At 42.2% G+C, this 51649-nt stretch carries 31 protein-coding genes and 2 pseudogenes; 23 read left to right on the top strand and 10 right to left on the bottom strand.

Annotation, left to right across the window (positions count from 1 at the left end; genetic code table 11):
• Positions 1–138 precede the first annotated feature (138 nt).
• From ACFO6W_RS01425 to ACFO6W_RS01435, 3 genes are all read left to right on the top strand, one after another.
• A complete protein-coding gene (locus ACFO6W_RS01425) occupies positions 139–1356 on the top strand; it encodes a C45 family peptidase (protein ID WP_379993522.1) in 1218 nt (405 codons plus the stop codon).
• A 42-nt stretch (positions 1357–1398) separates the two neighbouring features.
• A complete protein-coding gene (gene lpdA, locus ACFO6W_RS01430; RefSeq protein WP_379993523.1) occupies positions 1399–2751 on the top strand; it encodes a dihydrolipoyl dehydrogenase in 1353 nt (450 codons plus the stop codon).
• 195 nt (positions 2752–2946) lie between these two features.
• The gene (locus tag ACFO6W_RS01435) at positions 2947–3483 is read left to right on the top strand and encodes a DUF4251 domain-containing protein (protein ID WP_379993524.1); all 537 of its coding nucleotides are present in this window, start codon (positions 2947–2949) and stop codon (positions 3481–3483) included.
• Between the two features lie 376 nt (positions 3484–3859).
• Here ACFO6W_RS01435 and ACFO6W_RS01440 read toward each other — a convergent pair whose 3' ends face one another.
• The 5 genes from ACFO6W_RS01440 to ACFO6W_RS01460 form a co-directional block, all read right to left on the bottom strand.
• Complete coding sequence (locus ACFO6W_RS01440) at positions 3860–5161, bottom strand: NAD(P)/FAD-dependent oxidoreductase (RefSeq protein ID WP_379993525.1); 1302 nt, start codon at positions 5159–5161, stop codon at positions 3860–3862.
• Positions 5162–5267: 106 nt separating this feature from the next.
• Complete coding sequence (locus ACFO6W_RS01445) at positions 5268–5948, bottom strand: DedA family protein (protein ID WP_379993526.1); 681 nt, start codon at positions 5946–5948, stop codon at positions 5268–5270.
• 150 nt (positions 5949–6098) lie between these two features.
• Positions 6099–6641: a DJ-1 family glyoxalase III gene (locus ACFO6W_RS01450; RefSeq protein WP_379993527.1), complete on the bottom strand. Its 543-nt coding sequence runs from the start codon at positions 6639–6641 to the stop codon at positions 6099–6101.
• Between the two features lie 6 nt (positions 6642–6647).
• Positions 6648–7511 (bottom strand): cell envelope integrity protein TolA, encoded by an 864-nt coding sequence (gene tolA / locus ACFO6W_RS01455; protein WP_379993528.1) that lies wholly within the window; start codon positions 7509–7511, stop codon positions 6648–6650.
• A gap of 3 nt (positions 7512–7514) precedes the next feature.
• Positions 7515–8249, bottom strand: coding sequence for a pyridoxine 5'-phosphate synthase (locus ACFO6W_RS01460; protein WP_379993529.1), 735 nt, complete (start codon positions 8247–8249; stop codon positions 7515–7517).
• A gap of 285 nt (positions 8250–8534) precedes the next feature.
• On the opposite strand from ACFO6W_RS01460, the gene ACFO6W_RS01465 reads away from it, so the two are divergent.
• From ACFO6W_RS01465 to ACFO6W_RS01525, 13 genes and pseudogenes are all read left to right on the top strand, one after another.
• On the top strand, positions 8535–9404 hold the full coding sequence (locus ACFO6W_RS01465) for an NAD kinase (protein WP_379993530.1): 870 nt from the start codon (positions 8535–8537) through the stop codon (positions 9402–9404).
• A 332-nt stretch (positions 9405–9736) separates the two neighbouring features.
• On the top strand, positions 9737–10582 hold the full coding sequence (locus ACFO6W_RS01470) for a hypothetical protein (RefSeq protein WP_379993531.1): 846 nt from the start codon (positions 9737–9739) through the stop codon (positions 10580–10582).
• 387 nt (positions 10583–10969) lie between these two features.
• On the top strand, positions 10970–14236 hold the full coding sequence (locus ACFO6W_RS01475) for a SusC/RagA family TonB-linked outer membrane protein (RefSeq protein ID WP_379993532.1): 3267 nt from the start codon (positions 10970–10972) through the stop codon (positions 14234–14236).
• A 13-nt stretch (positions 14237–14249) separates the two neighbouring features.
• Positions 14250–16145: a SusD/RagB family nutrient-binding outer membrane lipoprotein gene (locus tag ACFO6W_RS01480; RefSeq protein WP_379993533.1), complete on the top strand. Its 1896-nt coding sequence runs from the start codon at positions 14250–14252 to the stop codon at positions 16143–16145.
• Between the two features lie 145 nt (positions 16146–16290).
• Entirely contained in the window at positions 16291–17457 is a 1167-nt protein-coding gene (locus tag ACFO6W_RS01485; protein WP_379993534.1) for an exo-beta-N-acetylmuramidase NamZ family protein, read from the top strand.
• 44 nt (positions 17458–17501) lie between these two features.
• Entirely contained in the window at positions 17502–18965 is a 1464-nt protein-coding gene (locus tag ACFO6W_RS01490; RefSeq protein WP_379993535.1) for a sodium:solute symporter, read from the top strand.
• A gap of 33 nt (positions 18966–18998) precedes the next feature.
• Positions 18999–19862 (top strand): ATPase, encoded by an 864-nt coding sequence (locus ACFO6W_RS01495; protein WP_379993536.1) that lies wholly within the window; start codon positions 18999–19001, stop codon positions 19860–19862.
• A gap of 20 nt (positions 19863–19882) precedes the next feature.
• Entirely contained in the window at positions 19883–20704 is an 822-nt protein-coding gene (murQ, locus tag ACFO6W_RS01500; RefSeq protein ID WP_379993537.1) for an N-acetylmuramic acid 6-phosphate etherase, read from the top strand.
• Positions 20705–20779: 75 nt separating this feature from the next.
• Positions 20780–21967: pseudogene (locus ACFO6W_RS01505) on the top strand (serine hydrolase domain-containing protein); the annotation flags it as partial.
• 21 nt (positions 21968–21988) lie between these two features.
• Positions 21989–24994 (top strand): golvesin C-terminal-like domain-containing protein, encoded by a 3006-nt coding sequence (locus ACFO6W_RS01510; RefSeq protein WP_379993538.1) that lies wholly within the window; start codon positions 21989–21991, stop codon positions 24992–24994.
• 239 nt (positions 24995–25233) lie between these two features.
• Positions 25234–26439: a C40 family peptidase gene (locus ACFO6W_RS01515; protein ID WP_379993539.1), complete on the top strand. Its 1206-nt coding sequence runs from the start codon at positions 25234–25236 to the stop codon at positions 26437–26439.
• A 128-nt stretch (positions 26440–26567) separates the two neighbouring features.
• A complete protein-coding gene (locus ACFO6W_RS01520; protein ID WP_379993540.1) occupies positions 26568–27713 on the top strand; it encodes a dipeptide epimerase in 1146 nt (381 codons plus the stop codon).
• Between the two features lie 353 nt (positions 27714–28066).
• Complete coding sequence (locus ACFO6W_RS01525; RefSeq protein ID WP_379993541.1) at positions 28067–29509, top strand: transglutaminase-like domain-containing protein; 1443 nt, start codon at positions 28067–28069, stop codon at positions 29507–29509.
• A gap of 125 nt (positions 29510–29634) precedes the next feature.
• Here the strand turns inward: ACFO6W_RS01525 and ACFO6W_RS01530 are convergent, their stop codons facing one another.
• The 5 genes from ACFO6W_RS01530 to ACFO6W_RS01550 form a co-directional block, all read right to left on the bottom strand.
• Entirely contained in the window at positions 29635–31122 is a 1488-nt protein-coding gene (locus ACFO6W_RS01530; RefSeq protein WP_379993542.1) for a UxaA family hydrolase, read from the bottom strand.
• A gap of 80 nt (positions 31123–31202) precedes the next feature.
• Entirely contained in the window at positions 31203–31622 is a 420-nt protein-coding gene (locus tag ACFO6W_RS01535) for an HIT family protein (RefSeq protein ID WP_379993543.1), read from the bottom strand.
• A gap of 15 nt (positions 31623–31637) precedes the next feature.
• Positions 31638–33086 (bottom strand): tagaturonate reductase, encoded by a 1449-nt coding sequence (locus ACFO6W_RS01540; RefSeq protein ID WP_379993544.1) that lies wholly within the window; start codon positions 33084–33086, stop codon positions 31638–31640.
• A gap of 27 nt (positions 33087–33113) precedes the next feature.
• A complete protein-coding gene (locus ACFO6W_RS01545; protein WP_379993545.1) occupies positions 33114–34337 on the bottom strand; it encodes a DUF4861 family protein in 1224 nt (407 codons plus the stop codon).
• 143 nt (positions 34338–34480) lie between these two features.
• Positions 34481–38902, bottom strand: a complete 4422-nt coding sequence (locus tag ACFO6W_RS01550; RefSeq protein ID WP_379993546.1) for a hybrid sensor histidine kinase/response regulator transcription factor — start codon at positions 38900–38902, stop codon at positions 34481–34483.
• Between the two features lie 320 nt (positions 38903–39222).
• Between ACFO6W_RS01550 and ACFO6W_RS01555 the strand changes: the two are divergent.
• The 7 genes and pseudogenes from ACFO6W_RS01555 (at position 39223) to ACFO6W_RS01585 (ending at position 51409) form a co-directional block, all read left to right on the top strand.
• Positions 39223–42463 (top strand): annotated as a pseudogene (locus ACFO6W_RS01555) (SusC/RagA family TonB-linked outer membrane protein).
• Positions 42464–42485: 22 nt separating this feature from the next.
• On the top strand, positions 42486–44414 hold the full coding sequence (locus ACFO6W_RS01560) for a RagB/SusD family nutrient uptake outer membrane protein (protein WP_379993547.1): 1929 nt from the start codon (positions 42486–42488) through the stop codon (positions 44412–44414).
• A gap of 28 nt (positions 44415–44442) precedes the next feature.
• Positions 44443–46053 (top strand): DUF5123 domain-containing protein, encoded by a 1611-nt coding sequence (locus ACFO6W_RS01565; protein ID WP_379993548.1) that lies wholly within the window; start codon positions 44443–44445, stop codon positions 46051–46053.
• A gap of 64 nt (positions 46054–46117) precedes the next feature.
• The gene (locus tag ACFO6W_RS01570; RefSeq protein ID WP_379993549.1) at positions 46118–47755 is read left to right on the top strand and encodes a glycoside hydrolase family 28 protein; all 1638 of its coding nucleotides are present in this window, start codon (positions 46118–46120) and stop codon (positions 47753–47755) included.
• An 18-nt stretch (positions 47756–47773) separates the two neighbouring features.
• Complete coding sequence (locus ACFO6W_RS01575) at positions 47774–48940, top strand: glycoside hydrolase family 88/105 protein (RefSeq protein ID WP_379993550.1); 1167 nt, start codon at positions 47774–47776, stop codon at positions 48938–48940.
• Positions 48941–49037: 97 nt separating this feature from the next.
• Positions 49038–50423 carry a pectate lyase family protein gene (locus tag ACFO6W_RS01580; RefSeq protein ID WP_379993551.1) on the top strand — a complete coding sequence of 462 codons (1386 nt, stop codon included), beginning with the start codon at positions 49038–49040 and terminating at the stop codon, positions 50421–50423.
• Between the two features lie 26 nt (positions 50424–50449).
• On the top strand, positions 50450–51409 hold the full coding sequence (locus tag ACFO6W_RS01585) for a pectinesterase family protein (protein ID WP_379993552.1): 960 nt from the start codon (positions 50450–50452) through the stop codon (positions 51407–51409).
• Positions 51410–51649 lie beyond the last annotated feature (240 nt).

Here is a 51649-nt window from a genome sequence, read left to right on the forward strand (position 1 = left end):
AAGTTTTACATCTTACGAGTTATTGACTGATGACTGTTTACTGTTAACTGATATATCTGTTACCTTTGTTACTTTTTTACAATATATAATTAATAAGCGTAAAATAAAGTCTATCTTTAAAGGATAAAATTTGAAACTATGAAGCGGACACTATGTATATTTTTCTTATTCATCATCATATCTTTTCCTGCACTGGCCTGTACCACTGCCATTATTTCGGGTAAATACATCGCCGATGGCCGTCCGTTGCTCTACAAGCACAGGGATACAAGCAGCCTGCAAAACAAACTGATGTACTTTACCGATGGCAAGTACAGTTATGCAGGCATTGTAAACAGTTCGGATAAGGCAGGCAAAGAAGTATGGGGAGGCTATAACTCCACCGGATTCGCCATAATGAATTCGGCTTCTTACAACCTCAACCCCGATGAAGCCGGTAAAGACGAGCTCGAAGGCGTGGTTATGAAACTGGCATTGCAACGCTGTGCCACTCTGGCCGACTTTGAACGCCTGTTGGACTCATTGCCCAAGCCGATGTATGTGAGTGCCAACTTCGGAGTGATAGATGCGCAGGGTGGCGCAGCCTATTACGAAACAGGAGATTATACATACAAAAAGTTCGACGCCAACGATACCAATACCGCCCCTCTGGGGTATATTGTCCGCACAAACTACTCTTTTTCCGGCGATAGGGAACGCGATAAGGGCATAAGCCGCTATCAGGCTGCCGAACCTCTGTTCTATCAGGCATCGTTATCAAATTCTTTCTCATACAGATTTTTATTGCAAGATGTATCCCGCCATCTTACACACGGATTGACAGGAGTAAATCTATATGACCTGATACCGGAGAATACCAACAAACGGATGTTCGTACCCTTCAGGGATTTTATCCCCCGCTATAGCACATCATCCGCTATGGTTGTACAGGGTGTAAAGGAAAACGAATCGCCCGCCCTTACCACAATGTGGACAATACTGGGTTCACCGCTTACAACCGTTGCAATACCGGTATGGCTGAGCAAAGAGAATATCTGCCCTTCCATACTTCTGGCCGATGAAACAGGCAATGCAAAACTTTGCGACTGGTCGCTCCAGCTGAAAAAACAGCTTTTCCCCATTACGCGCGGAGAGGGTACAGATTATATAAATCTTACAGCACTAATTTCCGCAGATGGAAATGGTATTATGCAAAAGGTTCAATCTTATGAAAACAGGATACTGAATGATGCCGATATATTACTCAGCAAATGGAGGACCAATGGATATGATTTAAAAAATCTGAAAGATTTCTGCCATCAGACAGATGTAGGTGTTGCAGACCTGTACTTTACAACATTCGCTATCCCTAAATAAAAGAAACATAATAAAAATAAACCTTTAACTTCCTATATTACTATGCTGTACGACATTGCCATTATCGGTGGAGGCCCTGCCGGATATACCGCCGCAGAAAGAGCTGCCGCAAACGGATTAAAAACTATTTTATTTGAAAAAAATGCATTAGGCGGTGTTTGCCTGAACGAAGGATGTATCCCTACCAAGACACTGCTGTATTCTGCCAAGACATTAGACAATATAAAACATTCGGCAAAGTATGGAGTATCAGTCGAAGGGCAGCCGGGTTTTGATTTAAGTAAAATAATCGCCCGCAAACAAAAGACCGTTCGTAAACTGGTAGCCGGCATCAAACAGAAAATGGCCGCTCACGAAGTGGAAATTATCGGTGCGGAGGTACATCTTATCGGAGAAGATAACAGCCGGAACATACTAGTAGGCAATGATGACGAAACATATACAGCAAAATATGTACTGCTCTGCACAGGCTCCGAAACAATAGTGCCGCCCATTAAGGGACTAGACTCAAGTGGCTACTGGACATCGAAAGAAGCGCTGGACAACAAGGAAGTACCCAAATCGCTGGCAATCATAGGCGGAGGAGTTATCGGTGTGGAATTTGCCTCATTCTTTAACAGCCTCGGTGTAAAAGTCAGCGTCATAGAAATGCTGCCCGAAATACTCGGCGCTATGGATAAGGAACTGTCCGCCATGCTCCGTACCGAGTACGCAAAAAAAGGTATTGATTTTTACCTCGGTACAAAAGTAGTGGAAATAAAAGACGGGGAGGTAATTATTGAAAAAGACGGGGAGCAATCATCTGTCGAAGCAACCCAAATACTGCTAAGCACAGGCAGGCGACCGGTTACAGCAAACCTGAATCCGGAAAAACTGAATATTGAAATGCACCGCAACGGAATAAAAGTCGACGAATTTATGAGGACATCGCATCCCCGCATATATGCCTGCGGAGATATTACAGGCCATTCACTGCTTGCCCATACCGCTGTGCGTGAAGGGGAGGTGGCCGTAAACCATATTTTCGGTAAAGCGGACAGGATGAGTTACAAAGCGATCCCGGGAGTAGTATATACCAATCCCGAAATAGCGGGAGCAGGACAAACCGAAGAAGAACTTATTGCAAAAGGCATAAAGCATACCGTACTGAAACTACCGATGGCATACTCAGGACGGTTTGTGGCAGAGAACGAGTTGGTTAATGGAATGTGCAAATTAATAACCGGTGAAGACGAAAAGATCATAGGCTGCCATATGCTGGGCAATCCGGCTTCGGAGCTGATTGTTATCGCAGGCATAGCCATAGAGAAAGACTTTACTGTGGAAGAGTTCCGTAAGATTGTATTTCCTCATCCTACCGTGGGAGAGATCATTCACGAAACCTTATTTATATAAAATTGAGGATTAATCTTTTACCTGTATTAACAAAACCCTGCTGAATAGTTAAACCATTCGTTAACAGGTTTTGTTATATTTTAAGTAACTGTTTAAATTTATTGGTATCCTATTATGAATAATATTGCCGCGCCTTCGTTTCCGCGACCGTTAATTCAAAAAGTTACCAGGTATATCTTAAAAAAAGGAAAGATTATGAAAGCAATTGTATTTCTATTATCATCAATCCTGTTAATCTTTGCAGGATGCAAAACTCAGCAGGACCCGCTCAAAGCTGCGGCCGAAGAAGCGGAACAGAGAATGTGGTTTGAAAAGGCAGTCCAGGCGCTCAACGACAGGGAATTCGTATTGGAAGCCGACCGTATCGATTTTAAATACGGACGTTTTGTTTATGTAAGCGCCAACACAAATTTCATCTCCATGCATCAGGATAAGGCGACTATTCAGATGGCTTTCAATTCGCCCTATGCAGGCCCTAACGGGATCGGTGGTATCACTGTAGACGGAAAAGTGTCGAACGTAAAAATGCAATCGGATAAGAAAGGCAACATTACCTTTAGCATGACCGTGCAGGGAACGGCAGTTTCAGCCAATGTCACGTTACGGCTGACCAACGGTTCCAATCAATGTAATGCAACCATAAATCCGAACTTTAACAGCAACAGAATAGAATTCAGCGGAAATCTATATCAGGAAGCTGATTCGAATGTATATAAGGCTATGTCTTTATAGAGAGATACACAAGATACAGATAAGGTTGCTAACAGTTAAAGGCTGTTAGCCGGAGTTCTTTGAAAGAATGAAATGGCCCCCTAAATTGGCTCCGCCGAACGTTGTTTCCCCTCGGGGGACTTACAATGTGGGTAAAAAGTAATAAGTAAAAAAGTGTTACCTTTTAACAGTTACAGGTTACTTCGCCCTAGGGCAGTTACGAGTTACGAGTAGACAAGATACGAGATACAAAATACAAGTTGTTCACTGTTTACTGTTCACTGTTTACTGTTCACTGTTTACTGTTTACTGTTCACTGTTTACTGATATATCTGTTACCTTTGTTACTTTTTGATAAATGAGAGCTTTATGGATATGAATTGTAACTTCATTAGAGTTACAATTCATCTTTATACATCTTATTAAACTTTGGTTTAATAAACAAACGTAACGATACGTCGTAGTTCAAATAACTCCATACCCAGTCTATGAACACGGAAACTTTATTCCTCATACCTACAATCGACAGTATATGTACCCATAGCCAGAGCCACCAGGCAAACCAGCCTCCAAAACGGAATTTACCCAGATCGGCAACGGCTGCATTACGCCCGATGGTAGCTAATGACCCTTTGTCCGTATAGGTGAATTTTTCCCAACTATCGCTATTGGCCGCAGTATTGAGGTTTTTTGCCAGGCGTTTTGCCATTTGCAGCGCCACCTGCGCCACTTGCGGATGGCCTTTGGGGCTCTTGTCGGATATAAGGATGGCAGTGTCCCCTATGGCGAATATATCGTCATAGCCTTGTACCTGATTGTATTCATTGACAGACAGCCGCCCCCTGTTGTACGCAGTATCTGCGAGTCCTTTCAGGCTGTTCGGCTTTACCCCTGCAACCCAGAATACATTCCGCGTGCGGATGTTAGTCCCGTCGCTAAGTTCTACAAACGGCTTATTGTAAGATTTTACGGATATATCCTGATGGATGATTACACCGCGGCTTCTCAGGGTTTCGGCAGCTTTCTCCGATGCCTGCTCCGACATGGCGAAGAGTAACCGGGGTGAGGCGTCTACGAGATGGATATCCATCTTGGTGAAATCTATTTCAGGATAATCTTTAGGGAGGAAAGATTTCTTCATATCGGCCAGGGCCCCTGCCAGTTCAACACCTGTAGCCCCTCCGCCAACGATGGTAAATGATAGTATTTCTCTAAGTTCGTCATCATCATCCGTACTAAGGGCTTCTTCGAAACTAAGTAATATCCTGTTTCTGAGAAGTAAAGATTCTGACACTGATTTCAGGGCAAAGGTACTGTCTTTCAGACTGTCATTACCAAAATAATTAGTGTCGCATCCTGTTGATATGGCCAGATAGTCATATGAAATATTGCCTATATTTGTGTGTATCACCTTATTCCCGGGGTCAACATTCTGCGCCTCACACATACGGAAATGGAAATTCTTATTCTTTTGGAAATTCTTACGGTGGGGATAGGAAATAGAGCTGGGCTCCAGTCCTCCGGTGGCTACCTGATAAAACAGCGGTTGAAACTGATAGTAATTATTCTTATCTATCAATACTACCTGATATAGGTTCTTGTCCATCTTCTTGGCTAACTCCAGACCGGCGAATCCACCGCCGATGATGACCAGCCTCTTTTTTGTTCCCGCGTCGGGTATGTTTGCTATATTGTTCATAACAATAGTAGTTTATGGTTTTTATTAAATGAAAAACCACTATCACGATAGGAGCAGTTAAGCTCCTGTCAGTGTCAGTGGTAATAGTTTAAGATGTAATATCTTTTTATCCTTTGGCTTTTGTCGCCTTTCTCGCTTCCAATTTAGCCTTTATGACCTCGTATATTGCCGGCAGAATGGATACTATCACAATAAGGATAACTACTTTATCCAGATTCTTCTCAACCCACTCCAGTCGTCCGATGAGGGCTCCCAGGGTACAGAAAATAACCACCCAGGCTATACCTCCTATAACATTAAAAGAGAAGAAATGTTTATAACTCATTCTGCCCATACCCGCAACAAAAGGGGCAAATGTACGTACTATCGGTACGAAACGGGCTAGTATAATGGTTTTACCGCCATGTTTTTCATAAAACTTATTCGTCTTTTCCAGATACTCCTGTTTGAACACTTTGGAATTAGGGTTGCTGAATAGTTTTTGCCCGAAAAAACGGCCGATCGTATAATTGACTGCATCCCCTATAATTGCAGCAACTATAAGTATGGCAACTAAAAAATAAATATGAAGAGGATTATCAGGGCGTACAGCTATGGCTCCGGCCAGGAACAGCAGGGAGTCGCCCGGAAGAAAAGGTGTGACAACCAAGCCGGTCTCGCAGAAAATAATAAGGAATAATATGGCGTATACCCATACTCCATAGTCGGTTACCAGCATATCAAGCGTGCCGCCGGTGTCCCGCAGCAGGTTGAGGAAGAAGTTCCATACTTCATGTAAAAATTCCATTTTCTAAGTTTGAGTTATATTTAAAATATTTAATGCAACATTGTTTTATTATTACTGACGATTGCTGTTACAGATACAAAAGCCATAGTATAAATAGGTCCGCGACCTTAATAACAGAAATGATGAGACAAATCCCATCATTTCGTGTTTTTATTTTACTAATAGTCCGGCAGCTACGGCATCACGCTTTTCCTTTCCGGCCAGTTGTTCTACCAGATTCAGGGCAAAGTCGATTGTAAGTCCGGGGCCACGGCCTGTTGTGATGTTTCCGTCTACTACAACAGATTTATCTGTTTGCAGGGTAGCGCCTTTCAGGTATTGTTCGAAGCCGGGATAACAGGTCGCTTTTTTGCCATCCAGTAATCCCAAGCCGCCTAATACCATCGGCGAAGCACATATCGCTGCTACCTTTTCGCCTTTATTGGCAAAAGCGAGCAACTCTTTTTTCATATCCTCATGTTCATTAAATCGGGTTGTCCCGCCCGGTAATATCAGCAGTTCCGCTTCGGAGAAATTTACCTGGTCAAGCATCAAGTCGGCCGTAACCATTACCTGATGACTGCTCGCCACTTGCCTGCTATCTGTCAGGGATACTGATTTAACATTCAACTCAGCCCGGCGCAGAATATCGATTGTAGCAATCGCTTCAATGTCTTCAAATCCGGTTGTGAGAAATATAAATATAGTCTTCATACCAATTTAATTTAGATTAAACTTATATGTGATCGTTCCTTTTTGATTGGTAACAGAAGATACCGCGTTGAACTTCGTTCTTTTTGCCGCCCTTAATGCTTCGTTGCGCAGATTGGTATTCGGGGTATTGGTTCCTTTCCCTATCATAGCTTCTACGACATCGCCTTTGGCATTCACGAGTATGTCGACAACTACTGTACCATAATCATCCACAGAGTAATTCGGTTTAACAAGTCCTCCACTGCCAAGACTGCGCCCTCCGAGATCGAAAGAGCCCCAGCCCCCTACACCGGATGTCTTGCCGTAGCTCGCATTTCCTGTAGGTACACCCTGTGTTCCCTCTCCGGTGCCTTCTCCACGGCTGCCACTGCCTGTTCCATTACCAAATAATCCTGCCATTTGGTTGTTTATCTGGCCTTTTTTAGCCGCTTCTTGTTGAGCGATACGTTCGGCTTCGGCTTTCTTATGTTGTTCGGCAGCCTCCTGTTGTTTTTTCTCTTCGGCTTTCCGTTTGGCTTCTTTTATAGCTACCGTTTCTTCAAAGTCCTGGGTGACGGCTGTTTTTTGCGTATTGGTTACAGTCGGTTTTGCTTTGACTGTGGTATTCTCTACCATCGGGATGGGATCTTCCACTACATTCGGAGAGGTTGCTTCTGCTGCACCCTGATTTCCATTTCCCCTGCCAAAGGGTTCGTCATCACCGCCCGCATCGGCTACGTTGCCAAACATAACAGGCACTCCACCCAGCTCGTCGGAATGGCGTATGACCGGCGATGGTTTCAAATAGTAAAACAACAGGAACAGGATAATCAGCAGATGAAAACCCGCAGTTCCTATTATACTTATCATTTTATCTTTTTGTGCCTCCATATCTTAATCTAATAATTCGGGAGTTTCTCTTAAACAGTTTTTATAAGCCTTTATAGTCTTCTCCAAGCCCATATACAGTGCATCGCTAATCAGCGCATGACCGATAGAAACTTCGTCGAGCCAGGGAATATTCTTATATAAGAAATGTAGGTTTTCGAGGCTCAGGTCATGCCCGGCATTTACTCCAAGACCTAATTTCTTTGCATGCTTAGCAGCTTCCAGGAAAGATGCGACAGCAGCTTCTTTATTTTTTGCATAGTCATTGGCATACGGCTCGGTATATAGTTCAATCCGGTCGGTTCCGGTTTTAGCGGCGAACTCTATAATCTTCAGGTCGGTTCCGGTAAAGATGGAAGTACGTACACCGACTGCTTTGAATTCGTCAACCAGATCGGACAACAGTTGCTGGTTTTCGACAGTGTCCCAACCCGCATTAGATGTTATGGCATCGGGTTTGTCGGGAACAAGGGTTACTTGTGTGGGCCTGATCGTCGTAATCAGGTCTACAAACTTCTGGGAAGGATAGCCTTCGATGTTAAATTCTGTCCTTACTTTGGCTTTCAGGTCATACACATCCTTAAAGCGGATATGCCTTTCGTCAGGACGAGGATGAACTGTGATTCCTTGTGCGCCAAATTTTTCACAATCAAGAGCTACCTTCAGTACATCGGGGATATTCCCGCCACGCGCATTACGTAAAGTCGCTATTTTATTTATATTTACACTAAGTTTGGTCATAAAAAACAATTAAGGTCACAGACCTATTTATTATTTGGTAAGTAAAAAAACAATAGTAAGTTATGATTTTATATTATATCATTAAATACTCTCTTTTACCTAAAAAACGAACCCTCAAACATCAAATACTAAATCTATCATTATTAAGTTAAAACTTTTTAGCAACTTTGCAAAATGATACGTCATGCAAATGTAATACGAATTGGTGAAATAGTGTGTATCAGTTCCAATTTATTAACAGCTTGACTGTTTATTTGTTTGGTATACATCCAAAATTATAAGATAATGAAGATCGCGATATTCGGGAGTAAACATCAAAAGAAAGAGCAGGTAGAAAAATTGTTCAAAATCCTGCTGGACAATAACACTGAAATATACCTTCAGCAGAAATTCTATAATTATCTTAAAGATGTACTCTTTTTAGAATATGATATTGCCGGTATAATTATGAACGATGAATTCAATGTCGACCTGGTTGTCAGCATCGGCGGTGACGGAACATTTCTCCGCACGGCATCTATCATCGGCAAGAAGAATATACCCATATTGGGTATTAATGCCGGGCGCCTAGGATTCCTTGCAGATGTAGGTGACAAAGACCTCGAGGATACATTTGCCGATATCTTCTCCGGTAATTACCGTATCGAGCATCGCAGCCAGTTGCAATTATCTACCGAGCACAAGGATTATCTTGGCTTCAATTACGCATTGAATGAAATCGCGATATTGAAACAGGATACAGCATCCATGATTACTGTACACGCCCATATCAACGATGAATACCTCACATCGTACGAAGCGGACGGATTGATTATCGCAACGCCGACCGGCTCTACAGCCTATTCGTTGAGTGTGGGTGGCCCGGTAATGACTCCGACTGCAGCAAATATTGTTATAGCTGCCGTTGCTCCCCACAGCCTTAGCAACAGGCCACTGGTAGTGACAGACGATTGTGTGCTTACGCTGGAGGTTGAAAGCCGTAATCAGAATTTCCTTATCTCACTGGACGGGCGTTCCAACATATTTACTACGGGAACCAAACTGATAATAAAGAAAGCCGATTTTACACTGAGAGTTATAAAGCGCAAAGAGAATACTTTTTATAATACATTGCGTAACAAGTTGATGTGGGGTGTTGACCCGCGCCAAAGCTAAGGGTATATAAGCGATAGTATATAAAACGGTAAAAAAGGCTACAGTAAACCGATGTGCCAATTTACCAATATACAAATGTGCCTATCAGCAATCGCCGAAGCGAGGGCGAAACAATGACGTAAAGCAACTATACTGCAAACAGAGAACAGGCAACCTGCACCTTATATACCGTCTACCCGCAACTGCTCTAAAGGAGCCAATTGCCAGCCAGAATTTATATAATATCACATCTATCCGATTTCTGCATATAATTTCTATATTTGCATACATGAAGATTTTTGCATTGATTTATAATATTGGTTTTTATTTTTAATATATACACTTACATAACAATGATACTTTTGGCTGAAAGCGGATCTACTAAAACCGAATGGTGTTTAGTCAATGGAACCTCTGTTTCCGAACATTCCTTTACCGATGGAATAAACCCTTATTTCGAATCGAGAAAAGAAATCAGCCACACTATCAGGCTACAGCTACCCGAAATATTTTTCAAGACAAAGATCCGGGCTATATATTTCTATGGCGCCGGATGCTCTTCCCCTGAGAAAAAAAACGTAGTAAAAGCATCCCTCGAAGCCCAATTCCGCACCCCCGCTTTTGTAGAGAGCGACCTGTTGGGTACCGCCAGGTCTCTGTTTAACGACCAATCAGGAATAGCCTGTATTCTGGGTACGGGTTCCAACTCCTGCTTTTATGACGGAGAAGATATTATAAAGAATGTCCGGCCCCTCGGCTTCATTTTAGGTGACGAAGGCAGTGGTGCTTATCTGGGAAAAGCATTCCTGTCAGATTGCCTGAAAGGACTAGCTCCGGACGAGTTAGTCATTCCTTTCTACAAGAAATATGGCATCAATCCGGAACAAATACTGGATTATATATATAGCAAACCTTTCCCGAACAGGCTTTTAGCGGTACTCTCCTTTTATCTTTCCGAAAACCTCGGCCATCCTTATGTCTACGATTTAGTATATAGCAGCTTCAAGGCTTTTTTCGTAAGAAATGTGTTACAATACGACTGTCAAAACTTTCCTGTGCGCTTCTGCGGATCAGTAGCTAAAAAATATTCAAGCATGCTGAAACAGGTTTCAACAGACCTGGGGATAGCTATAGACAGTATTATCGAAAATCCCGTTGACGGACTGATCAGATATCATCGGAGCAGTCTTAAGTTATGAATTTTTGTTTATAACAATTAATAAAAGTTAATTTAAGGGATCTTTTTCCATTATACCCTAATTTATTTAAATATATTAATTTATATTTGTTAGTGTATTATCGTTTATCAGTTATTAGAATAAAAAACAAAGAAAGCATCAGTTCCGAATTACTTCATTGATAAAACTATAGATCATTGATGTAAAATCTTCTCTGTCTCAAAATGTGAATTTATACTAATTTTAGTATCTAAACATTAATTACATTATTGGCAAATATACCGTTTCGACGTATAACATTGGCATTACGAACCTTATTTTATTGGCAATTGTGCTATAAAAACACTATTTATTTCTATTAAGTAAGTAAGAACTTTCAATTATTATTTAAATTAAACCTATGCTACTATGATCGCATCAAAACAAGCCAGGAAAAGTTTTATAAAGAAACTCTTGTGTGTGTTCTTTTCCGTATTAGTACTATCTAATACAGGGAGCATAAATGTGCAGGCAAATACGGGAAAATCAGGGAATCCCGCCGATTTGCAACAAACGGTAAAAACTATAACAGGTACTGTTATAGACAGAAACGGAGAACCTCTGGTAGGTGTGAGTGTTACAATACAAGGCACAGTTACTGGTACAATGACCGACATATCAGGCAAATATGCAATAACGGTACGGGATAATAATCAGGTGCTGAATTTTTCATATATAGGATTCAAATCTATCTCAGTAGAGGCTAAAAACAATGTAATCAATATCACTATGGAAGAAGATGCCCAGATGATGGATGAAGTTGTAGTAACCGCAATGGGTATAAAAAAGGAAAAAAAAGCATTGGGTTATTCTGTTCAGGATCTCAATAGCAAAGAGTTAATGAAAAACAAGACTGCGAACCCGATCAACTCTCTGGCGGGTAAAATCGCAGGTGTAAATGTCACTCAGGCTAGTGGTGGAGCCGGAGCCGGAGCCAACATCATCCTTCGCGGCGGAACCTCCCTGGAACGGGACAACCAGCCGCTATTTGTCGTAGATGGTATTATTTATGACAATTCTACCAGTATAAATGGTAACAGCGCCTTTGACGGAGCACAATCCACCAACTCAACTTATAGTAACCGTGTAATGGACATCAATCCGGAAGATATAGAAAATATATCCGTTCTGAAAGGCCCTGCGGCGGCAGCGCTATACGGATCGCGCGCGGCAGCCGGGGTGGTACTGATAACAACAAAAAAAGGATCTGAAGGTTCGGTATCCGTCAGTTTAAACTCCAGATTTCAAACGAATTGGGCTAACCGGTTACCCGAACAACAAAGTCTATATAAAAGGGGTTCTTACCAGCAAGACGGCTCACTGATGGAAGGAGATGCCACCACCACAATGAGTTCGTGGGGAGCCAAATTCGGAGCAAATGAAACTATATATAACAACATTGAGGATTTTTTCCAGCCGGCAAATACATGGGATAATTCCGTAAGCATATCGGGAGGCTCCAAAACAGGAAGTTTTTATTTCTCTGCTTCCAATTTTGATCAAACGGGTATTATCCCGAACTCTTCTTACGATAAAAGTACGTTCCGTTTCAACGGCGAACAGAAATACGGAATATTAAAAGTCGGCGCAAACGTAGCATTTTCAATTGCAGACCAACTCAGTTCACTGACATCGGGAGGACTATATGGTTCAAACGGCGAAGGTGCCGTACAGGCCGCTTACATCTGGCCGCGCAATCTGGATATGAACTATTGGTTGAATGAAGACGGGACAAAACACCGTTTGTTTGACTGGGATTTGGTGCAAAACGACTATGACAACCCTTATTGGATCTTAAACAAAATGCCAAGAAAAGATAAGACAAAACGTTTTACGGGTAGTGTCAACGTCGGCCTGGATATTACCGACTGGTGGAGTGTCAACGCCACGCTGGGTATAGACCGCTATACCACCAATGCGTCGCGTTTTTCTGCACCTGGTTCCGGAATCTCTCTCATCTATCAAAAAGGCTTATTGTCCGAAAACGACAGGACGTATGAGTACTCAACTACCAATGTTATGACGAATTTCCATAAACAATTCAGCGATTTCGACCTGAATTTGTTATTGGGGACAACAAGCGAAGCCACATCAGTAATTTATAACGGCAGAAAAGCATGGAATTTCATTATTCCCGAATTCTATGTCGTAACAAATGTGGCAAATACTGACCTTGCCATCGCGCAGTCGAAAAGCAAAAAAAGATTAGTAGGAGCCTACGGCGAATTCAGAGCTTCCTACAAAAATTTTGCATACCTCACTTTTACCGGACGTAACGACTGGACATCCACACTCCCTATTAATTCCCGTTCTTATTTTTATCCATCGGTATCGGGTAGTATCCTCTTCACCGAGCTTCTGCCCAAAAGCGATATATTGTCGTTTGGAAAAGTACGCGCGTCCTGGGCAAGAGTAGGTAAGGATGCTGACCCCTATGTAACCAATACCTATGTTAACGCTCCCGAATTTACTAATTATAACAATGGGGACGGTTTGGGTATTCGTGACGAATGGACACAAGGCAATCCGTTTTTGATTCCCGAAATCACCGAATCGCAGGAATACGGGTTCGACCTCAAATTATTCAACAACAGGCTGGGAATAGAATACACCTACTACCAGAATAAAAGTAAAAACCAATTGATGCAACCACGCGCCAGCCAGACAACCGGTTATATACTTAAGACCACAAACGCCGGAGTTATTAACAATAAAGGTATGGAGTTGGCGATAAATGTAGTACCCGTAAAAACCAAAAACTTCACATGGGACCTCACCATCAACGCTTCGGGCAATAGGGGTACAGTAGACGAGCTACTACCCGGAATGGAAATATTGTATGTCACCGACGCGCAAGTAGGCAATGCCAAAGCGGCCTCCTTCAACAAAGGAAACTTTATGGGAATCTCCGGTTCGGAATGGCTGAGAAGCCCGGAAGGTTATCTGGTTTTAAACCCTGAATCGGGTATGCCTACTTCCGATGGTTTGGCAACTCATGAAATTGGAAACAGGGAACCTAAAGTATTTGGAGGCATCAACAATAGCCTTCAATATAAGAACTGGAATCTTTCCTTCCTTCTGGACTACAGAATAGGTGGAGATGTTTATAACGGTACTAACCATTACATGACAAACAACGGAACAAGTGCACTTTCTGCGAACCGTGACAAACTATCCATCACCGGCGTGGTGCAAACCGGTGAAGACATTGGCCCGAACGGAGAAAAAATACCCGTTTACTCGGAACCAAAAACATTCGAATATGAAGCGGGGAAAATGTATAAAGTAGGAAATCTGGATCTGAGCGGCGAATATATTATCAATAATTATTATTGGCAAAACGCTTATAACCTTGAGTCAGCCAATTATATGACAAATGTAAATTGGCTGAGACTTCGGAATGTCTCCCTGTCATACACATTTTCGCAAAGCACATTGAAAAAGTTGAAAGGAATAAAAGGATTGACAGTAACTGCATCGGGAACCAATCTTTTGCTGTGGACCAATTACAAAGGCATGGACCCTGAAACATCGGCAGCAGGTTCCGGTGCCGTAGGATCCAGTTCCGTGGGTATTGACTATTGCGGTATCCCTGCGTTGGCAGGTTTTTCATTCGGACTCAATATAACATTTTAAAATCAACATGAAAATGAAAAAAATAGTTTACATAATAATAGGATTCTTGCTGTTGTTAAACTTTTCAGCATGTCAGGATTGGTTAGACGTGAACGAAAATCCCAGCAAGGCCAACAATACTGTGCCTACACCCGACCTCCGGTTGAGGTCTATCCAAATGCAATTTATCGACGCATACGAATCTTCGGGTACGCGGGCTTCATGGATCACTCAAAATATTACCAAAGTACCAGCTAATAACAATAACGATAAGATACAAAGGTGGGACTGCCCTCTTGCCTCCACTACGTGGCCCTATCAGGCTTGGTTTGTATATTGTGCATCCAATCTGCAACCTTTGATCGACAAGGCTACGGCCGAAGAAGCATGGCAGTATGTGGGCGCAGCTCAGCTAATTCACGCCTGGGGTTTTATGCTGATGCTGGACATGTATGGGGAAATGCCTTACACGGAAGCCTTGGGAACAAGCATTACACCTAAATATGACGACGGGAAAACCATTTACTACGGCTGTATGGACATGCTTGAAAAAGCGATCGAGAATCTTTCGAGAAGCCAACCGGCGACAGCAACTCCATTATCAAACGGAGATATATGGAACGGTGGCGATCAACAAAAGTGGATTAAACTGGCATACGGTCTGAAAGCGCGCTGGCTCAACAATCTGAGTAAAAAATCATTTTATAACCCCGATGCTGTATTGGAAGCGTTGTCAAAAGCACCTCAGTCGGTAGCAGACAACACTGTAATGCGCTTTATAAACACCGCGTCCACGGACAAAGCCGGCACCGTAGCGGCATTACAGCATACAAATGTTGGTGCTACAGCTTCCCGCATGTCGAAATGGTATACCGACCTGCTGACAAACACATATACCGGAGGTTCCGGCGTAAAGGACCCGCGTGCCACACGGATTATTCCAAGTGCGGAGTTCTATAACCCGGCCACAGGGTTAAAAGAATGGAGATTGTCGAAAGGAGTTGACCTCATTTATTCGGACATCCGGACAAAAAGCGGTCCCGTAGCATTCGAAATCACAGCGACAAAACCTGATCCCACAACTACACATCCATCAGGTTTTGTGAGAGCCACCGCGGCGCAAAAAAGCGATCCGGCATTTACCAACAGGTGGTTTACAACAAACACTACAGCGGCAAGACAAGGCGACTCCGTATATATTTCCGTCTATTCCGATCGTCTGGATTGGATAATCGGCAAGGGAGACGAAACAAACGACCGCTATCTTGCCTATCGTTACAATGGCGTCACTGAAGCCAATCCTAACTACAACAACAGCATAATCAATGTTACTTCCACAGGAAGTTTCTATATCCGTGCCGACGCTCCCGCCCACCTGGTATGTTACCACGAAATGTGTTTTATCAAAGCGGAGGCCATGTTTCGGAAAGGAGATAAAGGGGGTGCTTTGACCGCCTACAAAGCCGGCATCCGTGCACACATGGAAGCTATGAATGAGAAATTAAAGGATTATCCGCAGGTATTGGGGAAAGAGGTTATAACAGAAACGGAAATATCGGCATTCTTGTCGAGTGCCGCCGTCGCTCAAAGCGCGGGAGAATTGACTATGGCCAAAATTATGCAGCAAAAACAGATCTCCATGTCTTTTACCGTACAAAACTGGACAGATATGAGAAGGTTCAATTACTCGGCTCCCGACTCACAATTCGGCGTTGTATATCCTGATTTTGGTAGGCCTTACGAATTTGACGCGGCAGCTCAGGAATGTTATCCGTCCACCGATCCGAACAATCTCCGTTACTGGCCACGCAGATTTCAGCAATGTACGCATGAGATTACTTATAATATAGAAAATTTACTGGCTTCGAATCCCGAAGCACAAAAACGGACGATATTATCATACCCCGTTTGGTGGGATACTGTTGAATAATTTTGTTTAGCTAGCAATATAATCCCGTTACTAAAAGTAGTAACACCCCTTCGAAACAAGGGGCGATCAACCTGTGTTTGTCCCTTGTTTTTTCCCAGTAATTCATGATTTTTAATTACAAATAAAAAATATTGAACAAAAAAAAATGAAAGTATTTAAACTGCTAATTTTATTGATACTTGTATCGCTTTCCTGTTTCACCCAAAACAATAGGGTGATAGTAGGCGCTGAATCTACAAATGAATTTTTCCCTATACTGAAGAACAAGCGCGTAGCAATAATGTCCAATCATACGGGCATGGTCGGAAAAGAACATTTAGTAGATATATTGGTAAAAAACAAGATCAATATGGTATGTATACTGTCTCCCGAACATGGATTCAGGGGAAATGCCGATGCCGGGGAACATGTATCCAGTTCTGTCGACGAAAAGACCGGAATACCGATACGTTCATTGTATGACGGGAAGGATCAAAAGCCCAGTTCGGATACGATGGATTCATTTGACGTTCTTATTATCGACATCCAGGATGTCGGCCTGAGATTTTATACGTACTACATCACCATGGCCCGGTTAATGGATGCATGCGCCGAATACAACAAGAAAATGATCGTACTGGATCGTCCGAACCCGAACGGTCATTACATAGATGGCCCTATCCTGGATATGAAACACAAATCGGGAGTAGGTTGGCTGCCGATACCTGTCGTACATGGCATGACATTAGGCGAACTGGCTCTGATGATAAACGGGGAAAAATGGTTACCTCAATCCCGTGTCTGCGATGTGACTGTTATTAAATGCAAAAACTATACGCATCAGACATTATACCAGCTGCCGGTCCCGCCATCACCTAACTTACCGAATATGAAGTCGATATATCTTTACCCCTCGACATGCCTGTTCGAAGCCACACCTGTGAGCCTGGGCAGAGGTACGGAATTTCCATTTCAGGTATACGGGCATCCGAATATGAAAGGGTATTCATTTTCGTTCACTCCGCAAAGCATTCCTGGTGCGAAAAATCCTCCGCAGCTCAACCGTGAATGTTTCGGTGTAGACCTCAGGAATATCCCAGATGAAGAAATATTTAAGAAAGGTTTTGACCTGTCATACATCATAGATGCTTATAAAAACTTAAATTTGGACGATCATTTCTTCCGCCCGTTTTTCGAAAAGCTCGTAGGAGTATCTTACATACGGAAAATGATAATGGAAGGGCGGTCGGCTGATGAAATAAAAGAAATGTGGAAAGACGATGTTGAAAAATTCAGGGAACAACGCAAGCCATACCTTTTGTATGCCGAATAGACCTGTAACTTATAACTTATAATTCATAACCCATAACTAAGAACATGAATCCAATATTAATACTTATTACCATCATCTCCTATTTTGCCGTCTTGTTTGGCATATCTTATATAACGAGCCGCAAAGCCGATAATGAAAGTTTCTTTGTAGGCAACCGGAAATCATCGTGGTACATCGTTGCCTTCGCTATGATAGGATCGGCAATATCCGGCGTTACGTTTGTATCCGTACCCGGTATGGTAGCTGTAAGTAATTTTGCCTATTTACAAATGGTAGTAGGTTTTGCTGTCGGACAATTCATTATCGCCTTCCTCCTGATTCCCTTATTTTATAAGATGAACCTGACTTCCATTTATGAGTACCTTGAAAACCGGTTTGGGATAGCATCCTACAAAACAGGCGCATGGTTCTTCTTTATTTCCAAAATGCTAGGGGCGGCAGTACGCTTATTCTTAGTGTGTGCGGTACTCCAATTCCTTGTATTCGAGCCATTCGGTTTACCTTTTATTCTCAATGTAGCGGTATCTATTGCTCTGGTTTGGCTATATACCTACAAAGGTGGCGTAAAAACACTTATCTGGACCGATTCGCTCAAAACCTTATGCCTCATCGTATCGGTGGTTATGTGTATCTATTATATCGCTTCCGATATGGATTTCAGCTTTGGTGGCATGCTATCGTCCATCAATGACAATAAATATTCGCAAATATTCTTCTTTGACGATATTAATGACAAAAGATATTTCTTCAAACAGTTTCTCGCGGGAGTGTTTACGGTGATTGCAATGACCGGACTAGATCAAGACTTTATGCAAAAAAACCTGAGTTGCAAAAATCCGAAAGACTCCCAAAAGAATCTTATCGTAAGTGGTGTGCTTCAGATTGTTATTATTTTATTATTTTTAATGCTTGGAGTACTTTTGTATATGTTTGCAGCAAGCAACAGTATAACTATTCCGGAAAAGAGCGATGAATTATTCCCTATGCTGGCCACAGGCGGATATTTTCCTGTTGTAGTAGGAATATTATTTATCATCGGACTCATTTCGGCGGCTTACGCAGCTGCGGGCTCGGCATTGACATCGCTGACCACATCCTTCACTGTCGACATATTGGGCAGCACTAAAAAAGGGTCGGATAGCACAACAGCCAACAAAAGAAAAAAAGTACACATAGCGATGGCCATTGTTATGGGAGTGGTTATTATTGTTATTAATTTATTGAATAATACGTCGGTAATAAATGCAGTCTATGTTTTGGCAAGTTATACTTATGGGCCGATATTGGGGATGTTTGCTTTTGGTATATTTACCAAACTAACAGTAAAAGATAAATACATACCACTTGTAGCAGTCCTCTCCCCGCTACTTTGTCTTGTAATAGACCTGAATTCTGAAAAATGGCTCAACGGATATTCGTTCAGCTATGAATTACTGATAATGAATGCGGCTTTCACATTCGTCGGCCTGTTATTATTGACAAAGAAAACAAAAACTGAAAAAGAATAAGTACAATTTGGATAACGTAAAGAATAATAAGATATGATTTTATTAGCAGATGGCGGTTCTACCAAGGTTGACTGGTGTTTAATAAATAAAGGTCAACTGATAAAACAGATTTTCACAAAAGGAGCAAATCCATTCTTCTGCACACGCGAAGAAATCAGTGAAGAATTGAGAATCTCTCTTACTCCCTATATATCAGGTCATAAGATAGAAGCCATATACTTTTACGGCGCAGGGTGCGCATTTCCGGAAAAGAATGAAATAGTAAGATCTGCTATCGCCGATAATTTCAAAGTTGACAAGATAGAAGTCGGAAGTGACTTACTCGCTGCTGCCAGAGGGCTATGCGGACACAGTGCAGGTATAGCCTGTATTATCGGGACAGGATCAAACTCTTGTTTCTATGATGGTGAAAAGATCACGTCGAATGTTTCCCCCTTAGGTTATATTCTGGGAGATGAAGGGAGCGGCGCTGCCTTAGGCCGCCTGTTTGTAGGCGCATGCCTCAAAAATCAGTTGACACCGGGTATAAAAGAAATTTTTCTCGGCCGGTACAATCTTACCCCGGGTATTATTCTCGAAAATGTATATCGCCAGCCTACCCCGAACAGGTTTCTGGCAAGCCTGTCTCCGTTCATACTCGAAAACATCAATGACAGCACGGTATATGATCTGATATATAATGCGTTTAAAGATTTCTACATCAAAAATGTAATGCAGTATGAATATGAAGACTATGATGTGCATTTTACCGGATCTGTTGCTTTTCATTATCAGCAAATACTGAGAAAAGCAGGGGATGATTTAGGCCTGAGAATCGGTAAAATCACGCAGTCCCCGATGGAAGGCCTCATCACATATTATAGTAGCCAGCAAGTCGTAGGCACATTTAATTCTTAATTCTTAATTCTTAATTAAAAATGTCCTTTATAAAAATAACAGAACAACCATCATTATATGACAATCTGGAAAACAAATCTGTCCATGAACTTCTGACAGATATTAACAAAGAAGACCAGAAAGTTGCTTTAGCAGTAGAAAAAGCCATCCCTCAGATAGAAAAACTCGTATCGCAGATCATACCTCGTATGCAACAGGGCGGCCGTATTTTTTATATGGGAGCTGGCACCAGCGGAAGACTGGGTGTATTGGATGCATCCGAGATACCGCCTACATTCGGGATGCCGAACACACTTGTGATAGGCCTTATAGCTGGCGGGGATACAGCTTTACGGAATCCGGTAGAAAAAGCGGAAGATAATCCGGAGACCGGATGGCGCGACTTACAGGCATATAACATCAACGAAAAGGACACGGTAATAGGTATTGCGGCATCGGGAACAACTCCTTATGTTATCGGCGCCTTACGCGAAGCACGGAAACACGGAATCCTTACAGGCTCTATTTCCAGTAACCCCGGCTCTCCCCTGTCACAGGAAGCTGATGTACCTATAGAAATGATTGTAGGCCCCGAATTTGTAACCGGTAGTTCCCGTATGAAATCGGGTACAGGCCAGAAAATGATATTGAATATGATTACTACCTCTACCATGATTAAACTGGGACGGGTAAAAGGAAACCGCATGGTAAACATGCAACTATCCAACGACAAGCTTGTAGACAGAGGCACCCGCATGATTATAGACGAATTGGGACTGGACTACGGGCAGGCGCAACGGCTCCTGCTATTGCATGGGTCGGTAAAAAAGGCAGTAGATGCTTACAGAGCCGATCATCAATGATTGACTTTCAGGTGTCAGTATTATAGAGTATTTCGCAGCAAAAAACTTATAACTCATAATTAAAACCAGTCTGACATGATTAAAAGAACAATAATTTTCCCGATATTATTAATCCTGGTATGCAGCACGCTTTACGCACAGTCGCTGCCCCTGGTCAACCCCCAAAAAGCAGGCTTGGATAAGTCCAGGCTGATATATGCAGACAATGCCATTAACCAGTCTGTTCAGGATGGAGACATCCCCGGAGCAGTACTGGCTGTGGTAAGGCATAAGAAACTGGCTTACCTGAAAGCTTATGGTAATAAACAAGTATATCCCGGAACAGTAGCGATGACCACAAATACGGTATTCGACCTCGCATCGTTAAGCAAACCCGTATCCACGGCAATATCTACAATGATATTACTGGAACGTGGACAATTGAGGTTAAGGGACCAGGTGGCTACGTATATACCGGGATTCCAGCCGTGGACAGATACTATAACAGGAAGAAAAAGAAATATAAGAATTGTCGATTTGCTGACCCATACATCAGGACTTCCACCCTATGCTCCCGTAGAAGAATTAAAGAAACAATATACAGTCCCGAATCCGGACGGGCTGATTACATACATATCGAATGTGAAACGCAACAATGAACCGACCAAAGTATTCGATTACAGTTGCCTCAACTTTATAACCCTCCAGCGCATCATCGAGAATATATCGGGTATGAGCCTGCAAAACTTCGCCAGGCAAAATATATTCAACCCACTGGGAATGAAGCATACCGATTACAATCCTACGGGTGAAACGCTCGATTTGACGGCTCCGACCCAAAGACAGGCCGACGGCTCCGTATTAAAAGGAAAAGTACATGACCCGCTGGCCAATATAATGAATGGCGGGGTTTCCGGGAATGCAGGCGTATTCTCCAACGCGGAAGATATTGCCATACTTGCCGCAATGCTGCTGAATGAGGGGGAGATCAACGGTGTACGCATACTGAGCCCGTTGACAGTCCGGGCGATGCGCTCCGTCCCGAAAGGGTTTGAAGAATTCGGACGCTCACTGGGATGGGATGTATATTCCGGCTATGCCAGCGATGGGGATTTATTCGATACGTCGGCATTCGGGCATACAGGCTATACGGGTACATCAATTACCATAGATCCCGGCTCAGGCACCGCAGTCATACTACTAACCAACAGGGTACATCCCGATGATAAAGGAGCAGTATCACGCCTACGCGAGGTAGTGGCGAATGTTGTAGCTGCATCTATAGTAAAGATCAAATGATGGATTATGAAAAATTGTAAGATAACCTATGTATTTATGTTATTCCTCTTCGTTGCCTTCCTTACAAATAACGAAATAAAGGCGCAGGAAATAACAAAAGATGTGACTGATAAGATCGGTGAATATCTCACCAAGACCATTAATCAGCAAACACGCATACGCCCTGTAACAATTGACTCTGTTGATATACAGAAAAAAAAGGTCCGGCTGTTCGCCAATGTCAATTTGTCTTTCGGAGGCTTTGACAGGCAACTGGTAGACGACATATATGCGGGAGTGAAGGAATATCTGCCGGATAATATGAAAAATTATCAGGTCGAACTTTTTTCCGACAAGTACAAAATAGAAGACTATATTCCGCTAATCAGGAAAGAAAAATTTACCAGCAAAGTTGATAAGCCGTTAATAACGCGCCTGTCTCATCCTGTAAAGAGCAGCAAAGGCCTTCAGAACCGCCATATCGCCATGTGGCAAAGTCACGGCTGGTACTACGAGCAAAAGCTGTCCCGCTGGGAATGGCAGCGTGCCCGCGTCTTCCAGACAGTAGAAGATTTATACACGCAAAGCTATGTTTTGCCATACCTTGTCCCTATGCTCGAGAACGCAGGAGCAAATGTTTTCCTGCCGCGCGAACGGGATACACAAAAGCATGAAATAATTGTAGATAACGATAAGTTCCTCAATAATTCTGCTTATAGAGAAACAATAGGAAAAGAAGCTTGGATAAAGGGGGACAGCACCGGATTCGCCCAGCTGAAAGAAACCTATCTGGACTTGGAAAATCCATTCCGGGACGGTACATACCGGCAGGTGAAAACCATAAGTAAAGGAGATGAAAGCGTTTGCGAATGGTTGCCCGATATTCCGGAAAAAGGAAAATACGGAGTGTATATATCTTATGCCAGCCTGAAAAACAGCAGTGAAGACGCCCGTTATACCGTGTATCACACCGGAGGTAAAACGGAGTTCAGCATCAATCAGACCATGGGGGGCGGCACATGGATATTCCTTGGATTCTTCTCCTTTGACAAAGGTAAAAATGAGAATTGTAAGATCACCTTATCCAACAAAAGCGCGAAAAGCGGGCGGATAATTACTGCCGATGCTGTAAAGATAGGGGGAGGTATGGGAAATATCGCACGTACCACCGATCCCGGAAATTTAAAGCAACCCGATGATACAATTGTATCTAAATTTCCGCCAATAAAGTACGAACTGGAAACGAGCAACCATCCCCGCTATACAGAAGGAGCGCGTTACTGGCTGCAATGGGCAGGTGTTCCCGACAGTGTGTACAGATGGACAAAAGGAAAAAGCGACTATACGGACGATTATCAGAGCCGTGGGTTATGGGTAAATTATATGGCGGGAGGATCTCCTGTTATCCCGAAGGGGAAAGGATTGAATATTCCTCTGGATATGGCAATGGCTTTCCATACTGATGCGGGCACAACCTACAATGATTCTATCATAGGCACGCTGACCATCTGCATGACGCATATAAACGATGAGATATTCGCGAACGGTACTCCGCGTATTACTTCCCGCGACCTTACATCCCTCATCATGGACGAAATAGTGAAAGACATACGCACCGGATATGAGCCGGACTGGACACGCCGCCATATATGGAACCGCAATTACAGCGAAGCCCGCATGCCGGAGGTGCCGACTATGTTGCTGGAGTTGCTCTCCCATCAGAATTTTGCCGATATGCGCTACGGACTCGACCCGGCTTTCCAATTTACGGCAAGCAGGGCTATTTATAAGGGAATACTTAAATTTATTGCTTATCAGTACAACTTCGATTATGTAGTGACGCCGTTGCCGATAAAATCGTTCAGCACCGGATTTACAGGAGATACTCAGGTGAAACTGCAATGGTTACCGGTAAACGACCCGTCGGAACCGACCGCAATACCAAACAGTTATATCGTTTATACCCGTACGGATAGCAACGATTTCGATAATGGTATATTGGTAAAGGATAACCAGACTACTATCGATATAGAGAAGGATAGGATATACAGTTTCAAGGTAACGGCGGTAAACGAAGGCGGTGAAAGTTTTCCTTCCGAAATATTATCCGTTTGCAGAAAATCGAATGAGAAAGGAACTGTCTTTGTTGTCAACGGGTTTCAACGGGTATCTGCTCCCGACAGCTTTGCCAGCAGTGACAGCATTGCCGGATTTTTAAGCTATAAAGACCACGGAGTGCCCGATAAGAGCCAGTATAACCTTATAGGCAGCCAGTATGAATTTCGCCGCAAGATTCCATGGATGGACGATGACGCAGCCGGATTCGGAGCAAGTAATTCCAATTATGAAACGACTGTAATCGCAGGTAACACGTTCGATTATCCGTTCGTGCACGGTATATCCATCGTAAATGCAGGCTACTCTTTCGCATCCGCTAATACGGAAGCCGTAATGAACGGTCTGGCTGATATGAACAATTATAAACTGACAGACCTTATATTAGGGAAACAGAAACAAGCGAAAATCGGGCGTGGCGCATTTCCTCCACGGTTTAAAACCTTCCCTGACGGATTACAGTCGAGAATAACAGATTATTGCAACCGGGGAGGAAACATATTTATCAGCGGCGCCTATGTGGGTACAGACCTCTGGGACAACGAATTTGTAAATGAAGAAGACAAGGTATTCGTGCAAAAGGTATTAAAGTATAAATGGCGGACAGGGCAGGCAGCGGTAACAGGAAAAGTCAAAAGCGTGGCTTCACCTTTCACACAGCTCACAGGAACTTACAGTTTCTACAATCAACTGAATTCGGATTGTTACGCAGTAGAATCGCCTGACGCCATAGAGCCTGCGGATGCAAACAGTTTCACCGTATTCAGGTATAGCGAAAATAATCTGAGTGCGGGAATAGCTTCTGATGATAATTATAAGACCTGCGTTTTGGGTTTTCCTTTCGAAACGATCAGGGAAACACCTTTGCGTGACCAACTGATGAAAAACATTCTGGATTTTATGTTTAATAGAAAATGATTAAGTAATGAATAATATTTATTGTCGCATTTGTTTTATAGGAGGGTGTTTCAAAAGTAAAACTACACGATCAAAGTGTCACTCTCTTTGTCATCCTGAGAGAAACGAAGGATCTCGACTCTGAGAAACGAGATGTTTCACTCCGTTCAACATGACAAAGAGAAAGTGAAAAATACTTTTGAGACAGCCTCCCACAGCCAAAATATATCAATAAACGCTTTTATTTAATAATAACTAATATGAGAATCAACAATATAACAAAACTGGTTGCAGCAGCTTTAATTCTCTTATCTGCCTGTCAGAATAAAGAAGAAAACGCACCTTATCCCGAACTTGATGCTCTCGTAGACAGTGTCAGAATGAAGCATGTACCGGACAGGCGGGACAATGTATATGACATCAAAGTGGTGGAGAATGAAGGCAAGCCTGTCATAAAAGGGGTGACTTCTCTGGAAGAGGCCAAAGCCGATTTACTGAAACAGATCCGGAAAAGTAATCCGGCGGCAATAGACAGCATCAGTGTATTACCTGATGAAACGGTCGGAGAAAAAACATATGGAGTGATTAACGTTTCAGTAGCAGATGTACGCATGGGTGCAAGTTATGCCGCTGAAATGGGAACCCAGCTATTACTGGGAGCGCCTGTACAGGTTTTGCAACACGACGACTGGTGGAGGATAAAGAGCGCGGAAGGCTATGTGGCATGGACGACCGGCAGCTCATTTGTAAGAATGACAAAAGATGATTTCAATAAATGGATAACTGCAAAGAAAATCATTTTCACAGATGATTACGGCTTCGGATATGAAAACCCTGATGAAAAGAAGCAAAGGGTATCCGATCTTGCATTCGGCAATATGCTGAAACTGGAAGCCGACAACGGACGTTTCTATAAGGTATCTTATCCTGACGGCCGCATCGCTTATATATTGAAAAGCCAGAGCAAACCCTATGAAGAATGGCTGGCATCAGTCAGACTGACAGAAAAGAGCATTCTGGAAAAGGCTCTGTCTCTCAAAGGTATCCCGTACACGTGGGGCGGTACATCCGTCAAAGGCATGGATTGCAGCGGATTTACCAAAACAGTGATGCTGATGCATGGAATTATTCTTATGCGGGATGCTTCCCAGCAGGTAAAGACCGGCATTCCTGTGGATATAAGCAATGGTTACGAAAACCTGCGTCCGGGTGACCTGATGTTCTTCGGAAAAAAAGCGCAGGACGGAAAAAAAGAACGGATACGCCATGTTGCCTTTTACAAAGGTGATAAAGAGTTCATCCACGCTTCGGGATATATAAGGATAAACAGTCTGGATTCGACCAAAGCAAATTATGACGAACTAAATACCCGCGAGTTTGTACGGGCGTCGCGAGTTATCGGTGCTGTGGATACTAAAGGAATCTGGAGTATAAATAATAGTCCGTTATATAAGGAGCAGAGATAATTAGCGAATTAGCATATTTGAAAATCAGCAAATGGAGCGCAAACGACAATATCATTTGCTAATATGCTAATATCCGAACCTGCTAATTATTTTTCATTTTTCGTTTTTCACTTTTAATTTAATAATATATGGCACAATCAAGACGTGATTTTCTGAGAAAGACAGCATTGGCCTCTCTTGGTGCCGGTCTGGCTGCCGGCTCCCCATTGAGCATATTCGCACAGAAAGGTAAAGACAAGGTTACAGGCAGCAAAGGAAAAATGAAATTCAGCTTCAGACCTTTCGACCTGCAATTGAGACATGTATTCACTATCGCTAATTTTTCACGTACAACAACCCCTGTTGTATTGACGGAGATCGAATATGACGGTATTACCGGATACGGGGAGGCCTCTCTCCCGCCCTATCTGGGAGAAACGCAGGCATCTGTTATGGACTTCCTAAAAAAAATAGACCTGAGCCAGTTTTCCAGTCCGTTCGAGCTCGATGATATACTCACCTATGTAGATAAAATAGCGGAAAACAACACGGCTGCAAAAGCATCTGTGGATATAGCCCTGCATGATCTTGTGGGTAAGATCATGGGACAACCGTGGTATAAAATATGGGGGCTGGATAAGTCGAAAGCACCGTCCACGACTTTCACTATCGGAATAGACACCGCCGATGTGGTGAAAGAGAAGACCAGGGAAGCCGCGCCGCTTTACAATATTCTGAAAGTAAAGCTGGGACGCGACAATGACAAGGAGATGATAGAAGCTATCCGTACAGTGACCGACAAGCCTATTGCCATAGACGCCAATCAGGGCTGGAAAGACAAACATCATGCACTGGATATGATATACTGGCTGAAAGAAAAAGGGATAGTAATGATAGAACAGCCGATGCCGAAATACAACCTCGACGATTCGGCCTGGATAACAGAAAGGAGTCCCCTACCCGTTTTTGCGGATGAATCTTTCCAACGGTTGAATGATGTATTGCGGCTCAAAGGCGCTTTTACGGGTGTAAATATCAAACTGATGAAATGTACGGGAATGCGGGAAGCATGGAAGATACTGACGGTAGCCCGCGCAGCCAATATGCAGGTAATGATAGGTTGTATGACGGAAACTTCCTGTGCTATTTCGGCAGCGTCCCAATTATCCCCTGCTGTGGATTGGGCAGACCTGGATGGAAACCTGTTGATAAGTAACGATATTTATAAAGGGACGACTGTTGTTGACGGGAAATTGATATTGAATGATTTGCCGGGAATAGGGATAGAGAAGTAGTATCGAACAGGAGCCAGTCATAAAAATCTCTCGCAAAGACGCAAAGGAAGTATTTATCATTTAAGAAAAAATTTATCTATATACTAGAATTGAATAGCCTGAACAATTGCATTTTAGACATAAAAAGTAACATCTGAATAAAATTGAAAAATGTGTTACTTTTGTTACTTTTTTATTTAAACACAAAGTAAAAAAGTAACAATGAAAAACAATACAAAAGTGTCAAGTTTGTCAAGTTTTGTGAGTGTACCGGTAAACACTGCTAACTGATGACTGTTAACTGTTCACTATAAAAGCTGTTACTTCTGTTACTTTTTAACTATAAATAGTTAACGAAACAAAAAAAAAGATCTATGAAACACTTATATCTTATAATAATCACACTGGCAATATGGGGATGCAACACCCAACAACCCAAGCCTGTGAGTCTGGAGCAGATAGATACGGAAGAAAAGGCCGGAAATTTTACGAAAGCTTCTTACCTGATCGACCTTTATATTGCTGAGAATAGACCTTCTGCCGATACAATCTATGACCTCAACTGGAGAAAGGATAAGATGCATCGCATAGCTCTGGACTTCAACAAGGACAAAGAACCGGTAATGGAATACATCAAAAAATACTATCCTGATGTAAGTGATGATATGTTAGCCAAATGGGAAGCAGATAAATCTCTGGAATATATGGTTATAGACGGTCAGAAGAGATACTTTAGCCGTGGAGCCAGCAACCTGTTCCGGCTGGATAAAGATGCTATCGCAAAGAAAAAGGAAATAGATAAACCGGGGACAGACGCAAAGGAAGAAACTCTGAAAGTACATCTGCCGGAAATAGTATCTGTATTGGGAAAAACAGGAAAAACCCAAATGCCTCCCGTTGCAATGAGAGTAAAATATGAAGTGACGCTGAAACCGAATGCAGTACCCGAAGGTGAAGTTGTAAGATGCTGGCTTCCGTACCCGAGAGAGGATGAGCGCAGACAATCGGAAATAAAATTGTTGTCGGTAAATGACGATAATTATATTATATCCCCGTCTGAATATGCACACCGCACATTATACATGGAGAAAGTTGCGAAGAAAGACGAGCCTCTGAAGTTTGAGATGGAATTCTCTTATAAATCGGCGGCAGAATGGTTCAATCTTGAGGGCAAAGAGATCAAGCCATATAATACAAATAGCGACCTGTACAAGACATATACTTCCGAACGGGCTCCCCATATCGTTTTCAGCGATTCTATCAAAGCCATATCGGAACGTATCATCGGCATCGAAACAGATCCTTATCAGAAGATGAAAAAGATATTCACATGGGTAGATGAAAATTTCCCTTGGGCAGGCGCACGGGAATACTCGACAATAGACAATATCCCGGCCTATGTACTGGCAAACAATCATGGCGACTGCGGACAGGTAACATTGTTGTTCATAACGCTGGCACGCTATAATGGCATTCCTGCACGCTGGCAAAGCGGATTTATGATGCATCCGGACGGACTGAACCTGCACGACTGGAGCGAATTCTATATAGAAGGTACCGGCTGGATACCGATGGACCAGTCATTCGGTATCAACAGGTTTACAGATGATGAAAAAGTCAGGTACATATATTCTAACGGGATGGACGCGTACCGCTGGATAGTCAATAACGATTATTCCCGGCCTCTGTTCCCCGAAAAGATTTACCCTCGAAGCGAAACGGTGGATTTTCAGCGCGGAGAGTTGGAATGGAAGGGTGGAAACTTATACTTTGATAAATGGAACTGGGACTTTGATGTCACATATACTAATAACTAACCGGAAGGTTATTCACTGAAACTAACATTTTTTAGGGTTCTCACAGAAAAGGCTTTAGCCATATACCCGTACAGGTCAGACTAAAGCCTTTCTATCTAGTCGTTCTTTGACATATTATTTAATTTTCACAGCGTCACTCCCGACTTAAAGATGGCTATTTCCTTAAAGCCGGTCTCTTCATGTTTCAGATGCCTGCCATCACAAACTTCGACCGTAAAGTTGATAAAATCATTCAGAACGGTTTCCATACTCCTGCCTTCGAGCAAAGCTCCGGCATTGAAGTCTATCCAGTTCTGCTTGAAATTATATAGCTTACTATTGGTAGATATTTTCATTGTGGGAACAAAAGCGCCGAACGGTGTTCCACGGCCTGTTGTAAACAGTACGATCTGACAACCGGACATAGCCAGCGCCGATGCGGCAACAAGGTCGTTACCCGGTGCATTAAGCAGGTTAAGGCCATGTTTTACTACCGGCTGGCCATAATCCAGCACATCCACGACTTCCGAATTGCCACCTTTTTGGGTACAACCAAGTGATTTATCTTCAAGGGTAGTGATGCCCCCGGCTTTATTACCCGGTGACGGATTTTCATATATCGGCTGGTCGAACTTGCGGAAATAATGCTTAAAGTTATTGATTAACAACACCGTATCGTTAAATACCTTTTCAGTTTCAGCTCTGTTCATCAGGATAGTTTCGGCCCCGAACATTTCGGGAACTTCGGTAAGGATGCTTGTTCCTCCCTGTGCTATCAGCCAGTCGGAGAACTGCCCTACCAACGGATTAGCTGTAATGCCGGAAAAGCCGTCGCTACCGCCGCACTTCAATCCTACTTTCAGTTTCGACAATGGAAGCGGTTCGCGTTTATCGTTACGCATACTTTCCACCAGTTCCTTCATCAGCTGAAAGCCTGTTTCTATTTCGTCCTGTACCTCCTGTGCAATAAGGAATTTAACCCGCTTATCGTCCCATTCGCCCATTACTTTTTTGAAGTCTTTCTGCTGATTGTTTTCACAACCGAGGCTCATGACCAATACGCCGCCTGCATTAGGATGTTTGGCCAGTGCCGCCAATGCTTTCTGTGTGTTGACATGATCATCGCCAAGCTGGGAACAGCCGTAATTATGGGTATAGACACGTATATCGTCTATATGGGAAACATCCAGTTCGTTTTTTATACGGTTGATGATAGCCTGCGCCTGTCCGTTGACACAACCTACGGTAGGAACTATCCACAGTTCGTTGCGGATACCCATTTCGCCATTGTAGCGCAGATAACCGTTTATTGTAAGGCCGCTCTTCTTTATATCCAGCTTCGGATGGACCGGAACATAGGTATACTGAAGGTCGTCATGCAAATTGGTCTTCACATTCTGGGTATGTACATGTTCACCGATATGGATACCAGTTGTAGCATGCCCTATCGGGTAACCGTATTTGATAACGTCTTCGTTTTCCTTTATTTCGTCTATTGCGAATTTATGGCCTGTAGGGACAGCATTCTTGATGGTGACTTTTTTGCCGTCTATATCCAGAATATCACCTTCATTCAGGTCTTCTATAGCCACGCAGACATTATCCGTAGGGGCTATTTTAAGATATTTATTCATTTCTGTTTTCTCCTTCTTTTTCTATTGATAGTCGATACTTTTTCAGTAGACTTTGACTTTGCCGAATATAGTTTGCCGCATTACACCAATCTGCTCCTGACAGATGCCCGCATGTCCATATATTCCTCATCCGATAAATAAACCTTTTGGGGATTCATCGTAAAAGTAGAACCAAAATCCGGGCCATCCGTATATTTAGGCACCAGGTGTATATGCAGGTGCGGCAATTTGTCAGAGTAAGCGCCGTAATTGATTTTAACAGGGGTAAATATATCTTTCAATGCCTTTGCAACCTTATTTACATCCTGCATATATGACAAAAGGGCATCGTTATCCAATTCATAAAGTTCCTTTGCGTGATCTTTATAAGCGACGATACAACGGCCTCTATATGTTTGCTCCCTGAAAAGATACACGGTGGAGACATTCAGCTTACAAATCTCGATCATCAGATCGTGTTGTATCTGATTCTTATTACAGTATAAACAATCGTTATTCATAATCATTCAATTACATTAGTCGTTTTGCATTAGAGACTGTAATGCAGCCAACATGCCTTTATTCAAGATCAGCTCCACATCTTTAGATACTTCATCTATAAATTGAGGCACTACCGAGAAGTTTTCCTTCCACATTTCCTTATTGTCCACAATGGCTGTTACCCATCCTTTGATATTACCCTTATCAAAAGTCTTCTGTATAAATTCGATAAACTCAGGGGTATCATTCGGCGTAAAGTTCTTTGCATCTGATTGGCCGGTATAAAGCACCAGCAGGGCAGCAAAAGAGAATGTAGTCAGTTTTGCATTCTTATTCAGCTTCTTACAACAGTCATATACAGTAGGATAATCCCGCGTCTCCCATTTGGAGATGGAGTTTAAAGAGATATCTTTCAGATAGTGTTTCAGATACGGGTTGTAGAAGCGTTCCAGGATTTTGGCGGCAAAGGCTTTCAGTTCCTCCGGATCTTCATCGATACATGGCAATACCTCTTCGGCCACCATCTTATTGATATATTTCTCTACTTCGGGAGTATTGAAAGCATCCATCACCGTTTCGCAACCGAGCTGGAGAGCCACAGGCACCATAGCTGTATGGGAGCCGTTAAGGATACGTACTTTCTTGGCGCGGAAAGCTTTGATATCATCCATGAAAAGAACATTCAGTCCGGCTTTGTCTAACGGGAATTTCTCTTTAATAATGCTGTCGCCGCCGATGGCCCATACATGAAAATATTCACCTTTCACGACAAGGTTATCATCGAAGCCTATCTCAGCCTTGATTTCATTGATATTCTCACGAGGAAAACCCGGTACAATGCGGTCTACCAATGTATCATAAAAATGGCATGCGGTATTTACCCAATCTATGAATCCGGCTTCCAGATTATTGAACCTGGCGTGTTTAAGTACATATTCGCGAAGTGTGGAGCCGTTGTCTTCGATCAGTTCGCAGCAGATAATAAGAAGGCCTTTATCTTTGGCGCCATTGAATTTTTTATATCGTTTATGCAATAAGGCAGTCATTTTAGCAGGGAACGATTTCGGAGGCTCTGCCGTAAGGTCGTCACCTTCTTCGTAACGGATACCGGCTTCGGTAGTGTTGGAGATAATCATTTCAAGTCCCTCGCTCAAAAATAGCTTTTCGTATTCAGCATACTGGCTGTAAGGATTCATAATATCCATAATGCTTTTTACCAAAGCAACTTCTTTTACAGGCTTCTTGTCTTTAATACCTTCGAGGTAAACATGGTACATACTGTCCTGATCTTTGAACATCTTTACCATATTTTCACCACCGCCTATCGGCTGTACGGCGATGATGCCATGATTCATTACACCTGCGTTGTTTGCCTTGTCGATCATCCAGTCTACAAAGGCCCGAAGGAAGTTCCCTTCGCCGAACTGAAGGATTTTTACCGGTAAGTCTTTTTTTTCTACTGTTGTTTTATTAAGTGACTTCATGATATAAGTTGTTATTATAGTTGATTCTTAATTCTTAATAGCATATGTTATCGGATTATTTAAGCGGTTCAGGACTTCATCTATACATTTCATAAAATCGTCTTTGGTGACAACCGGCTCTTTGTCCAGTTCCCATGTAGGCATAAAATAATATTCCACATAGCCGTTCTCGGGTTCAAGTACCAACACATGGTTCAGTTCATCGCCTGTTATCTCTTTAATTTGCCGTGTGTGCGCAAACACAACAAGACCCTGCATATCGTTATTCAGGCTTTGCTTACCAAAAGTAGCTATGTAAGACCATTCACTGTCCTTACTATTGCTAAGGATCAGCTCTGCGTCTTTTATTTTGATAATTCCCGTTGCAATATTAACCTTTTTGTCCACAAGCAACTCCATGCGTGAAGCCCGGCTACCTGCATCGATGGATATGAGAGAAGTAAGGTCACATTTTTCGCCGTTGGCATCCCATCCGTAATAAATTGTTTTCACCTGCGACCGTATTTTACCGTCGGCAGGAATAAGGCAGGTCATACTGTCTTTCTTTTCTACACGGACAGCTTTTTGTCCGTCCCATACAGCGATAGTTCCAATTCCCAGAGCAGTTCCCACTTTCATATTATCCATTCCCCAGTCCGCCATATTGTGATAGTTATCGAAACCATCGACCCCTACAGCAGGAAGGACAATATCTGAGGTCTTTTTACCGAATACGTCAATCGCATTACGGTTATCCAGATAGAAGCGAAAAGCGGCTTTATCGCTCTCCCAACCCGGGCCCTCGTATTTGATATAATAGGAATGATCCCTGAATGTTCCGGGCAGACTTATATAATTAGGCTTCACCCACGAGTAACCACCTACATATTTATGTCCTTCGAAGTGCCCGCCTATTTTGTGCGATAATTCCGCATAACTGCGTTTAGGATAAGCATCGGCCGCACCCGGCCGTACCGAGATAACAATTTCACTATTAGCATTGATTTTATTTACAGGCAGTATTGCCAGTTGCCGCCCTTTTGCATCAGTAATTATTTCAATGGGAACCTCTGTATTATTTACGGTCGCCATATAATTTCCTAAAGAGAGATCCAGTTCATGTACCGGGATCTCCAAAGTATAATCAACAACCGCCTGTCCCGAATTATTCTTCACGGAAATGCTTTGCGCCGACAAGAAAACGTTTATCTGTAAGAATAGAAACAGAGAAATAAAAAATAACTTTTTATACATAATAGAATAATTGTTCATTGGTCTTTTTTTTAAGGTTAGGAATTTTTATAAACTGTGTAAAAGTAAACATTATTCTGCTCCTATAGCAAATATAGGAGTAACGAATCAGATACAAAGGGGTATTTTTGACTTAATTAGTTTCACCCCGTATATTTACATTACTATGAACGATTTTTCAGGTTCTTATACTCGCTGGGAGTCATTCCATAAACATTTTTGAAACACTGCGTAAAGTATTTGGTATCTGATATACCTATCATAAATGAAACCTCTTTTATCGTATATTGCTGCGTCCCTATCAGCTTAGCCGCATGTTTTATTTTTATATCACGGATGAACCCGATAGGTGAAAGCCCTGTAAGGCTTTTCAATTTCTTGAAAAATACGGTCCGGCTCATGGCAATGGCATTTGCAAGGTCATCTACCACAAAATCACTATTATCAATATTCTCTTCTACCACCTCTTTTATTTTCCTGATGAATAATTCATCCTGAGCTGTGATTTTATGTTCGGGTTCTTCCTTTTTCTCAGGTACGGTGACATTCAAGGGCCTGCCCGCAGAATAAACGTCGTAAAGCCGCTTACGCTGACGAATGATATTTTCAATCCTTGCCCTCAGATATTTAACACTGAACGGCTTGGTTATATAATCATCAGCGCCGTAATCGAGACTATCCAGTTTACTTTCCATATCGGTCTTTGCTGTAAGCAGGATAACAGGGATATGGCTGATTTCGACAGTAGAGCGTATTTTTTGTAATAGTTCTGTCCCATCCATTTCCGGCATCATAATATCGCTCACTATAAAATCGGGAACATTTTCCATGGCCTTATCATATCCTTCTTTTCCGTCCGAAGCATCCAAAACATTATAATAAGGCTCTAATATAGTAACAATAAAGCGCCTCAAATCGGAATCATCTTCCACTACCAGTATAGTCTCTTTCGGGCTATCCGGTTCCCGGTCCTGATCCTGATTCCCGGACTCATTCCCGCCCATCTTCTCTTCCGCAACGATATTTGTATCCGTTTTATCCGCATCGGAATCTTTAGATGCGAATGAGAATATAACATTTGTATCGTCTTTCAGGTGTTCGATCCCCATCGGGAACAGTACGGTAAAGGATGAACCCTCATTTTCTTCACTATCAACGATGATCTTTGCATGATGTTTGTCCGCTACTTCTTTGACTATAGACAGACCAATGCCTGTACTCGGCTTATTCTTATCCTTATTAAACGAGGCAAAGCGGGTAAACAACTTATTCAATACATCTTTTGTCATGCCTTTTCCTTCATCTTTTACCTGAATAGCAATAGTATTATCTTTCTTATTGCTAATAACATTTACCTCTATTGTTTTATCGTCGGACGTGTATTTAAATGCATTGGAAAGCAGATTGAATATCAGTTTTTCCACATTATCCCGGTCTATCCAGATTTTATCGTCACCGGCCCGGTTATTAAACTCAAGCTTTATGTTCTGGTACTCAGCCGCCTTTGAGAAATTGTTACAAATGTCGGATACATAATCGCCAAACTGTGTTTCCTGAATATTCAGCTTCATTTTTTGTATTTTCCTGAAATCCAATATCTGATTCACCATACGCAACATCCGGTTAGAATTTTTCAATACCAGTTGCAACTGGGATTTTATATCTCCCGGCGTTTTTTCATTTTCTATAATATTTTCCACAGGTGATACGATCATAGTCAACGGGGTTCGTATCTCATGTGAAATATCGGTAAAGAAACGGGTTTTCATTTCGGTTTCTTCGTGCTCCAGCTTCACTTTATCCCGCAAACGGTAGAATATGAACAGGGTGCGTAATATGGCATACAATATAGCTGTAATAAGAACTACATATAGTAAATAAGCCCAACCTGTCTGCCAGAAAGAAGGGGTTATTTCTATATTTAATATATGTTCGTTATCCATCCAAATGCCGTCGCTATTTGTGGATTTTACCCGGAAAGTATAGCTGCCGGGCGACAGGTTTGTATAATTAGCTATCCGTTGTTTGGAAGTAATAATCCAGTCCTGATCGAAGCCTTCCAGCTTGTATGCATAATTTATCCTTCTGGGATCTATATAATCGAGAGCGACAAATTCTATACTGATAAAGTTTTGCTTATGGTTCAGCTTTATATGATCCAGATCGTCTATATTCGCTTTCAAAGGAGAATCCTCCCCGATAGTAACATCTTTATTTGCAATCTGGAATTTTGTTAATGCAACATATGGTGTAAATGTACTTTTATTAATATTCTCCGGATCGACGGACAATACGCCTTTCGAATAACCTACATATACGATTCCCGACCGGGCTGTACACCTGGCCCCTTCCGAAAAATTCTGCCCTTCTATCTGCCTGTTTATCTCACTATAGGTTTCGAATGATTTCTTTTCCGGATCGAACTTGGTGAGATTACCTTCCGATGTCACCCAGAGATTCCCTTTCTTATCTTCTGTAAGAGTCAGTACGACATCCGAGGGCAACCCATCCTTGATAGTATATGACAGAAACTTAAGAGGAAAACCATTTCCATCTACAGCTTTGATCTCATTAACCCCGCCACCGAAAGTCGCGATATAAGTTTCCCCTTTCCGGGTTGTATAAATATCGTAGACATCGTTCTCACTAAGGCTCTCGTTATCTCCAGGCACGCGCGTATAAGACTTGTAGTCAATATCGCTTACCGAACTGAATCCAGAAGAAAACATGATAAGCCCCAAGGTCGTGCCTATGCAAATATTCCCGTACTTATCACTATTCATGGCTCTAATCTGCGACCCATACTGGAACGGATAATTTTTCAGTTCATTCCTATGACTTAAGAACCGGCCATTACTTTCATCCAGCAGATTGAGCCCTCCGCCATATGTGCCTACCCATATCCTCTTTTTATTGTCCTGGAATATGGCATATACACTATTGTTACTCAAACTGTATATATCGTTTTCGGAATACTTGTATTGTACTATTTTATATATACCGTTTACTAAAGTAAGCTTATACACACCTTCTCCTTTTGTTCCTATCCAGATATTCTTATCTGTATCTTCCATCATGCAATATGTGACTCCTTCAAGGGGCCGGCCATACTCTATTCTTCCGTTGCTGCATATATACCCCAACTGTGCCAGTGACGGATCATAGACAAATATCTTACCTCCTTTTGTCGATACCCACAGCTTCCGGTCAGTATCTTCAAAAATACTGCGGATATCATTATTTATCGTAGAATGAATATTCGGGTCGACTACAATTGTCTTAAATACTCCATCGTTAAATATCACTTTATCCAACCCATGAGAACGTGTACTGAGCCATAGATTTCCCTGCTTATCCGAGAATGCTGTATGCATCATATTCGAAAACTTCCACGATGGAGAGTACGGCTCGTTAAAGAATGGGATCAGACTATCATTTTGAGGGTCATACCAGGAAAAGCCCCCACCCCGGGGATGCACCCATAAACGGTTTTCCTTATCTTCGAAAATGAAGAAATTAGCCGGGAAGACATTCGAAACCACGCTCTCTATTTTCATCCGGAAGTGTTGCATAACCCCTGTGCCGGGATTGAATTTGGAAACTCCGGCCTGATCCGATTCAAACCATATGTTCTTCGATTTATCAATATAGCAGGATACAATATAATTAGTGGGTATGCCTGTTAAATCCGACATATCATATTTCCTCAGATCCTTAGATGTACGGTCATAAACAAAGAAGCCATCGCTCCTCGTTGTCATTAATATCCGGCTACCATCAATAGGTTGAATATGACTGATATATGAATCCGTACCGGTCTGTAATAAATCCGACTGGCCATTACCTTTATTATAAATCCATATTTTACCTCTATCTGATCCGAACCAGAGTCTGTCACCCGATTCCATCACAGAATAAAAATTCTGTGCAGGCTTGGATTCTATATATGTCTTATCCGAAAAGAAACTGGTTATTTTACCATCTTCAGACAGGAGATAAAGGCCATTATCTGTAAGTATCCAGCTATTCAGGTCTGTATCTTCATATACCTCATATATTCCGTTACTATTCAGTTTTCCATTCTCCTTATTCAGAGTTTCTATGGCAAATGTTGAGTCGGTAACACATACACAGCCCATATTATCTGACAACAGCCAGACTTTACCCGACCGCATTGTTTTTATCTTGGTAGCAATGAAAGTGAGATTTTCATACCCTTTTAGCGACCTTATACCCATGAATGTCTCGGTATGGGGGTCAAACCGGTGCGGCTCCCGGTCGTAAGGCAGCGTCCAGATATACCCGTATTTGTCTTCGTATATATTATCTATACGGTTACTGCGCATATGATATTTGTCCCCCTGCTGGATTCTGTATGTATAAAAATTATATCCATCGAAACGGCAAAGCCCGTTCCATGTAGAAAACCACATAAAGCCCTTCTTATCTTGCAGGATACTCATTATGGTATGCTGTGGTAATCCGTCTTCCGGCCCGTAATGTTCGAAAAAACATTTTTGTTGAGCATAAGAAGATAAAGCAACATACAGAACGAATAAAAAACAATAGAAACGATTCAAATTCATGGTACCAACAGGTTTTGTACAAATATAAGCAGTTTTAAATAAAATGCTGTAAGATACGGGGGCAAGTCAATTCACCCCCCTTAAAAAAATATTTTACCACCCCTCCGCTCCGGAAATGATATATACATTGCATTCGAAATCTAATAACATCTTTTAAATAAAACCCAAAGTATTTTTTAATGACTAAAAAACATCCAAACTATCTATTACCGTAAAGAAAAATATAACTGAATTTAATAAGAAAAATCTGGACTGACAAAACGACCTCATCCTTTCGGATACAATTTTTAAAGAAATACAAATCATAAATCTAAACAACCATGCAAAAGACAATCAAAAGAATTTTGTCTCTTATCTGTATCTCAATGTTTCTGTTATGCGGACAAACCGTATATGCCCAGCAACGTGAGATAAAAGGGACAGTAACCGATACTCAGGGTGATCCTCTGGTTGGTGTTACAGTTTCAATCAAAGGTACGACCAAAGGTACAATGACCGATATCGATGGTAAGTACACACTTTCTGTCAGCAATGCTGACAAAACCCTTTTGGCTTCATATATCGGTATGAAACCGAATGAAAAACCAATTACAGGAAATATAATCGACTTTGTAATGGAAGACCTTAGTTCCGAACTGGATGAGGTGGTAGTAATCGGATATGGAACAGTTGCAAAAAAAGACCTGACAGGTTCCGTAGCTTCCATTGGGTCCAAAGATATCGGCTCTATTCCTGTATCCAGTGCTGTTGAAGCTATGACCGGCAGACTGGCGGGAGTAAATATCACTACCACTGAAGGCTCTCCCGACGCAGATATAAAAATCCGGGTGCGGGGTGGAGGCTCACTTTCTCAGGACAATTCTCCACTATATATTGTTGACGGATTCCAGGTTTCAAGCATCAGCGATATTGCACCCACTGAAATACAGAGCATCGATGTATTGAAAGATGCCTCTTCTACAGCCATATACGGTGCACGCGGCGCAAATGGTGTAATCATCATTACAACTAAAAGTGGCCAAGAAGGAAAAACCAGAGTCGACTTCGGAGCATATTTCGGTATAAGAAAAGTCGCTAAAATGACTAAAGTGATGAGTCCGTATGACTTTGCTTACTACCAGCACGAATTAGGCAATACCGACTATGGAAATTTTCAGGATCTGGAAATCTGTAGAAGGAAACGATTTTCAGGATGAAATTTTCGGACGCACCGGCAACCAGACACAATATAATGTAAATGTAAGCGGTGGTACCAAAGATATAAAGTACAGCGTAAGTTATGCCCATAACGAAGAAAAAAGCATCATGTTGGGCTCCGGCTTCAAGAAGGATAATATTAATGCAAAAATCAATACTAACCTGAACCAATGGTTGAGCCTGGACTTCAATGGACGCTTGAGTTATACATCTGTAGATGGCCTGAGTGGAGGTGCTGATACGAACGAATCGAATGCAGCTAATTCTATCGTTGCCAATTCGGCCCGTTTCCGTCCTGTTAATCCAATATCCAGTAATACGGACGATGAAGAAAACAATACCTCATCCCAGAAAAATCCATTGGAACGTTCACTGGCTACATACAAAAGACGTAGCACATTCAACCAGAATTACAATGCGGGATTGAACTGGAAGCCTACAAAGGAACTTACTTTCCGTTCCGAATTTGGTTATGGCTGGAAATATGATGATACAGACCAAATCTGGTCTGCCGATGCTGTTCAAAACTCAAAACTGAAATATGACGGGCAACCTCAGGCTATATTGTTAAGAACTACAACCAAGAACTGGCGGAATGCAAATACAGTGACTTACGATAATAAGAAAATGTTTGACGGACGCGACCACCTGAATATATTATTAGGGCATGAAGTCTCCAGCAGCCAGGCAAAATCAGTTGAAAACACATCTGTGGAATTCCCTACTTCTATGACTATTGCCGAAGTGAAGGCTAACATGTCGGCGGGATCTCCTCTACCTACAATCACGACAATAGGAGCAAAAGAGAATATGTTATCTTTCTTTGGCCGGGTAAATTATACAATGCTGGGTAAATATTTATTCACCGCGACAATGCGGGCCGATGGCTCCAGTAAGTTTGCCCAAGGTAACCAATGGGGTGTTTTCCCTTCTGCAGCACTGGCTTGGCGGATGTCTGACGAAGAATTCATGAGTAGTACCAATAGTTGGTTATCGAATATGAAGTTCCGTCTGAGTTTTGGTACTGCAGGTAATAACCGTATTAAGTCAGGTTTGACAAGTACCACTTATTCTATGGCCAGCAATACATCAAAAGCCCCTTTCTTTAATGACAACCGCACCAGTATGCTGGAGGCAGGCAAAACTCTATACAATCCGGACCTGAAATGGGAAACAACTGTTACCCGTAACTTCGGTATAGATTATGGCTTCCTGAACAATCGTATTTCCGGTACTTTAGACTTATACTGGAATACAACCAGGGATTTGCTGATGCAAACGGTAATCCCGTCAAATACCGGCAACGACAATCAATTCCAGAATTTTGGACAGACATCGAACAAGGGCATCGAACTAGCAATGAATGCCGTACTGGTAGATCAAAAAAATTTCAATCTGAACTTTAACTTCAACATATCTTACAACAGGAGTAAAATTGACAAGCTACCTATAGAAAGTTCGTGGCAAAGCAGTAGCTGGGCAGGCAGCACTCTTTACAAATACGAAGATTTCCGTGTGGAAGAGGGTGGACGCCTCGGTGAAATCTGGGGTTATAAGACCAATGGATACTTTACGGCATACGACCCGAATACTAATCCCAACGGCGAATTGGTATTGAATGGTACAAACTGGGTATTGAGAGATGGTATTGTTGACAACAGTAAAACCTTTACCGGAGGTAACTACTATCCAGGTGCATTAAAAGTCGAATGTGACGAAAACGGAGAACCTCTCAAACAGAGATTGGGTAACACCATAGCTCCTGTTACAGGTGGTTTTGGGTTCAACGGTAATATAGGCAATTTCGATTTCAACGTATTCTGTAACTATTCCATTGGAAACAAAATCATAAATGGGAACAAACTGGCATTGGCTTTCAACACAGGATCTGCGAAAGGTTATAACCTCAATAACGATTTTGCGATAAGCAACCGTTATACATGGATTGACCCCGTAACAGGGATGAATCTTGGTAAAATAAGCAATTCTACGATATCTTATTATGGAAGTGCCGATGCTGTGGCTGCACGCCTGAATGAAATAAATGCAGGAGCCAGTATATACAACCCGGCTGCTGTTACCAATATGCAATTGATAGATTATGCCGTAGAAAATGCCTCGTTCCTGCGTATAAACAATGTGACTATAGGCTATAACTTTCCTAAGACATGGGTAAAAAAAGCCTTTATACAAGATGTAAGAATCTATCTAACAGGCTACAATCTGCTGTGTATCACAGATTATTCAGGATCTGACCCTGAAGTGGACACCAGTAGCAAGAAAAACCCTATGACCCCGGGTGTTGACTATGCCTCATATCCGAAAAGCCGTTCTTTTGTAGCCGGTATAAATGTATCATTCTAATTTCTAAAGAAGAAAAACGATTATGAAAAATATAATTAAAACAATAGCATTGTCTGCCGGTATACTGGGCTTATCTGCCTGCTCCGATTTTTTAGACCAGAGTTCACCGTCAGAACTAACAAAAGACCTTGTTTTTGAATCGACATATTACACCGGGTTAACAATAAATAAACTCTATGGAGAGATGACCCTGGACCAAACTTACTCACAATATATCCCTATCGTATGGGGAACAAATACCGATTGTGAACTGATAGACGGATTGGGCGGGGATGCCACCAATACTGCCAACGAACGTGGTAATATGAATTATAATGCCAGCCCGGGTTGGGGGAATATTGCCAAATTATGGGACGCGATGTATGGTATGATCGAAAATGCCAACCTTACTGTTGAAGGCATCAATAGCAGCACCCTGGCCCAATCGGGAGGCAGTGATGGCACCACAATGCTTCGTTTCAAAGGTGAAGCATTAACCATTCGTGCTATGCTGTATTTTGACCTGATTCGCTTCTTTGGGGACGTACCGTTGAAACTTGAATCTTCAAAACCCGATTTAAGCAATGCCTATCTCGAAAAAACAGACCGGGATGAGATCATGGACCGGTTGATTACCGACCTGGAGGAAGCCATCGGGCTTCTCCCCTGGGCCGGAGAGGTTTCTTCTTACACTACCGAACGTGTAACCAAAGGCTATGCACATACACTATTAGCTAATATCGCCCTGACACGTGGCGGATGGGCTATCCGTGAGAAATCGAAAAGTGGTTATATCACCGCCACTGAAAATAGCGATGGAACCTACCCCACTCAGCGTTGCGACGATGCTACCCGTAAATCCATGTATGAGTTGGCTTTGACTCATTTATCTGCTGTTATTACCAATAATACCCATAAATTGAACCCTTCGGTCGAAGACCAATGGTACTTACTCAACCAGAGCCGACTGGACCAGACTTATCGTGAGAATATATTCGAAATCCCAATGGGATTAGGAGTAAGCAGTGAACTTGGCTATACGATAGGGGTGCGTATCAATGGAGCCAGTGCTCAATACGGAGAAAAAGGCAACTCATCCGGAAAACAAAAAGTTACCGCTCCTTTCTTCTGGTCATTCGACAAAAACGACCTGCGCCGTGATATTACATGTGCCCATGTACAATTGAAAGAAACCAACGGAGTATTGGAAGAATCCACGATAGGCAATGCGCCGTTTGGCATTTACGTCGGGAAGTGGGATATCCGCAAAATGAGCGAAAAATGGCGTAATGTGGCAATCGCTACGGGCAATGCAAAATGGATGAGTGGTATCAATGTAGTAAGGATGCGCTATCCGCAAGTATTGCTGATGTATGCGGAAGTAATGAACGAGCTGGCCGGCCCCGATGGAGGTTATACTAATTCGGCCGGGCTGACAGCCCGTCAGGCATTAGGCGAAGTACATTCCCGAGCGTTCAATGATACACATAAAAGTGTCGCGGAAGAATATGTTGCAAACATTCCTGCTGACAAAGATTCTTTCTTCAATGCAATAGTTGATGAAAATGCCTGGGAGCTGGCTGGTGAAGGTTTCCGTAAATTTGATCTGATCCGCTGGAATCTGTTAAGCAAAAAGATTAACGAATTCAAGGCTAACTATGAAGAACAACTGGCCAACAAATATCCTGAAAAAATCTATTTCAATTACACTGATGCATCAAAAACAGTCATCGACATGTCCAGTGTAACATGGTATGAAACACCGGCCAACACAGGTAACTATGATGCCAATGCATCATTCTTCGGGGCTGAAAGGACTGCTGCTACCCAGACGCAGTTAAAAACCAATCTGCCGTCCATTTCATCCGGATTGAATTCAACGGTAAGGAACCGTTACTTACTGCCGTTGGCTTCGACAACGATTTCGGCATCTAACGGAAAATTGCAAAATTCATATGGATACAGCAATTAATAGTGTACAAAAAAATAAAATGAGCAAGATGAAAAAAATAAAATATATAATCGGTCGGGGAGCATTCACGCTTCTGACCATATTTGCCACTGTGTCTTGTACAGATGGAAATGACTGGGATGTAGACAACTCATACGATCGTTTGTTCAGCGTCACTTCTTCATCACTGAGCATTTCTCCCGAAGCTACAACAGCAGAATTCAAGTGGACGAAAACTCCGGGCACCGAATATTATATAATAGAAGTCAGCAAGGATACTTTATATAACGAGGTACCCATGAATAACACTAATAGCATTATTTTCGGTGAAAATAAAACTATCACTCAATCTCCTTATGTATTGACAGACCTGGATAGTGACAGTAAGTACTTTATCCGTATTAAAGCCATGTCTTCGGTAAAAACCGGATCAAAATGGACTTATCCTGAGAAATTTTCGTTCAAGACTAAATCTGAACAGATAATGAACTCTGTATCAAACAGCGATAAGACATCGAGCAGTATAAGGCTATCATGGACTGCCGGAGCAACCGTTACTAAAATAGAATTGTCGAAAAACAACCTGGTAGTTCAGGAAAAAACTTTAACTGCTGATGAAATCGCCGCCGGAGAAACTACTTTGACCGGTCTTGAACCGAATACTTCTTATCAGGCCAATCTGTATAATAACATTATCAGAAGAGGTTATGCCCTCTTTACTACTTTCCCGGAAGCGCCTGGTGCCGACATTATACTATATCTGGCCGCTGATGACATCATAGACCAGACATATCTGGATGGTCTGGCAACACAGTACCCGGGTAAATCGATAACTCTGGCACTAGCTGCAGACGCAACCTATACCGTAGCTGAAAAAATAACGATACCGGATGGAATGTCAATCAACTTCTTCGGTATTCCGGGGAGTAATAAAACTGCACTAAGAATTCAGGGAACTGTAGATTATGCCGGAAGTCATGATTTCATCACATTCCAGAATTTAAATCTTGATTGCCTGAATAAAGGCTATATAATGAATCAGAGTAGCGCCGGACAGGTAAATAAGATTGAGTTTGATGACTGTCTTATTCAGAATATAGCGACAAGTTTTTTCCGGATGCAAAGTACACCGATAAAAGTTGTCAACTCACTGGTTCTTAACAATTGTATCTTCCGTAATATAGGTAGCGGTTACTTCTTTATTCATATCGATGCTAATTCGGGAAGTGGCGTATTAAAGAATCTGACTATAAGCAATTCTACTTTCGATAAAGTATGTGCATCAGGTAAAGGATTTATTTACAGTAATAAGACCAATATGGAGAGTCTGACTATAAGCAACTGTACCTTGTATAAAGTAGCGGGAGCCAGCCAGCGCTTTATTGATTTCAACACTGGTTATGGAGCTACGACCTTCACTATCAGCAATACTATATTAGGTATGACTGGTGATGCCACAGCCCTGGGTATCCGTTCCGTACCTGTTCCATCTATAAACTCTACATATGCTACAAGTAATTGGGCTCAAACTAGTGACGCCGTTACTTACTCTACATATAGCGGTACTGCAGCCGACTTATTTACAGATCCTGAGAATGGCGATTTCTCAATTAAAGACGGCTCGTTCAACAATAATATCGGAGATCCCAGATGGCGTTAATAAATAATTAATATACAACATGGAGGAGGATGTAATATCCTCCTCTATCTAAAAAAGTAATGATATGAATTTTTTGACAAAAATGTCTTTTGTCCTTCTATGCATTTTGCTTTCTGTAAGTACGGTAAAGGCTGAAAACAGATATAACTATCTCTATAAAGACCTGCCATTCAAAATGCCAGTCATTCAACATCCGGTATTCCCAGACTATAAGGTATCGATTACCGACTTTGGCGGAGTCGCTGATGGAATAACCCTGAATACCGGAGCTTTTGCAAAAGCAATAGATGCACTGTCAAAGAAAGGAGGCGGTACTCTTTTCGTCCCTTCCGGAGTATGGTATACAGGGCCTATCGTATTCAAATCGAATATAAACCTGCACTTAGATAAAGGAGCGCTTATATTGTTTTCCGCCGATTTCAATCTGTATCCGCTTGTCAACACAGTTTTCGAAGGGCTGGATACGCGCCGCTGCCAATCTCCTATATCAGGGCGTAACCTTGAAAATATAGCCATAACAGGAGAAGGTTCCATCAACGGATCGGGCGAAGCCTGGCGTCCACTGAAGAGAAGTAAGGTGACGGAAATCCATTGGAAAAAGGTAATCGCCTCCGGAGGTGTGGTGAAAGATGATAACTACTGGTTTCCATCAAAAGGTTCTTTGAAAGGGCTTGAGATAAGTGATATGAATGTCCCCCGCCAGGACCTGACCGAAGCGGAATGGATGGAAATAAAAGACTTTCTCCGACCGGTAATGGTGAGCTTCATCGAATGTAAAAATGTATTACTGGAAGGCGTTCTGTTCGAAAACTCACCAAGCTGGAATATACATCCTCTGATGTGCGAGAACGTTATTTTAGACAATGTGATGGTACGCAATCCTGGATATGCCCAGAATGGGGACGGTCTGGATCTGGAATCATGTAAGAATTCGATCATAGTAAATAGTATCTTCGATGTTGGTGACGATGCTATCTGTATCAAATCGGGGAAAGATGAAGACGGTCGCCGACGTAACCGACCGACCGAAAATGTATTGATAGATAATTGCAAAGTTTTCCAGGGGCACGGAGGTTTTGTTGTCGGCAGTGAGATGTCGGGTAGTGTCAGGAATATATCGGTGTCCAACTGCCAGTTCCTCGGTACGGACGTAGGCCTGAGATTTAAAAGCTGCCGTGGCCGTGGCGGTGTGGTGGAAAATATTTATATTAGAGACATAAATATGTTTGATATTGCAACCGAATCGTTCCTCTTCGATCTTTATTATGGCGGTAAATCGGCAGTAGAATCGCTTGAAGACGGCGATACCATACCTGTAGCATCTACCGTTCCGGCTGTGGACGAAACGACTCCCGCGTTCAAAAATATTTATGTAAAGAATCTTGTGTCGCGAAATGCACGCCGGGCTATGTTTTTTAATGGCCTGCCGGAAATGAAGATTGAAAATATAAATGTGGAAGATGTCATTATCACGGCAAACATCGGAGCTGAACTTGTGGAATCGAAAGATATTCATTTCAAAAATGTAAAAATCGTGCCGGCACAGGGGGCGGCTCTTATTCTCCGGAATGTAGAGAATGTAACCGTTTCGGATTTTAAATTCCCTGTATCTCTAAAAGAGGTGGTAAATATGAGTGGCAATAATAAAGATATACATTTGCCAAAAACGATAGATAAGACTCTTATCAAAGAAACAAAATAAAAGAAAGGTGAAACAGGCATGAATATTAAACTACTTATTTGCTTATTGTCTATAGCTTCCATCATATCAATGGAAGCCCAGACAAAATATTATGTCCGCCTGACCGATTCGGAAATAAAGCGAAACCCCGAATCGTGGATGCTCGATTTTTCCAAAGCTCCCAAATGGAACTATTGCCACGGACTTGAGTTGCAAGCCATATTCCAGACATGGCAAAAGACGTTCGACCAAACATATTACGACTATGTATATAGTTTTGCCGACCTCATGGTTGAGCCTGACGGGCAGATCAAGACCTATAAACCCCTGGAATACAATATAGACCGGGTAAATTCAGGTAAGTTCCTCTTCCCGGTGTATGCGCTTACCAAACAGGAACGCTTCAGAAAAGCACTCGATCTGATGCGCGACCAGATGCGGACACATCCGCGTACTGCTGACGGTAGTTTCTGGCATAAGAAGATATATCCGCATCAGGTATGGCTCGACGGATTATATATGGCGGGGCCATTTCTGGCAGAATATGCCAAAACTTTCAATGAACTGGAATTATTCGACGACGTTGTTGTTCAAATATTGGATGTACATAAATACATGTATGACGCTAAAACAGGCCTTTACTATCATGGCTGGGACGAAAGCCGGCAGCAACGGTGGGCAGATAAGGTAACAGGACTATCTCCTAATTTCTGGTCGAGAAGCATTGGCTGGTATATGATGGCAATGGTAGATGTACTCGATTATCTCCCCGAAAACCATGAAAAGCGGGGCGATGTGATCAAATTGCTGCAAGACTTGTCGTCCGCTATTGAAAAATACAGGGATGAAAAAACCGGGATGTGGTACCAGGTAACCGATCAGATGGGGCGTAAAGGTAATTATATAGAATCCAGCGCATCGGCTATGTTCATCTATACATGGGTGAAAGGCGCTCAGAAAGGATATCTCGATAAAAGTTATCTCGAAAAAGGAGAAATAGCCTATGACCAGTTTGTAAAAAGATTTATAAAAGACAACGGAGACGGTACCCTTTCACTCACAGATGGTTGTAGCGTTGCCGGACTGGGCGGCGAAAATAACTATCGAGACGGAAGCTATGAATACTATATAAACGAACCTGTAAGGGACAATGACCCTAAAGCTGTAGGACCATTCATTATGCTTAGTGTATTACTGGATAAATAATTTTAATTTCAAGATTTCAGGTTTCAAGATTAAATATAGGAGTAAGAAACAATCTTGGAACCTGAAATCTTGAAATCTTGAAATCTTGAAATTAAATATGAAAAAACTTATACTACTTCTCTTCTTTTCGCTTTGTCTGGCCTTTGCTTATAGCCAAACTCCCGCATTCCCCGGTGCAGAAGGCGGCGGAATGTACACCTCCGGAGGCAGGGGAGGCAAAGTATATTACGTTAACTCCCTCGAAGATACAATAACGGGTAATAAGAAAACTCAGGAAGGTACGCTTCGCTGGTGCCTGAAAAGACCGGGGGCAAAAACAATCCTTTTTAAAGTTGCCGGTATTATCCGCTTAAAATCGAAACTGCAAATATCCGACAGTATCACTATTGCGGGACAGAGTGCACCCGGTGATGGTATCTGTATCTCGGATTACCCGGTAAGGGTAGAAGGCAATAATGTCATAATACGTTATATGCGTTTCCGGCTCGGAGACTTACAAAAAGTACAGGATGATGCGTTATATGGTTTCCGCAACAAGGATATTATCATAGATCACTGTTCTATGAGCTGGAGTACGGATGAATGTTCCTCGTTTTATGACAACGAGAATTTCACCATGCAATGGTGTATCATCTCCGAAAGTTTACGGGGGTCGGTTCATCAGAAAGGGAGTCACGGCTATGGAGCAATATGGGGTGGAAAAAAGGCATCGTATCATCACAATCTGCTGGCACATCACGACAGCCGCAATCCGCGTATGTGCGGAAGCCGTTACAGTAACCAGCCTGAGCTGGAACTGGTAGATTTCAGGAACAATGTAATATATAACTGGGGAAGTAACAGCGGATATGCAGGGGAAGGCGGCAGGTATAATTTTGTCAACAACTACTACAAACCTTCTCCCACTTCCTCAAACCCCGACAGGATATTTTCACCGAATGCCGATGACGGAACAAACAAACAGGTCAAAGGGATATGGGGTAAATTCTTCTTGGATGGAAATTATTTCCCTGAAAATGAAAAAGTAAACAAAAACAACCTGATAGGTTTACAACCTAATCCATCATCTAAGGATATTAAGGATATCGTAGTGGACAGGCCTTTCGATGTACCTTATACAACAACAGATAATGCAAAGGATGCTTATAAAAAAGTATTGGCAAATGCCGGAGCCAGTCACATACGGGATAAAACAGATACAAGAGTAGTGAACGAGACTGCCAGAGGATTAACTCCTGTCAGAGCCTCGGGTAGACTTGGAACCAAACCGGGCCTGATTGATTCACAAAATGATGTGGGCGGATGGGAAACATATATCTATGACCCTGCAACCGTGCCCGTCGATTCAAATATAGATGGCATTCCGGACGGATGGCTGGAAAAACATTATCCGGGCAAATTGGCAAATGATACAGACGAAGAAGGCTATACCTATCTGGAAGTTTACCTGAATAGCCTTTTAAAAGTGAAAAGTGTAAAATAATTGTCACCTTGTAACTATTATACCCCATGAAAAAACTCATTTTAGCTTGCTTGTTATTATTTTCCACCTGCTTTTATGCTCAGGAGAAAACCGGAATAACAGTCGACCGCAACGGAACCGGTGATTTCAGGAACATACAGGAAGCGATTAATTCTGTCCGCACAGCCGATCCCAGAGGAATAATAACTATATTCATCAAGAACGGAGTTTATAAAGAGAAGTTAATCATTCCTCCGCATATCACTAATATACATTTAATCGGAGAAGACAGGGAAAAAACTGTTATCAACCATGACGATCATGCGAATATAAACAAGATGGGTACTTTCAAAACATATACTTTCCTCCTGAGTGGAAATGATATTACACTGGAAAATCTCACAATAGAAAACTCTGCGGCAGAACTCGGGCAGGCCGTTGCCCTGCATATCGAAGGTGACCGTGTCATACTCCGCAATTGCCGCCTGCTCGGTCATCAGGATACGCTCTACGCGGGTAGAGACGGAGCAAGGCAATATTTCGAGAATTGCTACATCGAAGGTACTACCGATTTTATTTTCGGCCCGTCTACTGCCTGGTTCGAAAAGTGTACTATTCATTGCAAAAGGAACTCATATATTACAGCAGCCAATACACCCGAAAATATAAAATACGGATATATATTCAACAATTGTACAATCACAATGGCCAACGGCATCAACTCTGTCTATCTTGGCCGTCCATGGAGGGCTTATTCCATGACTTTGTTTATGAACTGTACCCTCCCAAAAGGAATAAATACGACCGGATGGGACAATTGGCGCAATGCTGACAATGAAAAGACAGCCCGTTATATGGAATATAACAACAAAGGTGAAGGAGCAAATACATCAGGCCGTGTAAAATGGGCTAAAATATTATCTTCCGGCGAAGCAAAAGAATACACTATTGAGAATGTACTGAGTGGCTGCGACAACTGGAATCCATTAACCAAAACGTATCAGTAGTTAAAGGACAGGTGTTACTTTATTCATATAACTTTATCTGTATATAAGGATAACAAGCGTGTTATATTACAAAAGGTGACAGAATGAAAAACTTTGAAAAGGTTGTTACTTTTGTTACCTTTTAACAGTTACAAGTTACGAGTAAACAAGATACGAGATACAAGTTGTTAACTGTAAAGGTTGTTACCTTTGTTACCTTTAAAAGTTATCACCAAAATTCGCCAAGAAAACAAACGAAAA

Origin of the sequence: Dysgonomonas termitidis (assembly GCF_042654545.1) — a bacterium.
In the GTDB taxonomy this organism is placed as follows: domain Bacteria; phylum Bacteroidota; class Bacteroidia; order Bacteroidales; family Dysgonomonadaceae; genus Dysgonomonas; species Dysgonomonas termitidis.

Excerpts from the sequence above, each read along its gene's own strand:
- ACFO6W_RS01540 (WP_379993544.1), bottom strand. The coding sequence starts at position 33,086 with ATGAAGTCACTTAATAAAACAACAGTAGAAAAAAAAGACTTACCGGTA.
- ACFO6W_RS01440 (WP_379993525.1), bottom strand. The coding sequence starts at position 5,161 with ATGAACAATATAGCAAACATACCCGACGCGGGAACAAAAAAGAGGCTG.
- ACFO6W_RS01545 (WP_379993545.1), bottom strand. The coding sequence starts at position 34,337 with ATGAACAATTATTCTATTATGTATAAAAAGTTATTTTTTATTTCTCTG.
- ACFO6W_RS01550 (WP_379993546.1), bottom strand. The coding sequence starts at position 38,902 with ATGAATTTGAATCGTTTCTATTGTTTTTTATTCGTTCTGTATGTTGCT.
- ACFO6W_RS01525 (WP_379993541.1), top strand. The coding sequence starts at position 28,067 with ATGAAACACTTATATCTTATAATAATCACACTGGCAATATGGGGATGC.
- ACFO6W_RS01480 (WP_379993533.1), top strand. The coding sequence starts at position 14,250 with ATGAAAAAAATAGTTTACATAATAATAGGATTCTTGCTGTTGTTAAAC.
- ACFO6W_RS01485 (WP_379993534.1), top strand. The coding sequence starts at position 16,291 with ATGAAAGTATTTAAACTGCTAATTTTATTGATACTTGTATCGCTTTCC.
- murQ (WP_379993537.1), top strand. The coding sequence starts at position 19,883 with ATGTCCTTTATAAAAATAACAGAACAACCATCATTATATGACAATCTG.
- ACFO6W_RS01445 (WP_379993526.1), bottom strand. The coding sequence starts at position 5,948 with ATGGAATTTTTACATGAAGTATGGAACTTCTTCCTCAACCTGCTGCGG.
- tolA (WP_379993528.1), bottom strand. The coding sequence starts at position 7,511 with ATGGAGGCACAAAAAGATAAAATGATAAGTATAATAGGAACTGCGGGT.
- ACFO6W_RS01530 (WP_379993542.1), bottom strand. The coding sequence starts at position 31,122 with ATGAATAAATATCTTAAAATAGCCCCTACGGATAATGTCTGCGTGGCT.
- ACFO6W_RS01585 (WP_379993552.1), top strand. The coding sequence starts at position 50,450 with ATGAAAAAACTCATTTTAGCTTGCTTGTTATTATTTTCCACCTGCTTT.
- ACFO6W_RS01565 (WP_379993548.1), top strand. The coding sequence starts at position 44,443 with ATGAAAAAAATAAAATATATAATCGGTCGGGGAGCATTCACGCTTCTG.
- ACFO6W_RS01490 (WP_379993535.1), top strand. The coding sequence starts at position 17,502 with ATGAATCCAATATTAATACTTATTACCATCATCTCCTATTTTGCCGTC.
- ACFO6W_RS01495 (WP_379993536.1), top strand. The coding sequence starts at position 18,999 with ATGATTTTATTAGCAGATGGCGGTTCTACCAAGGTTGACTGGTGTTTA.
- ACFO6W_RS01460 (WP_379993529.1), bottom strand. The coding sequence starts at position 8,249 with ATGACCAAACTTAGTGTAAATATAAATAAAATAGCGACTTTACGTAAT.
- ACFO6W_RS01520 (WP_379993540.1), top strand. The coding sequence starts at position 26,568 with ATGGCACAATCAAGACGTGATTTTCTGAGAAAGACAGCATTGGCCTCT.
- ACFO6W_RS01475 (WP_379993532.1), top strand. The coding sequence starts at position 10,970 with ATGATCGCATCAAAACAAGCCAGGAAAAGTTTTATAAAGAAACTCTTG.
- ACFO6W_RS01515 (WP_379993539.1), top strand. The coding sequence starts at position 25,234 with ATGAGAATCAACAATATAACAAAACTGGTTGCAGCAGCTTTAATTCTC.
- ACFO6W_RS01560 (WP_379993547.1), top strand. The coding sequence starts at position 42,486 with ATGAAAAATATAATTAAAACAATAGCATTGTCTGCCGGTATACTGGGC.
- lpdA (WP_379993523.1), top strand. The coding sequence starts at position 1,399 with ATGCTGTACGACATTGCCATTATCGGTGGAGGCCCTGCCGGATATACC.
- ACFO6W_RS01470 (WP_379993531.1), top strand. The coding sequence starts at position 9,737 with ATGATACTTTTGGCTGAAAGCGGATCTACTAAAACCGAATGGTGTTTA.
- ACFO6W_RS01510 (WP_379993538.1), top strand. The coding sequence starts at position 21,989 with ATGAAAAATTGTAAGATAACCTATGTATTTATGTTATTCCTCTTCGTT.
- ACFO6W_RS01535 (WP_379993543.1), bottom strand. The coding sequence starts at position 31,622 with ATGAATAACGATTGTTTATACTGTAATAAGAATCAGATACAACACGAT.
- ACFO6W_RS01465 (WP_379993530.1), top strand. The coding sequence starts at position 8,535 with ATGAAGATCGCGATATTCGGGAGTAAACATCAAAAGAAAGAGCAGGTA.
- ACFO6W_RS01450 (WP_379993527.1), bottom strand. The coding sequence starts at position 6,641 with ATGAAGACTATATTTATATTTCTCACAACCGGATTTGAAGACATTGAA.
- ACFO6W_RS01570 (WP_379993549.1), top strand. The coding sequence starts at position 46,118 with ATGAATTTTTTGACAAAAATGTCTTTTGTCCTTCTATGCATTTTGCTT.
- ACFO6W_RS01575 (WP_379993550.1), top strand. The coding sequence starts at position 47,774 with ATGAATATTAAACTACTTATTTGCTTATTGTCTATAGCTTCCATCATA.
- ACFO6W_RS01580 (WP_379993551.1), top strand. The coding sequence starts at position 49,038 with ATGAAAAAACTTATACTACTTCTCTTCTTTTCGCTTTGTCTGGCCTTT.
- ACFO6W_RS01425 (WP_379993522.1), top strand. The coding sequence starts at position 139 with ATGAAGCGGACACTATGTATATTTTTCTTATTCATCATCATATCTTTT.
- ACFO6W_RS01435 (WP_379993524.1), top strand. The coding sequence starts at position 2,947 with ATGAAAGCAATTGTATTTCTATTATCATCAATCCTGTTAATCTTTGCA.